Source organism: Arachnia propionica, from assembly GCF_003932785.1.
Classification (GTDB): Bacteria; Actinomycetota; Actinomycetes; order Propionibacteriales; family Propionibacteriaceae; genus Arachnia; species Arachnia propionica_B.
In genome coordinates, this window is record NZ_RQYT01000010.1 from 57,672 (window position 1) to 109,391 (window position 51,720).

Annotated in this window: 50 protein-coding genes (1 of these 50 cut by a window edge); 32 read left to right on the top strand and 18 right to left on the bottom strand. The window is 68.0% G+C overall.

The genetic code is table 11. From position 1 onward, the window contains the following. The 4 genes in view from EII35_RS06330 to EII35_RS06345 are tightly spaced (at most 31 nt apart) and all read right to left on the bottom strand, a layout consistent with a single transcriptional unit that may run on beyond the window. Positions 1-975, bottom strand: the 5' portion of a protein-coding gene (locus EII35_RS06330) for a galactokinase family protein (protein WP_125227615.1). The gene continues 225 nt to the left of window position 1, outside the view; only the first 975 of its 1,200 coding nucleotides appear in the window; the start codon lies at positions 973-975; the stop codon falls past the left edge of the window. Then, on the bottom strand, positions 972-1,796 hold the full coding sequence (locus tag EII35_RS06335; protein ID WP_125227616.1) for a nucleotidyltransferase family protein: 825 nt from the start codon (positions 1,794-1,796) through the stop codon (positions 972-974). The genes EII35_RS06330 and EII35_RS06335 overlap by 4 nt, the downstream gene beginning before the upstream one ends. A 31-nt stretch (positions 1,797-1,827) precedes the next feature. Continuing rightward, positions 1,828-2,463, bottom strand: coding sequence for a dihydroxyacetone kinase subunit DhaL (dhaL, locus tag EII35_RS06340; protein ID WP_125227617.1), 636 nt, complete (start codon positions 2,461-2,463; stop codon positions 1,828-1,830). Positions 2,464-2,486: 23 nt separating this feature from the next. Continuing rightward, complete coding sequence (locus tag EII35_RS06345) at positions 2,487-2,735, bottom strand: PLD nuclease N-terminal domain-containing protein (RefSeq protein ID WP_125227618.1); 249 nt, start codon at positions 2,733-2,735, stop codon at positions 2,487-2,489. A gap of 347 nt (positions 2,736-3,082) precedes the next feature. Here EII35_RS06345 and EII35_RS06350 point away from each other — a divergent pair, with 347 nt between their 5' ends. The 9 genes from EII35_RS06350 to EII35_RS06390 all read left to right on the top strand — a co-directional run bounded on the left by EII35_RS06350 (position 3,083) and on the right by EII35_RS06390 (position 13,074). Continuing rightward, positions 3,083-3,805, top strand: a complete 723-nt coding sequence (locus EII35_RS06350; RefSeq protein WP_125227619.1) for a hypothetical protein — start codon at positions 3,083-3,085, stop codon at positions 3,803-3,805. Next, positions 3,802-4,992: an MFS transporter gene (locus tag EII35_RS06355; RefSeq protein WP_125227620.1), complete on the top strand. Its 1,191-nt coding sequence runs from the start codon at positions 3,802-3,804 to the stop codon at positions 4,990-4,992. The genes EII35_RS06350 and EII35_RS06355 overlap by 4 nt, the downstream gene beginning before the upstream one ends. Next, entirely contained in the window at positions 4,989-5,996 is a 1,008-nt protein-coding gene (locus EII35_RS06360; protein ID WP_260465037.1) for an AMP-binding protein, read from the top strand. Before EII35_RS06355 ends, EII35_RS06360 begins: the two co-directional genes overlap by 4 nt. A gap of 72 nt (positions 5,997-6,068) precedes the next feature. Beyond that, entirely contained in the window at positions 6,069-7,001 is a 933-nt protein-coding gene (locus EII35_RS06365; protein WP_125227666.1) for a 1,4-dihydroxy-2-naphthoate polyprenyltransferase, read from the top strand. Then, a complete protein-coding gene (locus EII35_RS06370; protein WP_125227621.1) occupies positions 6,998-7,933 on the top strand; it encodes an o-succinylbenzoate synthase in 936 nt (311 codons plus the stop codon). The genes EII35_RS06365 and EII35_RS06370 overlap by 4 nt, the downstream gene beginning before the upstream one ends. After that, positions 7,930-9,471, top strand: coding sequence for a 2-succinyl-5-enolpyruvyl-6-hydroxy-3-cyclohexene-1-carboxylic-acid synthase (gene menD / locus EII35_RS06375; RefSeq protein ID WP_125227622.1), 1,542 nt, complete (start codon positions 7,930-7,932; stop codon positions 9,469-9,471). Before EII35_RS06370 ends, menD begins: the two co-directional genes overlap by 4 nt. Before the next feature lie 48 nt (positions 9,472-9,519). Beyond that, on the top strand, positions 9,520-9,972 hold the full coding sequence (locus tag EII35_RS06380) for a hypothetical protein (protein ID WP_125227623.1): 453 nt from the start codon (positions 9,520-9,522) through the stop codon (positions 9,970-9,972). Between the two features lie 177 nt (positions 9,973-10,149). Further along, positions 10,150-11,676: a Re/Si-specific NAD(P)(+) transhydrogenase subunit alpha gene (locus EII35_RS06385; RefSeq protein ID WP_125227624.1), complete on the top strand. Its 1,527-nt coding sequence runs from the start codon at positions 10,150-10,152 to the stop codon at positions 11,674-11,676. 48 nt (positions 11,677-11,724) lie between these two features. Continuing rightward, entirely contained in the window at positions 11,725-13,074 is a 1,350-nt protein-coding gene (locus EII35_RS06390; RefSeq protein WP_260465042.1) for an NAD(P)(+) transhydrogenase (Re/Si-specific) subunit beta, read from the top strand. On the opposite strand, the gene EII35_RS06395 is transcribed toward EII35_RS06390, so the two are convergent. From EII35_RS06395 to EII35_RS06425, 7 genes are all read right to left on the bottom strand, one after another. Then, positions 13,049-13,870 (bottom strand): siderophore-interacting protein, encoded by an 822-nt coding sequence (locus tag EII35_RS06395; protein WP_125227626.1) that lies wholly within the window; start codon positions 13,868-13,870, stop codon positions 13,049-13,051. The genes EII35_RS06390 and EII35_RS06395 overlap by 26 nt on opposite strands. 72 nt (positions 13,871-13,942) lie before the next feature. Continuing rightward, a complete protein-coding gene (locus EII35_RS06400) occupies positions 13,943-15,316 on the bottom strand; it encodes an ABC transporter permease (protein ID WP_125227627.1) in 1,374 nt (457 codons plus the stop codon). After that, a complete protein-coding gene (locus EII35_RS06405) occupies positions 15,313-16,428 on the bottom strand; it encodes a COG1361 family protein (RefSeq protein WP_125227628.1) in 1,116 nt (371 codons plus the stop codon). The genes EII35_RS06400 and EII35_RS06405 overlap by 4 nt, the downstream gene beginning before the upstream one ends. Further along, positions 16,425-17,156 carry an ABC transporter ATP-binding protein gene (locus tag EII35_RS06410; RefSeq protein ID WP_125227629.1) on the bottom strand — a complete coding sequence of 244 codons (732 nt, stop codon included), beginning with the start codon at positions 17,154-17,156 and terminating at the stop codon, positions 16,425-16,427. Before EII35_RS06410 ends, EII35_RS06405 begins: the two co-directional genes overlap by 4 nt. An 83-nt stretch (positions 17,157-17,239) precedes the next feature. After that, entirely contained in the window at positions 17,240-18,913 is a 1,674-nt protein-coding gene (locus EII35_RS06415; protein WP_125227630.1) for a TM0106 family RecB-like putative nuclease, read from the bottom strand. Beyond that, a complete protein-coding gene (locus tag EII35_RS06420) occupies positions 18,910-19,602 on the bottom strand; it encodes a demethylmenaquinone methyltransferase (protein ID WP_125227631.1) in 693 nt (230 codons plus the stop codon). Before EII35_RS06420 ends, EII35_RS06415 begins: the two co-directional genes overlap by 4 nt. Positions 19,603-19,632: 30 nt before the next feature. Then, on the bottom strand, positions 19,633-20,202 hold the full coding sequence (locus EII35_RS06425; protein WP_125227632.1) for a maltokinase N-terminal cap-like domain-containing protein: 570 nt from the start codon (positions 20,200-20,202) through the stop codon (positions 19,633-19,635). Between the two features lie 128 nt (positions 20,203-20,330). On the opposite strand from EII35_RS06425, the gene EII35_RS06430 reads away from it, so the two are divergent. From EII35_RS06430 to EII35_RS06460, 7 genes are all read left to right on the top strand, one after another. Continuing rightward, positions 20,331-20,978 carry an ABC transporter ATP-binding protein gene (locus EII35_RS06430; RefSeq protein ID WP_125227633.1) on the top strand — a complete coding sequence of 216 codons (648 nt, stop codon included), beginning with the start codon at positions 20,331-20,333 and terminating at the stop codon, positions 20,976-20,978. Then, positions 20,975-22,600 (top strand): DUF6297 family protein, encoded by a 1,626-nt coding sequence (locus EII35_RS06435; protein ID WP_125227634.1) that lies wholly within the window; start codon positions 20,975-20,977, stop codon positions 22,598-22,600. Before EII35_RS06430 ends, EII35_RS06435 begins: the two co-directional genes overlap by 4 nt. Positions 22,601-22,725: 125 nt before the next feature. Further along, positions 22,726-24,069, top strand: a complete 1,344-nt coding sequence (locus EII35_RS06440) for an ABC transporter substrate-binding protein (RefSeq protein WP_125227635.1) — start codon at positions 22,726-22,728, stop codon at positions 24,067-24,069. Beyond that, positions 24,069-25,241 carry a carbohydrate ABC transporter permease gene (locus tag EII35_RS06445; RefSeq protein WP_125227636.1) on the top strand — a complete coding sequence of 391 codons (1,173 nt, stop codon included), beginning with the start codon at positions 24,069-24,071 and terminating at the stop codon, positions 25,239-25,241. The genes EII35_RS06440 and EII35_RS06445 overlap by 1 nt, the downstream gene beginning before the upstream one ends. Beyond that, positions 25,238-26,083, top strand: coding sequence for a carbohydrate ABC transporter permease (locus EII35_RS06450; protein ID WP_125227637.1), 846 nt, complete (start codon positions 25,238-25,240; stop codon positions 26,081-26,083). The genes EII35_RS06445 and EII35_RS06450 overlap by 4 nt, the downstream gene beginning before the upstream one ends. A gap of 358 nt (positions 26,084-26,441) precedes the next feature. After that, positions 26,442-27,245, top strand: a complete 804-nt coding sequence (locus EII35_RS06455) for an immunoglobulin domain-containing family protein (protein WP_125227638.1) — start codon at positions 26,442-26,444, stop codon at positions 27,243-27,245. Between the two features lie 70 nt (positions 27,246-27,315). Continuing rightward, complete coding sequence (locus EII35_RS06460; protein ID WP_125227639.1) at positions 27,316-28,041, top strand: class I SAM-dependent methyltransferase; 726 nt, start codon at positions 27,316-27,318, stop codon at positions 28,039-28,041. 105 nt (positions 28,042-28,146) lie between these two features. Here EII35_RS06460 and EII35_RS06465 read toward each other — a convergent pair whose 3' ends face one another. Continuing rightward, positions 28,147-28,413, bottom strand: coding sequence for a DUF1540 domain-containing protein (locus EII35_RS06465; RefSeq protein WP_125227640.1), 267 nt, complete (start codon positions 28,411-28,413; stop codon positions 28,147-28,149). A gap of 192 nt (positions 28,414-28,605) precedes the next feature. Then, complete coding sequence (locus EII35_RS06470) at positions 28,606-29,853, bottom strand: isochorismate synthase (RefSeq protein WP_125227641.1); 1,248 nt, start codon at positions 29,851-29,853, stop codon at positions 28,606-28,608. Positions 29,854-30,099: 246 nt separating this feature from the next. Between EII35_RS06470 and EII35_RS06475 the strand changes: the two genes are divergently transcribed. From EII35_RS06475 to EII35_RS06550, 16 genes are read left to right on the top strand one after another with little or no spacing between them, the layout of a single operon-like run. Further along, a complete protein-coding gene (locus EII35_RS06475; RefSeq protein WP_125227642.1) occupies positions 30,100-31,365 on the top strand; it encodes a geranylgeranyl reductase family protein in 1,266 nt (421 codons plus the stop codon). Positions 31,366-31,396: 31 nt separating this feature from the next. Continuing rightward, a complete protein-coding gene (locus EII35_RS06480) occupies positions 31,397-31,756 on the top strand; it encodes an NADH-quinone oxidoreductase subunit A (protein ID WP_125227643.1) in 360 nt (119 codons plus the stop codon). A 13-nt stretch (positions 31,757-31,769) separates the two neighbouring features. Then, a complete protein-coding gene (locus tag EII35_RS06485) occupies positions 31,770-32,324 on the top strand; it encodes a NuoB/complex I 20 kDa subunit family protein (protein ID WP_125227644.1) in 555 nt (184 codons plus the stop codon). After that, complete coding sequence (locus tag EII35_RS06490; RefSeq protein ID WP_125227645.1) at positions 32,321-33,007, top strand: NADH-quinone oxidoreductase subunit C; 687 nt, start codon at positions 32,321-32,323, stop codon at positions 33,005-33,007. Before EII35_RS06485 ends, EII35_RS06490 begins: the two co-directional genes overlap by 4 nt. Beyond that, positions 33,007-34,335 carry an NADH-quinone oxidoreductase subunit D gene (locus EII35_RS06495; RefSeq protein WP_125227646.1) on the top strand — a complete coding sequence of 443 codons (1,329 nt, stop codon included), beginning with the start codon at positions 33,007-33,009 and terminating at the stop codon, positions 34,333-34,335. The genes EII35_RS06490 and EII35_RS06495 overlap by 1 nt, the downstream gene beginning before the upstream one ends. Then, on the top strand, positions 34,332-35,075 hold the full coding sequence (gene nuoE / locus EII35_RS06500) for an NADH-quinone oxidoreductase subunit NuoE (RefSeq protein ID WP_125227647.1): 744 nt from the start codon (positions 34,332-34,334) through the stop codon (positions 35,073-35,075). The genes EII35_RS06495 and nuoE overlap by 4 nt, the downstream gene beginning before the upstream one ends. Next, complete coding sequence (gene nuoF / locus EII35_RS06505) at positions 35,072-36,385, top strand: NADH-quinone oxidoreductase subunit NuoF (protein WP_125227648.1); 1,314 nt, start codon at positions 35,072-35,074, stop codon at positions 36,383-36,385. The genes nuoE and nuoF overlap by 4 nt, the downstream gene beginning before the upstream one ends. After that, positions 36,382-38,766, top strand: a complete 2,385-nt coding sequence (locus EII35_RS06510) for an NADH-quinone oxidoreductase subunit G (RefSeq protein WP_125227649.1) — start codon at positions 36,382-36,384, stop codon at positions 38,764-38,766. The genes nuoF and EII35_RS06510 overlap by 4 nt, the downstream gene beginning before the upstream one ends. After that, the gene (gene nuoH, locus EII35_RS06515; protein WP_125227650.1) at positions 38,763-40,058 is read left to right on the top strand and encodes an NADH-quinone oxidoreductase subunit NuoH; all 1,296 of its coding nucleotides are present in this window, start codon (positions 38,763-38,765) and stop codon (positions 40,056-40,058) included. Before EII35_RS06510 ends, nuoH begins: the two co-directional genes overlap by 4 nt. Further along, the gene (nuoI, locus tag EII35_RS06520) at positions 40,058-40,612 is read left to right on the top strand and encodes an NADH-quinone oxidoreductase subunit NuoI (protein WP_125227651.1); all 555 of its coding nucleotides are present in this window, start codon (positions 40,058-40,060) and stop codon (positions 40,610-40,612) included. The genes nuoH and nuoI overlap by 1 nt, the downstream gene beginning before the upstream one ends. Then, complete coding sequence (locus EII35_RS06525) at positions 40,609-41,427, top strand: NADH-quinone oxidoreductase subunit J (RefSeq protein WP_125227652.1); 819 nt, start codon at positions 40,609-40,611, stop codon at positions 41,425-41,427. The genes nuoI and EII35_RS06525 overlap by 4 nt, the downstream gene beginning before the upstream one ends. After that, positions 41,424-41,723, top strand: coding sequence for an NADH-quinone oxidoreductase subunit NuoK (nuoK, locus tag EII35_RS06530; RefSeq protein ID WP_125227653.1), 300 nt, complete (start codon positions 41,424-41,426; stop codon positions 41,721-41,723). Before EII35_RS06525 ends, nuoK begins: the two co-directional genes overlap by 4 nt. Positions 41,724-41,732: 9 nt before the next feature. After that, complete coding sequence (nuoL, locus tag EII35_RS06535; RefSeq protein WP_125227654.1) at positions 41,733-43,640, top strand: NADH-quinone oxidoreductase subunit L; 1,908 nt, start codon at positions 41,733-41,735, stop codon at positions 43,638-43,640. A 13-nt stretch (positions 43,641-43,653) separates the two neighbouring features. Beyond that, positions 43,654-45,165, top strand: a complete 1,512-nt coding sequence (locus EII35_RS06540) for an NADH-quinone oxidoreductase subunit M (RefSeq protein WP_260465038.1) — start codon at positions 43,654-43,656, stop codon at positions 45,163-45,165. After that, positions 45,165-46,736 carry an NADH-quinone oxidoreductase subunit NuoN gene (gene nuoN / locus EII35_RS06545; protein WP_125227655.1) on the top strand — a complete coding sequence of 524 codons (1,572 nt, stop codon included), beginning with the start codon at positions 45,165-45,167 and terminating at the stop codon, positions 46,734-46,736. Before EII35_RS06540 ends, nuoN begins: the two co-directional genes overlap by 1 nt. Positions 46,737-46,747: 11 nt before the next feature. After that, positions 46,748-47,695, top strand: coding sequence for a polyprenyl synthetase family protein (locus tag EII35_RS06550; protein WP_260465039.1), 948 nt, complete (start codon positions 46,748-46,750; stop codon positions 47,693-47,695). Between the two features lie 12 nt (positions 47,696-47,707). Here EII35_RS06550 and EII35_RS06555 read toward each other — a convergent pair whose 3' ends face one another. The 5 genes from EII35_RS06555 to EII35_RS06575 all read right to left on the bottom strand — a co-directional run bounded on the left by EII35_RS06555 (position 47,708) and on the right by EII35_RS06575 (position 51,344). Beyond that, positions 47,708-48,355: a hypothetical protein gene (locus EII35_RS06555; protein WP_125227657.1), complete on the bottom strand. Its 648-nt coding sequence runs from the start codon at positions 48,353-48,355 to the stop codon at positions 47,708-47,710. 234 nt (positions 48,356-48,589) lie between these two features. Beyond that, positions 48,590-49,069, bottom strand: a complete 480-nt coding sequence (locus EII35_RS06560; protein WP_185744209.1) for a hypothetical protein — start codon at positions 49,067-49,069, stop codon at positions 48,590-48,592. A gap of 85 nt (positions 49,070-49,154) precedes the next feature. Then, positions 49,155-49,931 carry a hypothetical protein gene (locus tag EII35_RS06565; RefSeq protein ID WP_125227659.1) on the bottom strand — a complete coding sequence of 259 codons (777 nt, stop codon included), beginning with the start codon at positions 49,929-49,931 and terminating at the stop codon, positions 49,155-49,157. A gap of 220 nt (positions 49,932-50,151) precedes the next feature. Next, on the bottom strand, positions 50,152-50,631 hold the full coding sequence (locus EII35_RS06570) for a hypothetical protein (RefSeq protein WP_125227660.1): 480 nt from the start codon (positions 50,629-50,631) through the stop codon (positions 50,152-50,154). Between the two features lie 266 nt (positions 50,632-50,897). Beyond that, a complete protein-coding gene (locus EII35_RS06575) occupies positions 50,898-51,344 on the bottom strand; it encodes a hypothetical protein (RefSeq protein WP_125227661.1) in 447 nt (148 codons plus the stop codon). Positions 51,345-51,720 lie beyond the last annotated feature (376 nt).

Sequence of the window (51,720 nt, forward strand, 5' to 3'; positions counted from 1 at the left end):
CTCCGGGACCTGGTTGCCGAGGTTCGTCTCGGCGTTGCGCTGGGAGCGTTCCGCGAGTTCGCCGAACCGGTCGAGGTCGCCGTCGCGGAGTGCTGCCGTGGCGGCCGGGATCAGTTCCTCCGACTCGGTGATGAACGCCTTCAGCCGGGCGCTGAGCTCGTCGTCGTGGGCGACGACCGCGGTGAGCCCCTCCCAGGCGTCCTCGTCGCTGGCGAGGATGTCACCGATGGTGCCGTCCTCCGAGCCCGTCGCGTCGCTCCAGGCCGCCACGATCTCCCGGGTGAGCAGGGAGGCGCGGTTGTACGACTCCAACGCTGCCCCCGTCTTCTCCGCCAGCACGCCGCTCACCCCGACCACGAAGGTCCAATCGGCGGGGAAGGGTACGGACTCGCCCTCGCGGATCGGGCAGAACCGGAACTGGGTGAGCGCGTCGGCGCGGCAGCACAGCATCGCCGTGTGGTCCTCGGAGCCGCCGAACGTACCGACGCCCCGCTCACCAACGAGGGTGCCGAAGCTCATCCCGTTCTCGAAGCAGGCCATGTAGCCGGCCAGGTCCACCTGGTCGTGGATGTTGGCCCGCCACTCGTCGCGGTCACGGAATCCGTTGTGGTCGATGAGGGCCAGCGCCGTCGCGACGACCAGCGCCGAACTTGACGACATGCCCGACGCGAGTGGCAGCGTCGAGTCGAAGACCAGCCGTGCCGGTTTCAGCTCGCCGAAGTTGAGCAGCAACCGGTCGAGGACGGCCTGAAGGTAGCCTCCCCAGTGCCCGGCGGGCAGGTCGTTGGGCTGGCCGGGGGTCAGGGTCAACTCCTCGTCGGGGGAGGCCGACGTCGTCGCGGTGATGCCGGATGTGGCGTCGGACAGCTCGACGGTGATGCCGCGGTCGACGGCGGCCAGCAAGGAGTTCCCGCCTGCGTAGTCGGTGTGCTTGCCGAACACCTCGAGCCGCCCCGGGACGAACCACCGGATCACAGCCGCACCTCGCGATCACCCAGCGCCGCCACCACGGAGGCGATGTCGCCGCGGTTCGACATGTCCAGCACGCCCTGGTCGGCCCTGACGACGGTGTACGGGTCGCCGTGGTCGATGGCCCAGCGGACCGCGTCGGTGATCTCGTACTCGCCCCGGGCGGACTTCGGGATGGAGCGCGCCGCGTCGAAGATGGCGGGGGAGCACAACCAGCAGTTCATGGAGATGACGACGTCGTCGCCGAGCCGGGCGATGGTGGCGGCGTCGGGCTTCTCGACGAGTTCGGCGAGGTGGCCCTGCTCGTCGGCGGTGGCCAGCGCGAAGGCGGCGATCCGGTCGGCGGGGATGTTGGAGCGGGTCAGCATGCCCTCGCGGGTGAAGCCGACGAGCGCGGAGCCGGGCACGTCGGCCAGCAGGGCCAGCGCCTCGGTGGGGTAGTGGTTGTCCGAGTTGATGACCAGCACCCGGTCGCTGCCCGCGAACTCCTCCGCCGCGAGCACGGCGTTCGCGGTGCCGAGTGGTTCCTCCTGGACCGCGTAGGAGATGGTGACGCGTTCCTTCGGCACGGAGTCGTAGTAGTCCCGGATGATGTCGTGTTCCGGCCCGATGACGAGACAGACCTCGGTGAACCCGGCGTCGGCGAGGGCGGAGATGACGTGGTCGAGGAAGGGACGACCGTCGAGCGAGATCATGGCCTTCACGCCGGCGTCAGCGGCCTGCTGCTGCTCGGCGGAGAGCTCCACCCCCTCGGCTGCCTTGCGCATGCGGGACCCGAGGCCGCGGGCGAGAATGACTGCTTTGTGCGGTGCGATGGTGGAAGCCATGCGCGCATCTTATTTTCGATTGCGCGAATGGTCATTTCTCGCCGCGAAGTGCACACAACACCTGGCGGGCAGCGCTTTCCAGCAGCAGCGCCATGGAGCGTGCCCCGGGGTCGACGTGCCCGAGGCTTGCCTCGCCGAAGGTCGCGGCGCGGCCCCGGCGGGACAGCATCCCCGCGGTGGCGTCGGCCCCGGCCCGGGCTGCGGTGACGGCGGCGTCGAGGGCCCCCGCGACATCGTCGGGACGTGCGGCCTCCAGCGCCTCGACGGCGGGGACCAGCGCGTCGACCATGGTGGCGTCGCCGACGACGGCGCGGCCCCTGGCCTGGATGGAGGCGAGTCCGGAGCGCAGCGCCGTCGCGATGCTCGGGATGGTGGGCGGGGAGACCCACAGCTGGCCCACCTTGAGGAAGAAGGTGCCGTAGAGCGGGCCCGAGGCGCCCCCGACGCTGCTCACCAGCGCGATGCCGACCTTGCCGAGGTAGTCGGCGGCGCTCTGGTTGGCCTCCGGGGGGATCGTCGCGGCGGTGGCGAGACCCCGGGCCATGTTCGTGCCGTGGTCGGCGTCGCCGATCGGCGCATCCAGCGCGTCGAGTTCCTCCACGTGGGCCTCGAACTCGGCACTGGCGGTTTTCAGCCAGTGCGCCACAGCCGGGGGTCCGGTCAGCATGTGTGTCCTTCCAGGGTTGTCGTTCAGGGGCGCAGGCCGCGCAGGAAGTCGTCGTCATCGTCAGGCCCCTTGGGTCGGGGTGCCCTCGGCTCCCTGACGGGACGTCCGGCCACGAGCCAGGCGATCGGGCCGATGACGGGGGCGAAGATGAAGGCGAGCGCCCAGGCGGCGCGCGGGAGCAGGCGTACCCGGTCCTCGCGGGCCTGTGAGAGGTCGACGAGGCAGTAGATGCTGAACGCGATCACCGCGACGTACAAGAGGATCCGGAGCACCCCAGCAGTCTACTTGCTCCCAGCCGGTCGTGACCCGTGAGTCTTGCCGGGGGCGGTCACGAATCGCCGCTCTGCTTGGTCTGGAACGTTTCAAACGGGGGTCTCGTCGAAGCAAAGCGGCGGATCGTGACGATCCTCGTCACGATCCCCCGTCTAAGAGGGTGCGCGGATAGGCGCATCCACTGCGGTCGCCCCGGTGACCCCCTGGCAGCGTTGTCCTCCTCGAACGCACCATCCAGTGCGCTCTTCGTCGTCCGCCTTGCTAGGCAGCCACCGTGCCGATCCTCGTCACGATCCCCCTAACCGCGCACCCTCTAAGCTTCTGTGGTCCGGACAGGAGGTGGGCGATGACGCGGCGACGGGTTCCCAGCAGCCAGCCTCAACTCGACCTGCCCGGAGTCGAGCCCGAGCCGTCACGACGGCGATCCCGACGGCCCCGCCGCATCGAGGCGGAGCTCCCCCAGCACCCGGAGACGTGGGCCGAGCAGCCCGGCTTCGACTTCGATGCCGCCCCCGCCGACCCGCCTCTCGACCGGTACGGGCTGCGCGCCCTCGAGCACTGGCGTCACCACGCCCCGCCCGGGCAGCGCGACGTCGCCGACCCCCGACGCTTCTTCGCCGAGCTGGGGGAACGCCTCGCCAACCGGATCGAGGAGCTGGCGACCCCCGAGGAGGCCGCCCTCCCGGCAACGCTCCCGCCGCTCGAGCGGATCGGCCAGATCAGCCGCATCCGGCGCCGGGCCGAGGAACTCGCCCTCACCGAGCAACTCCAGCTCATCGACGAGATCGGGCAGGCCGAGGAGCGTCGCCTCGAGGACCTCCTCAGCTCGCTGCCCTCCTCGGAACTCGTCGACGACGAACTGGTTCGCCTCGAGGACGAAGTGGCCCGGAGTCACGAACTGGATGCTGACCCCACCCCCACCACGACGCAGGAGCAGGCCCGGGAGGAACTCATGCGGATGCGGGACCTGCTGGCCACCGCGCACGACCCCGCCAAGGCCGTCGCCGAGCGCATCAAGGCAGCCGAGGAGGCCCGGAACCTGACCGGACGCTGGTCCCGGCGGACATGAAGCGCCTCCCGTCGCGCTGGCCCAGGTTCCTCAGCGCCTACGCCCTGTCCATCGCTTCGGACCGCTGGTTCGACGCCGCCATCCCGGCACTGTCACTGCTGCTCCTCGGCGACCTCCACGGGGTCGCCCTTCACCTGATGAGCTTCGGCTGTGCCCGTCTGCTGGTCAGCCTCGGCGCGCCCGGCCTCATCGCTCGACGACCCTCCCGACCCTGGCTGGCCATCGTGAACCTCGCCACCGCTGCCGCGATGATCGGGCTCGGGACGGTCCTGATGACCCAGGCCCCACAGTCGATGCTGCGTCTCGGGATCGTCCTGGCGGGGACGGTCCTGGGGGCGGCAGCGGGCGTCGAGGCCGTGGTGTTCGGCGCCACCGTCAAGGCGACGGTGCCGCCGGAGCGGATGGGGTCGGCCCAGGCGCACCTCGAGGTCGCCGACTCGGTCATCAGCCTCGTTGCCCCACTGCTGGCCACCTGGCTGTTCCTGGCCTGGCAGCCGGGGCCGGTCCTTGTCGCGGCGGGTCTCGTGTACGTGGTGGTGTCCGCCCTGCGATGGCCCTGTGTCATCCCCGCCCCGGGTGTCCGGGACCATCGCCTCGGGATCCTCGCGCGGCTCACGATCCCGTTTCAGGAGGGGGAACGGCGTCACATCTCCATCGGCGTGCTCACCGCATCCCTCCTCGTGGCGCTCAGCGTGCCGGTGGCCGCGGAGCGGCTCGGTGCGCTCGGGCTGTCTCCCGCCCTGTCCGGGGTGGTCATCGCCGCGACCTCCCTCGGCAGCATCCCCGCCGCACTCCTGGCGGGGCGGGTGGCCCACCGGTTGGACGGGGCGAGGCTGGTGCTGGTGTGGGCCCTTGCCGGTGCGTCCCTGTTCCTGCTGGGCCTTCAGTTCAGCGTCAACCTTCCGCTGACCCTGGCACTCGCCGCGGGATTCGACGCCTGCGTCTGCTGGGTCTTCGTGGTGGCAGGGACCGCCCGCACCAAGGGGGAGGAGACCGTCGACCTGCTCGGCATCGCGTCGACCATGTCCGTCCTCGGCGCAACGGTGCCCGTTGTCGCCGGTGGGATCCTCCTCGGCTTCCCCTTCGGCAGGGCGACGGTTGGGGTGAGTGCCCTGGCGTGCGTTGTCGCCTGCGCGCTCTCGGCCCGTCCGCTCACCTCCCTGGGCGGCGGTAGGGTCGCGACGTGAGCCTCAGTGACGTGCAGCGGATGCTGGAGGGGGGACCCGCCCTCTGGTTCGACGACTCGCCCCGGCCCGATCTCCCGCCACGGATCGGGGCCGTCGTCGCGACCTCCGGGACCACCGGTAGCCGCCGCCTCGTCGCGCTCGGCAGGGACGCCCTCGTCGCCGCCGCCGACGCCGCCCACCGTGTGGCCGGGGACCTCACCTGGCACCTCGCACTGCCCTCCCACTACGTCGCCGGCCTCATGGTGCAGGTGCGGTCCCTGCGGGCGGGGCGACCCGTCCCCGACGCCGGGAGCGACCTCGCCGCACTCACCCCCACCGGCGACGGCGACGCCATCAGCCTCGTCCCCACCCAACTCCACCGCGCCCTGGGCGATCCCGACCTCGTCCGCCGTCTCGCCTCCCTCGACCTCGTCCTCATCGGCGGCGCCCCGCTCGGCCCCGACCTGCGATCCCGCGCCGAGACGGCGGGAATCCGGGTCGTCGAGAGCTACGGCATGAGCGAGACCTGCGGCGGCGTCGTCTGGGACGGCGCCCCGCTGCCCGGCGTCGCCGTCGACCTCGACGACGGCCGGATCCTCCTCGGCGGCCCCACCCTGTTCGACGGCTACCTCGACGATCACGAGGCCACCGCCGTCACCCTCGTCGACGGCTGGCTGCGCACCCGGGACCGCGGCCGCTGGGAGCAGGGACGGCTCCACGTCGAGGGTCGCATCGACGACGTCGTCATCAGCGGTGGCGTCAACATCGACCTCGCGGAGGTGCGACGCGCGGTCGAGGCCATCGACCCGCAGGCCGCCGTCGTCGCCGTCGCCGACCCGGAGTGGGGGCAGCGTGTCGTCGTCGCGGGCGCGACGGGCGACCTCGCCTGGTGGCGGGAGCGGCTCGCCGAGCGACTGCCCCGCCCCTGGCTGCCCCGCCAGCACCTCGCCCTGCCGGTGCCGCGCACTGACGGCGGCAAGCCGGATCGTGCCGCCCTCGAACACCTCGCCGCCTCGCCGCAGTGACGCCGTCGGTGAGGCCCCGCAGGCGTTGAGCCTCTACCATGACCCATCATGAGCTTGAGAGGTGGCGCCGAGATGGGGGATCGCCGGGACGAGCGCCGAGCCGCTCCCGTGGGGCAACGTATCGGTGTGTGGCTGGCGGGGGCGCGTCCCCGCACCCTGCCGGCCGCCGCCGCCCCAGTGCTCGCCGGGGTCGCCGCCGGGATCGGCGCGGGACTTCAGGTGCCCACGTGGCGGCTGCTCGTCCTGCCGCTGCTGTGCGTCGTCGTCGCCCTCGCCCTGCAGGTCGGGGTCAACTACGCCAACGACTACTCCGACGGTATCCGAGGGACCGACGACGTGAGGGTCGGGCCGACGAGGCTCACCGCCTCCGGCCTTGCCAGCCCCGGGGCCGTGCGCGCGGCCGCCTTCGCAAGCTTCGCAGTGGCGGCGGTCGCGGGACTCGCAGTCGTCGCCCTCTCCGGGTTCTGGTGGCTGCTGGCCGTCGGCGCCGCCGCCATCCTCGCCGCCTGGTTCTACACCGGTGGATCGCACCCGTACGGCTACCTCGGGCTGGGTGAACTCATGGTGTTCGTCTTCTTCGGGCTCGTCGCCACCGTCGGCACCACCCTCGTCACCTTCGCGACGGTGCCGCCCGCCGCCTGGCCCGCCGCCGTCGGCGTCGGGGCCCTCGCCAGCGCCCTCCTCGTCGTCAACAACCTCCGCGACCTCACCCGCGACGCGGAGGTCGGCAAACACACCCTCGCGACCCGGCTCGGGGACCGGGCCACGCGGCTGCTCTTCGTCGGGCTGATCGTGGCCGGGTTCCTCAGTACCTTCGCCTTCGCAGCCCTCACCACCTGGTGGGCGCTGCTCGGCCTCGCCGGTTTCGTGCTCGTGCTGGCCCCGGTCGCCCGGCTCCTGGCCGGTGCCGTCGGCCGTGACCTCATCGCGATGCTGCAGGCCACCAGCCTCACCGAACTCGCCCTCGCGGCCGGGCTGCTCCTCGGCGTGGCGGTCGGGTCGTGATCGTCTTCGACCTCCCCCTCGACGTCCCGTTCCGGGGCGTGACCCGCCGCCAGGGGATCCTCATCGAGGGCCCGGCGGGATGGGCCGAGTGGAGCCCCTTCCCGGAGTACGACGACGCCGAGGCCGGGCGCTGGCTGCACGCCACCCTCGAGGCCGCCACCTCCGGCCATCCCCGCGCCGTGCGGGATCGGGTGCCGGTCAACGGGATCGTCCCGGCGCTGCCCCCCGACGAGGCGGCCGGGCGTGCCGTCGCCTCCGGATGCGCCACCATCAAGATCAAGGTGGCGGCCCCCGGGGGAGGGCTCGCCGACGACGTCGCCCGGGTCGCGGCCGTCCGCGCCGCCCTGCCCGGGGCGGCGATCCGGGTCGACGCCAACGGCGCCTGGACCCTGCCAGAGGCGATCGCAGCGGCTGCCGCCCTCGCCCCGTTCGGGCTCGAGTACATCGAGCAGCCCTGCCGCGACGTCGCGGACCTCGCCGAGCTCAGACGCCGCCTCGCCGGGGAGGTGGCGATCGCCGCCGACGAGTCCATCCGACGCGCCGAGGACCCGCTGCTGGTGCGGGACCGCGGCGCGGCCGACGTCGTGGTGCTGAAGGTGCAGCCGCTCGGCGGCGCCCGGAACTGCCTCCGGCTCGCCGCGGAGCTGGGGCTGCCCGTGGTGGTGTCGTCGGCGATGGACTCCGCGGTCGGGCTGTACGCGGGACTCCGGCTGGCCGCCGCCCTGCCGGAGCTTCCCTTCGCCTGCGGCCTGGAGACCGCGCGGCTGCTCGCCACCGACGTCGCGTCCCCGCCGCTGATCGAGGCCGGGACGATGACGGTGGGCGAGGCCCCCCGCGTCGAGGACCCGCCGACCGCGGCCCCCGAGGTGAGGCGGTGGTGGCTGGAGCGGCTGCGTCGCGTGACGGAGCTCACGGGACGGGAGCTGCCATGAACTCGCCGCTGCTCGGCGTCGTTGCGGTGGAGGCGCTGCTCGCCTCCGGGGTCCGGCACGTCCTGCTGAGCCCCGGATCCCGCAACGCGCCGCTGTCCCTCGCCCTCCACGCCGCCGACGAGGCGGGCCTGCTCACCCTTCACGTCCGCATCGACGAGCGGGTCGCCGGGTTCATCGCGTTGGGGATCGCGAAGGCCAGCCGGTCGCCGGTCGCGGTCGTGACGACCTCCGGCACCGCCGTCGGGAACCTGCTGCCCGCCGTCATGGAGGCCAGGGCCAGCGGGATCCCCCTGGTCCTGCTCACGGCCGACCGGCCCGCCCATGCGGTGGGGACCGGCGCGAACCAGACCACCGACCAGGTGGGGCTGTTCGGTGCCCAGGTCCTGGGCACCGTGCGGATGAGCTCCAGCAGCGGCGACGAGCGCTCCTGGTGGGGGCAACTGACCCGGGCCGTCGCCCTCGCCACCGGGATCAGGACCCGCCTACCGGGTCCTGTCCACGTCAACGTGGAGTTCGACCTGCCGCTGGTCGACGCGACGGTGCGGCCCCCGGCGGCCCAGCCCCCTCGACCTGTCCTCGCCTCGAGCAGCGGGGTGAGCGTCCACGAGGTGACGACGCCGGCCCGGACGGTCATCCTCGCCGGCGACGCGCCCCCCGCGGTCGGGGCGGAGGCGCGGGCGCTGGCTCGGATCGCGCGGGTGCCGCTGCTGGCCGAGCCCTCCAGCAATGCGCGGTCGGGGGATGCGGTGCCGCGCTACCGTGAGCAGCTGGCCCGCCTCGGCCCCGAGATCGAGCGGGTCGTCGTGTTCGGGCATCCCACGCTGTCCCGCCCCGTGACCGCCCTGCTGTCCCGGGACGACGTCGAGGTGATCGTCGTCGCCGACCGGGCCGACTGGGTCGATCCCGGGCACGTCGCCGCGCGCGTCGTCGACCGGGTCCTGCTCCCCGAGGGGGATCCCGACTGGTACCACCGGTGGGACCGTGGCGTGCCGGAGCCGACGGGGCTCACCTTCGAGGCGGTCGCCGCGGCCGTCGTGCGCGCCGTCGGTCCGGGGGAGCACCTGGTGTTCGGGGCCAGCTCCAGCATCCGGCACGCCGACGTCGCCCCCGTCCCGGAACACCCTGGCACCTGTCATGCCAACCGCGGCCTCGCCGGGATCGACGGGACGCTGGCCACCGCGACGGGGATCGCGCTCGCCACTGGCGCCCCGACGACGGTCCTGCTCGGGGACCTCACCCTCCAGCACGACCTCGGGGCCCTCGTGCTCCCGCCGAGCGAGCCAACAATTGATCTACGCGTCATCCTTGTGGATGACGATGGGGGGTCGATCTTCGGCCAGCTGGAGCAGGGGGCTCCAGAGTTCCGCCGTGCCTTCGACCGCGTGTTTCGTGCACCCCAGGGGGTTGACTGTTCCGAAGCGGCACTCACGTTCGGCTGGAAGGTCGACAATGTGAGAAGCTTGGCCGCGCTTGAGTCGCGACTACGCTGCGGATTCTCTGGCCGAGAGTTACTGCGTGTGGTCCCGGCAGCGGGATAGCCTCGGAGACACACTTAACCCCGATCAATCGACGCGAGAGGAGTATGCATGCGACGGTTCCACCGGCCCGTGCGACGGGCCAGTGACATCCTCGAGGAGTTCTCCGGCTCGGGAGATCCTGCGGAGTTGAGCCGTGCCGCACACGACACCGCGGCGATCCTCGTACTGCTGGCCAAGGAGAGGTCTCCTGAGGTCCGTGCCCGCATGGCGGAGCACCTCAATCACGAAGGGGTCGAGGAGCTGGTTCAGCTGTGGCAGCAGGCCGCCCCGATCTCCCTCCCCGGAGCGCTGTGGAAGCTCTACCAGATCGAGCGGCAACTGCCCGAGGGGCCCGTGGCCTCCGACATCCGGCTGCTGCTCGGCGGACACTTCGACGGCGAGTTCGGCGAACTGTGTGAACGGGCCGCCATCATCGGGCGTCGACTCGGGCCCCGCTGGGACAACTGGGCCGCCGAGCTCGAGGCGTGCGCCAACCAGTGGCACTCCGGTGTCCTCTGGTGACGATGTCAATCCACCAAGGACGGCGGAAACCGGCTAGCATGGCAGTGCCGGGCCGCGGTAACCCCGGGCTCCACCTCTAGCCGCTGCGAGCGGCCTCACGCCGAGAGGCGTTCCCGGTCCGGCCCCATTGCCCACCCCGCCCCCACCCACGAGGTGGGGGAGCGGTAGCTTGTGGCCATGCGCATTGGGGTCATCAGGGAGCGGGACGACGCCCGGGTCGCCGCCACTCCGACAACCGTGGAACGACTCATCCGGCTCGGCTACGAGGTCGACGTCGAGTCCGGCGCCGGGGCCATGGCCTCCCTCCCCGACGATGCCTACGTGGCGGCCGGGGCACGGATCGTCGAATCGGCCTGGGGGGCCGACGTCGTCGTGGCGGTCAACCCACCCGAGGAGGAGCAGATCGCTGCCATGCGGCCGGGGGCCACCCTCATCGGGTTCCTCGCCCCGAGACAGCGGCCGGAGCTCACCGACCGGCTCGCCGCCCAGGGGATCACCGCCCTCAGCATGGACATGGTGCCCCGCACGTCCCGGGCCCAGGCCCTCGACGCCCTCAGCTCGCTCGCCAACATCTCCGGCTACCGGGCCGTCGTCGAGGCCGCCCACGCCTTCGGCCGGTTCTTCACCGGCCAGGTGACCGCGGCGGGCAAGGTGCCGCCCGCGACCGTCTTCGTCATCGGCGCCGGCGTGGCGGGACTCGCCGCCATCGGGGCGGCGAACTCGCTCGGGGCCGTCGTCCGCGCCACCGATGTCCGGCCCGAGACGGCCGAGCAGGTCGAGTCGATGGGGGCCACCTTCGTGCACGTCGACTCCGCCGACCAGGGGATCTCCTCCGACGGCTACGCCAAGGAGGTCGGGGAGGACTACGCCCGACGCGCGGCGGAACTGTACGCCGCCCAGGCCCGCGAGGTGGACATCATCATCACCACCGCGGCCATCCCCGGAAAGCCCTCGCCGAAACTGATCACCGCCGACATGGTGGCCAGCATGAAACCCGGTTCGGTCATCGTCGACCTCGGCGCCGTGGGCGGCGGCAACTGCGAACTCACCCGACCGGGGGAGAGCCACGTCACCGACAACGGGGTGACCATCATCGGCTGGACCGACCTCGCCGCGAGACTGCCCGGGCAGAGCTCCCAGCTCTACGGCACCAACATCGTCAACGCGCTCGCGCTCATGACCCCCGGCAAGGACGGCGAACTCGTCATCGATGTCGACGACGAGGTGGTGCGCACCATGACCGTCGTGCTGCGCGGCGAGATCACCTTCCCACCACCCCCGATCCAGGTGTCGGCGGCGCCGAGCCCCAGCCCCGCCGCCGCGACGGAGGTGGTCGCCCCACCGCCGCGACCACCACGCCCCTGGTGGCACGAGGTTGCCCTCGTCGGGCTCGGTGCGGCTGTCTTCATCGCCGCCCTCACCGTTGCCCCGGCGAGCTTCGTGGGCCTCATGGCGGTCTTCGTCGTCGCCGTGGTCGTCGGGTACTACGTCGTGTGGAACGTCACCCACGCCCTCCACACCCCGCTCATGAGCGTCACCAACGCGGTCTCGGGCATCATCGTCGTCGGGGCCATGACCCAACTCGCCCACCCCGAGTGGGCGGTCAAGATCCTTGCCTTCGTGGCGGTCCTCATCGCCTCCATCAACGTCTTCGGCGGGTTCACCGTGACCCACCGGATGCTGGGCATGTTCAGGAAGGGCTGAGTCGTGCTGCAGAACTTCATCGGTGCCACCTACATCGCGGCCGGGCTGATGTTCATCCTCGCCCTGGCAGGGCTCAGCAAGCACGAGACCGCGAAGAAGGGCAATGCCTACGGCATCCTCGGCATGGTCTTCGCCCTCGTCGCCACGAACTTCTCCATCGCCTGGCAGGATCTCGCCGCGGGCCGACCCCAGTGGAGTTCCGCCGTCCTGCTCTACGCGGCCGTCCTGGTCGGCGGTGCCATCGGCGTGTGGCGGGCGCGACGCGTCGAGATGACGGCCATGCCGGAACTCATCGCCCTGCTGCACAGCTTCGTCGGGGCCGCCGCGGTGCTCGTCGGCATCAACGTCCATCTGGCCGCCACCCACTCCGACGTGGTGCACGCCGTCGAGGTGGTCCTCGGCGTGTTCATCGGTGCCGTCACCTTCACCGGCTCCCTCGTGGCCTGGGGCAAGCTCAACGGGCGGATGGCCTCGAAACCCCTGGTCCTGCCGGGGCGGCACTGGTTGAATCTCGGGCTCGTCCTGGCCTCCGTCGGCCTCGGCTGGTGGTACGTGGCCTCCGGCTCGCTCATCCCACTCCTGTTGGTCACGGTGCTGGCCCTCGTGCTTGGTTTCCACCTCGTGGCGGCCATCGGTGGCGCCGACATGCCGGTGGTGGTGTCCATGCTCAACTCCTACTCGGGCTGGGCCGCCGCGTTCTCCGGGTTCATGCTCGACATGAGCGTCCTCATCATCACCGGCGCCCTCGTCGGCGCCTCCGGCGCGATCCTGTCCTACATCATGTGCCGGGCCATGAACCGGTCCTTCGTCTCCGTCATTCTCGGTGGCTTCGGCGACGCCCCCGTGACGGAGTCCGCCGAGATGGGGGAGTACCGGGAGGCCAGCACCGCGGAGGTCGCCCAGCTGCTCGACGGCGCCCGTTCCGTCGTCATCGCGCCCGGCTACGGGATGGCCGTCGCGCAGGCCCAGTACCCCGTCGCCGAGTTGACCTCACAGTTGCGGCAACGGGGAGTCGAGGTGCGGTTCGCCATCCATCCCGTCGCCGGCCGCCTGCCCGGGCACATGAACGTGCTCCTGGCGGAGGCCAAGGTGCCCTACGACATCGTGCTGGAGATGGATGAGATCAACGATGACTTCGCCGACACCGACGTCGTCCTCGTCATCGGTGCCAACGACACCGTCAACCCGGCGGCCAACGAGCCCGGCTCCCCGATCTCCGGGATGCCCGTGCTCCGGGTGTGGGAGGCCGACCGGGTGGTGGTGTTCAAACGCTCCATGAGTGCCGGCTATGCGGGAGTACAAAACCCGTTGTTCTTCAACGACAACTCGGTGATGTGCTTCGGAGATGCCAAGGCGACGGTGCAGCAGATCCTCACGGATCTTGCCGCTGGGTCGTGAGATCGGCCTCTAGCTGTGCCGTGAACTCCTTCTTGCTGGCCCGCCACTGCTCGTCGGTCATGCCGCGACGCCAGTAGCCGGAGATCGAGACGTCCTCGCGGGGAACCCCCAGCCCGAGGAGGAGATGCCGCCGGAGGGAGCGCACCATCTCCGCCACGCCGTGCACGAACCATCCGATCCGCCCCTCGGGCAGCTGGAGGGAGCGCACCGCCTCGATGAGTGGTTCCCCGTGGAGGGCGTCCCCACGCATCAGCCATGTCGTCTCCACGCCTGGCCGGGAGGGGAAGTCGAAGCGATGATCCACCTCGAGCAGCACCGTCGCCGTGACTCCGTCGGGGAGGGCCTCGACGCCGGCGGCGATGGCGGGGGCCGCGGACTCATCACCGGCGAGGACGACGTGATCGAGGTCGGCGCTGGGGGACCAGGCTCCACCCGGGCCGAGGAAGCCGACCGGGGTGCCGGGCGAGACCGTCGACGCCCACGGGCCCGCGACGCCGGAGTCTCCGTGGGTGACGACATCGACGGTCATGGTGTCGTCGTCGAAGGCCCGGATGGTGTAGGCCCGCAGCACCGGCTGCTGGTCGGCCGGGAGCTCGGCCTGCGCCTCCGCGAGGTCGAACGGCCAGGTCAGCCCCGACCCGGGGCGGGGTAGCACGAACTTGATGTAGCAGTCGGAGAACGCGACCTCCGCGGCGGTCAGATCCTCCGTCCTCAGGCGCAGCCGCACCATGGTGGGGGCCAGCAGCTGCCGGTCGATCACGGTGGCGGTGCGGGCACGTCGAGCGGGTCGGGTCATGGGCCCTCCTGAGGTCTCGGGGACACCCAGCCTAACGGGAGGGCCATGGCGAGGACGGTCTTCTCACCGCTGTCACTGGTTGCGGATGGCCTCGAGGGCGCTGAGTCTCGTCGCCCGGTGGGCCGGGATGAGTCCCGCGACCGTCCCGATGAGGGTGGCGAAAACCAGCGTGGCCCCCGCCAGCCAGAGCGGGATGACTGACAGCGGGGCCCCGCCGCCCCCGAGCCCGAGGGCCCCGAGGGCACCCCCGTCGCCCTGGTCGCCCTGACCCATCGTGTTGTTCAGCACCGCCGAGGTGGCGTAGCTGCCGAGGATGCCGATGACCCCGCCGATGAGGCCGATACCTGCCGCCTCGAACAGGAACAGGGCGCGGATGTCCCGCAGGGCGGCACCCAGCACCTTCATCACGCCGATCTCCTTGGTGCGCTCGTAGACGCTCATCATCATCGTGTTGGCGATGCCGATCGCCGCCACGAGGAGGGAGACGGCCCCGATGCCGCCGAAGACCGCCTGGATCATCTGGGTCTGCTCCTGAGCGGCCTTGATCCACTCGATGGCTGCGTACGCCTGGTAGCCGTCGTCGCGAACCGCCTTGAGCACCTGCTCCGAGGCCTTGAGGTCCTCCGTGACGAGGAGGAAGGCGTTGTAGGTGAACGACCCCTTGGGCTTGCCGTTGCTGTGGGTCTCCTGGCCCGGCAGGGCCTTGCCGCGGTTCGCCTTGTCCCATGCCTTCTTCAGGACATCCAGGTCCATGTAGATGGTGTTGGAGGTCTCGGAGTACTCGCCGAACACCCCGGCCAGTACCCCGGTGACCTTGGTCTCCACTGGCTTCAGTTTCGGACCCTCCTGCCCCTGGTCCCCTTGGCTGGGCTCGGGGCCGGGCGGGGCGAAACCCTCCGTCTCGAAGTTGACCGTGATCTTCTCGCCCAGCAGCGACTCGCCCGAGTCGTGGAAGGTCTCACCGGTGCGGGGCTTGTACAGGTCGCCGGAGACCATGTGCCCCACGGTGAGTCCGGAGACGCCGGCGTCGGGAGCGTTGCCCTCGCCGATCTCCAGTTTCAGGTGGGCCAGCGACTCCCGCGGCACCGCGATGAGCTGGGCCCCTCCCTCGTACTTGCCGACCTTCAGGCTCACGAATTGCTCGTAGACCGGGATGACGTGCTGGACCCCCTCGTAGCCCGCCAGCGTCGCCGCCATCTTGTCATCCATGCGGGGCGGCTTCCCTCGCCCGGTCTTCTCCTGAGGGGGGCCGCTCACCGAGACCCGGGTGAGGGTCACCTCGGACTCGATGCTCTTGACCACGGACTCGGTCAGCCCGATGCCGAGCGAGACCATGACGACGACAGCGATGGTGCCGATGGTCACTCCCGCCACGGTCAGGACCGTGCGGAACTTCCGCTGCCACAGTGAGGCGAGGCTCGTGGTCAGCAGATCGGTGAATCTCATGGCTGGTCGGGGGCGACCAGCGGGTCGCCGTCCAGGAGGGTCAGGTCGGAGGTCTGTTGCTGTTGCCGCTTTGCGCGCCGTGCCACCGCGATGCTCGCGAACAACAGGGCCACGGCCAGCACACCGCCGCCGATCAGCCACCACAGCCAGGCGTCGCCGGACTCCTGGGGCTTTGCGGGCTCGGGCTCCTCAGGCTCCATCGGGTTGAGCGGTGGCTCCATCGGCTCCTTCTGCATCCCAGCCAACACCGTGAGGGCGAGCTGCTTCTCCAGGGTGGTGGCCTTGCCGTCGCCGTCCTCGAAGGACAGCACCACCGTGATCGGTTCGGTGCGTTCCTCCGCGGCCATGAGGGTCATCTCGACGTTGCTGGAGGCTCCCGGCTCCACGGCGCCGATGAAGTGCTCCTTCGCCGCCACGCCCTGTCCCTCCGCCACGGTGGCCTTGGCGTTGAAGATCTTGGACTTGCCGAGGTTGTTGAAACTGAATGTGACGGTGGTCTCCTCGCCGACGGGAACCTCGGTCGGGTTGACCGTGATCGTGGAGGTCTCCGCCCTGGTGGGCTGGGCCACGGGCACGGAGATCGTTTCCGTCGTGGTGTAGGAGTTGGCGGAGGCGTCCTCGTACTCGATGGTCATGGTGATGGCGTAGGGGCGGTTCTCCAGCGTCGGCAAGGTGGTGAAGTTGACGTCCCTGCTCACCGAGCCCTTCGGCTTGATCGCCGAGATCCAAGTCGACGAGGATCCGTTGACGGGCAGGAAGGCACCGTCGGCCTGGGTCAGGGTCACCTTGAGGTTGCTCACCCGGGTCTGTTTCGACTGGTTGACGAGGGTGTAGGTGAGGGCGAAGCTGCTGCCCGCCGTCACGGTCTGGGGATTCGCGATGACCGATTCCAGCATCACCCGCGGCACGGAGACCCCGGTGGGGCCGCTGCCACCCCCCTGGTCGGAACCGGAGCCCGGGCCCTGCGGCGGGGCGGTGTCCTTCGGGGCCTGGGGTGAGGAACTCTCCTTGGTCCCCTTGTCCTTGCCCTCGTCGGCATGGACCAGCACCGACGGGATCAGGAGGGCCAGACAGGTGGCCAGTGCGACGATGAGCAGACGGAAGGGTCTCATGAGGGCTCCTCGGAGTCGTCGTGGTGCTGATGGGTGATGTCGGTGATGCGTCCGTCCGTGATGGAGACGATGGTGTCGGCGAAGCTCGCGAGATGGGCGTCGTGGGTGACCATGATCCAGGTCTGGTGGAACCGTTGGATGACGCGTCGGAACAGTTTCAGGGTGGATTCCGCGGTGCGGGAGTCGAGGTTCCCGGTCGGTTCGTCGGCGAACACGAGCTTCGGGCCCGAGGCCATGGCCCTGGCGATGCCGACGCGCTGCTGCTGGCCGCCGGAGAGTTGGGTGGGGCGGTGGTGGAGGTGGTCCCCCAGGCCGAGGGTGACGAGAACCTTCCGGGCGATCTCCTCCCGTCGCTCCTTCTGCATGCCTCGGAACGTCAGCGGCAACGCGACGTTCTGGATGGCGGTGAGCTGGGGCAGCAGGTTGAACGACTGGAAGATGAACCCGACCTGCTCGCGACGGTAGGTCACCAGCCTGCTCTCGCTGAAGGAGTGGAGGGGCTGGCCGTCCACCCAGATCTCGCCCGCCGTCGGTTTCTCCAACCCGCCGAGCATGTTGAGCAGTGTCGACTTGCCGGAACCCGACGTGCCCACCACCGCGGTGAACGTGCCGCGGGGGATCTCCAGATGCACCCGGTTGAGGGCGACGACAGGGGAGTCGCCCACCCGATACACCTTGCTCAGGTCACGGACGACGACGAGCGGGTCGGCTGCGACCTGCGTCACCATGATTCCTCCTCGAACGATGCGAGAGAAGCTACTGCCCCGGAAATCCCATGGCAAGGGATTTCACCCCAAGGAAGACTGTGGTCTTATCGGTTGGGGACCGGGGTCCCGTCGTCGATGCCCTGCATCCACTCCCGCACGTGCCAGGTGGCCCGCACATCGTCCTCGTTGTACTCCAGCACCCGGATACGGGCGGCGTCACGTTCCCTCGGATCCGGGGCCTCCGCAGCCGTGGCGAACCAGGTCTGCGAGTTCAGCCCGCCCGGCTCCTCGTCCCGCCACGAGAAGCCCGCCCCCTTCGAGGCGACGATCTTCAACCCGAGTCCCTCCACGCCGACGAAGTTGTCGCGTACCAGCTCGAACAGGTCGACGAAGTGTTCCTTGACGAGGCCACACAGCCGCTCCAGCTCCGGGTTCGAGCTGCGTCGTGCCAGACGGCGCAGATGGACCACCTCGTAGTCGGAGTAGTGGAACACCCGAAGCCCCGGATGCTCCGCGATGAGACCGAGCAGCCAGCGGGCGAAGGCGACGGCCACCGCGATCTCCTCGTCGTCGCCGAGGCGGGTGAACGAGTCGAAGTGGTGGTACGCCTGCTCCCCGGTCCTGCGGTCGGTGAGGAGCGCCCCCCACAGGTAGGTGCGGTCGTGGTCATCGGTCTCGATGTCGAGATCCACCTCCACGTCGGCGCGCGGCGTGCCGATCGGGTCGGTGGAGATCTTCTCCAGGGCGACGCCCCGGGCCAGCATCCGGGCCCGACGCGCCGCCTGCCTCAGCCGCGCCTCGGAGCGGTCCCGGTGCGCCGTCAGCGGCAGGTAGGCGGGGAGCAGCGCGTCGACGTCGGCCTCGGCCAGCTGGCTCACCGTCGTGATCCCCAGTCCCATGAGGGTCTGCAACTCGCGCACGTCGAGGGGGGTCTTCGAGATCCGCAGCGACAGGTCGTCGTCGTCCATGCGGGGACGACACGTCTCCCACCAGGCACACCACTCGCACTCCGCCACCCGGATGGGGCGCACCACGGGGGGACGGTCGTCGTCGGGGACCCGTTTCATCGCCTCCTCGGCGACGTGGATGCGGAACCCGTGCTCGTGGTCGTAGCGTTCCAGCGGGGAACGCAGCCTGTGCCCCGACGGGGAGGTACGGGAGAAGGTCCTCAGGAACCGCCAGTCCAACGGCACCCACGTGATCTGTGCGTTGTGACCGTCGTCGCTGCCGACGATGCCGCCGAGTGGGGTGTCGGCGGCGAAACCGCAGGCCTGGAGCAGACGCCACAGCTGAGCCAACTCGATGAGGGCCCCCTCCCGGTAGGCGCGGTACCGCAGGTTCGGCAGCGGCCGCAGCGTCGTCGGGTCGCCCAGGCTGGAACGCCTCAGTTCGGTGGCCCTGACCTGCTTCTCCAGCACCCGATAGGGCTTGATACGGACCGGCCAGTAGCCCGAGTCGCCGCGCACCAGCAGATCGGCCTGGCCGCGACGGTGCCCGGCCGGGTCCGGGGGCAGCCGACCCCCGATGATCGCCGGCACCTGGTCCGTCATCGCCGCGAGGGTGGCCTCCTCCGCGTGGACGGCCAGGCCCAGGTCGACGACGTCGCGCCCGGCCGCGACCTTCGCGAGGATCGATTCCCGGAACTCGGTGCCCCCGCCGAAGGCCTCCCGCAGCGACTCGTCGAGGGGGACGGCAGGCTGAGGCGTCCCCGGGTCGAACGCGTTGAACGTCTTGACGGGGCAGCTCCGGGCAGCGTACGGGTCGAGGAGGAAGGTCATTTCCTGGCCCGGTGGAGGGCGACGATGCCGCCGGTGAGGTTCCTGTGTTCGACATCCCGCCACCCGGCCTCCGCGATGAGTGTCGCGAGACCCTCCTGATCCGGCCAGGCGAGGATCGACTCCGCCAGGTAGCCGTAGGCGGCGGGATTGCTGGAGATGCGGGCCGCGAGCGGCACCAGCCGCAGTGCACCCCGGGTGTAGATGAAACGGAACCAGGGGTGGGTCGGGGTGGAGAACTCCGCCACGACGAGGCGGCCACCGGGCCTGGTGACACGTAGCATCTCGCGCAGCGCACCCGAGGTGTCCTCGACGTTGCGCAGCCCGTAGCTGATCGTCACCGCGTCGAAGGAGTCGTCGGCGTAGGGGAGGGCCAGCGCGTCGCCACGGACGAAGGTCAGCTGCGGCTGGCGGCGCTTGCCGACCTGGAGCATGCCCATCGAGTAGTCGGTGGGGAAGACGGTCGCCCCCGCCTGCTCGTAGGGCACCGACGAGGTGCCGGTCCCCGCCGCGAGGTCCAGGACCCGCTCGCCGGGACGCAGGTCCAGGGCGGCGAGGGTGTGCTGCCGCCAGCGTCGCTCCTGGCCGAGGGAGAGGACCGCGTTGAGAAGGTCGTACCGTGGCGCGACCCCGTCGAACATGGCCGAGACCTCGGCACGCTTCTTGTCGAGGTCGGCTCGGGTCTGCTCCATGGGCAGCAGGATATCGTCGTCCGTGTCGGCTCAGTGCATCACGGCCAGCAGGTCGGAGTGGGAGACCCCGCCCTGGGTCCACTGCCCCATGAGCTGACCGACGACGTCGTTGATGGGCTCCCGTACCAACTTGTGGATGACGTGCGGGTAGCCGCTGGTCTCGCCCTCGACGAGGCCGCTGCCGAAGACCTGGATGGTGCCGGGGATCGCCTCGTCGGACCCCTCCGCCCGGATCTCCGCCTGCGTGTCCTTCTCCGTGATGACGCGGGTCAGCTCCGCCAGGTAGACGGGATCCGTCTGCGCGTCGTAGCAGTACCGGGTGCCGAGCTCCGAGTGCTCGAGGGTGCCGATGAGGGCACCGCCGTCGAGCGGCCGCGGCCGCCACGTGACCGGCACGTGGTAGACGGCGTCCGTGGATCGGATGAGCATGCAGTCCAGCCCCACCTCGCCATCCGGGTCGACGAAGCGGAACTTCGCGACGATCTCCAGGTCGGTGGCGTCCCCGTCGAACCACCATTGATCCGGCAACCACGCCGCCAGGAGCTCGAGTTTGCTGGGGCGCAGGGTGGCCCCGGGATGGACTCGCGCAATTCCGCTCATGACAAAACCTCCGTCGGTGGCCCGAGGGGTGCCCAGCACATCCTCGTGACCGGCAGCACTTTCTGGTTCCACCCTAGCCGGTGGCCCGGGATGGGAACAGCTGGGGGTCCTCCGCCGAATGGTCCACAATGGACGCCGTGGCGAAGAAGGACATCGTTCTCAAGGTGGCGAAACTCAAGAAGGCCTACGGGCCCGTGACGATCGTGGAGGGCTTCGACCTCCAGGTCGCGGCGGGTGAGGCCGTGGCCCTGACAGGGCGCAACGGCGCGGGCAAGTCGACGGTGCTCCGGTGCCTCGTCGGTGCCGATCGACCCGACGACGGCACCATCGAGGTCCTCGGCGTCAAGATGAGTGAGGCCAACCCGGAGATCCGACGCAACGTCGCCACCGTCATCGACGACCTCGACTTCTTCCCCGACCTCAGCGTCGTCGAGCACCTCGACCTGCTCGCCCGGGCCCACGGCCTCGTCGACCCCGACGACCTCGTCGACGAGATCCTCGAGGAGGTGCAACTGGTGCCGCAGGCGGGGCAGCTGCCCTCCACCCTGTCGTCCGGTCAACGGCGGCGCCTCGCCCTGGCGACGGCCTTCGTGCGTCCCCGGCGACTCCTGGTCCTCGACGAGCCGGAGCAGCGCCTCGACGTCGAGGGCGTGGCGTGGCTGGGGCAGCGCCTCAAAGAGGAACTGAGCGACGGCCTCGCGATCGTCCTCGCCTCCCATGAACCCTCGCTCCTGGCCGCCATCGGCGCCCGCGAGGTCAGGCTGGGTGAGCGATGAGCGACCGCTTCGGGGAGATCGGGCGGGTCGACGAGAGGCAGCTGCGGCTGCTGGTGCGGGACTGGCGCCACGGTCGCGCGGACCGCAACATCCTGCAGGCCCTCAGCGACGCCTACGTCATGGTCTTCGCCCTCGTGCTCATCGGCGCGATGCTGGTGAGCTCCATCCTCCAGGCACAACGCACCGTCGCGGTCTGTGACACCGACGCCTGTCTGGCCTCCCGCGGTCTGCTGCCGTGGGCCGCGACCGCGGCCTTCCTCACCCTCGCCCTCGTCGCGGCCCGGATGTTCGGTCCTGTGATCGCCTCCGCCGCCGAGGGATTCTGGATCCTCGACGGCGACGTCGACCGGCGGCGCTTCCTCAAGGGCCGCCTCGTCGCGGCGGTGGTGCTCGCCCTGCTCGTGGGTGGGGGGCTCGGGGCGCTGGTCGCAGCTCTGGTCGGGGCCGACGCGGAGAGCATCCTCATCTGGGCGGCGGCCGCCGGGCTCGGCTGCTTCGGACTCGTGGCCTTTGCCGCGGCGGAGCAGGCGTTGGAGCGTCGCTGGATCATGAGGGGCGTCATCTGGCTCACCGGTGTCGTCGCCTTCGTCGCCCTGGCGATGCTGGTGCTCATCGCGACGGGGACCCTGCCCGCCCGAACCGTGGCTGCCCTGGGCGTGGACTTCGCCTGGATCGTCGTCGCGGTCGGCGCGGTGCTCGGTGTCGGGTCGCTGCTGCTGGCCTGGGCCAGGCTGTCCCGGCTGCGGCGGCAGCGACTCGTGGCGGGGTCGTCGCTGGCTGCGGGGCTCCAGGGCGCCGCCTTCGCCCTCGACCTGGCGCTGGTCCGCGACATCCTCGTCGACTTCCGGTTCCGTGAGCAGGGACATGTCCGTCCGACGCGGGGCTCGGGGTCCGGCCTGGCTGCCCTCGTCATGCGCGACGTGCAGCGCCTGTGGCGCAACCCCCGTCCGCTGGTGTTCTGGATCGTCTCGATGCTCATCCCCTACGCCGTTCAGGCGCTGGGGCTCGGGGTCATCGCCTCCTCGCTGTCCGCGCTGGTGCTCATGGCCGCGCTCATCGGCTTCTGCAACTCGATGCGGGTGCTGACCCGGACCAAGGGGCTGCAGCGGTGCTTCCCCTTCGCGCCCGGCGCGGTCCGGCAGGCGACGATGGTGGTTCCGGCCGTGCTGGCACTGCTGTGGGCTGTCGCGACGACCCCGGCCTTCCTCGGGGTCGTCGGCGGGACGCCGGTCGACGTGGCGACCGGGGTCGGGCAGGCGCTGCTGACGGCGGCAGCCGGGTTGCTGGCCGCGGTGCGGTGGGTGACGGCGAAGCCAGCGAACTATGGCGGCCCGCTCGTCGCGACGACGGGTTTCGGGGCCCTCCCGCCGGGCCTGATGTTCTCCCTCATCAAGGGCGTCGACATCGTCGCCGTGGTGACGCTGCCGATCGTCCTCGGCTGGCCCGCCTGGCTGTCGGTGTCGATCGCGCTCATCGTCTTCTTCGTGCTGCGTTCCGGATTTGACCAGCAGACCCTGATGGAGCAGCACGAGGAGCAGCAGCGGCTGCTCGCGGAGGAGAAGGCGCGGCGGGCCGGGACCGTCGCGGCCCGGAACAAGGTGAAGGTGCAGCGCCGCCGCTGAGAATCAATCTCTGGCGCTTTCGGGGCGGTAGGGGAGGGAGAATCCGTGTATCCCTGCCACCACCCCCCATCCCACTGTAGATTCACCTCCAAGGTCCCGGTAGGGGGCCATCCGAGAGGAGAATCATGAGCCGGTTGCGATGGAGCGCTGTCCTGGCTGCAGCAATGGCGCTGACCTTGACCATGAGTGGATGCCTGCAAGATCCCAGGCGCCAGACGACAGGGGGTGGCGACGGCGAAGGCTGGGTGGCCGACGGGGGAACCGCGGACGGTGACAACAAGGTCACCATCTTCGGGGCCTTCGGTGGTCAGGAGAAGGCGGCCTTCGAGGCGTCGCTTGCGAAGTTCGAGGCCGAGTCCGGCATCGACGTGGAGTACGCCAACAGCGATGACTTCACCACTCTCATCAAGACCAAGATACGGTCGGGGGACACCCCGGACATTGCGTTGTACCCTCAGCCGGGTGGCCTGTTGGAGGCGGCGGCCGAGAAGGCGATCCAGCCGATTGACACCTACCTGGACTACGACGCCCTGGACTCCACGCTGGTGCCCGGTTTCCTGGAGGCGGCCAGGTACAAGGGGCGCGTCTACGGGGCCCCGATGCGCATGGCGGTGAAGTCCATCGTCTGGTACCCGGCCTCCTACAAGGCGCTCGGCCTCAGCACCGAGCCTGAGACCATGCAGGAGCTGGCCGAGATCTCGGACCAGATCAAGGCTCAGGGCACGGCCCCATGGTGTCTGGGGGTGGAGTCCGATGCCGCCACCGGTTGGCCTGGCACGGACTGGATCGAGGAGATCGTGCTCCGGATGTACGGTCCCGACGTCTACGACCAGTGGACCAGCCATCAGATCCCCTTCAATGACGAGCGCATCGTGAAGGCCTTCGAGGAGTTCGGGAGGATCGCGCTCAGCGAGGGCAACGTCTACGGCGGCAGCCAGGGCATCCTGGCCACGAACTTCGGCACCACGATGAACCCGGCGTTCAACGACCCCGCGCAGTGCTACTTCATGAGGCAGGGCAACTTTGTGGCCTCGATGCTGCCGAAGGAGGTGCAAGGTGACCTGGACAACGCCGTCGGCACCTTCGCCTACCCGCCCTACGAGGGTGGCTATGACGGTAAGCCGATGCTGGGTGGGGGCGACATCGCGGGGCTGTTCAACGGCAATGACCCCGATGCCATCGAGGTGATGAAGTTCCTCACGAGCGACAGGTTCGGGGCCGAATGGGCGAAGGAGGGCGGTTGGCTGTCCCCACACAAGACCTTTGACGTGGCGAACTATCCGAATGAGACCACCCGCAGAATCGCCGAGATGGCCACCAGTGCGACGGTGTTCCGCTACGACGGCTCGGACCTGATGCCGAACGCCGTCGGTGGTGGCTCGTTCTGGACCGGCATGGTGGACTTCCTGAGCGGGGCCAAGACGGCCCAGCAGGTGACCACCGACATCGAGAACTCCTGGCCGAAGTGATGAGTACCTCGACGTCGAACGTGACCCAGGTCACGGTGTCCCCCGGGCCGAAGCGGGCGTCAACTCCCGCGAACTGGCCTCGGGCGCTCATGGGACTGGCGGGCATGGTCCTGATCGGGTGGTTCGTCGGCAACGCCTTCCTGGCGTTGGCCTACTACCCGGAGTGGTTCAGCGTCGGTGTCCCCGTGCTCAACAAGATCATCCAGGCGCTGCTGGCCATGGTCTTCGGCATCGGCGGTTCGCTGCTGTTCTTCGGCAGCATGAACCTGTTCATCGGCGGTCTGCCGGGCAGGCTGTCCCAGTTCCTGATGCCTTACGCGTACGTGTTGCCCGGCTATTTCACCATCGGGCTGGTGCTGCTCTACCCGACCATCCAGACAGTGAACTACTCCTTCGCCAACGAGAACTCCACGGCCTACATGAACCCCGTGTTCGGCAACTTCCAAGCGGTGCTCAGCTCGGATGAATTCCTGCGCACCATCTGGAACAACGTGCTGTGGCTGCTGCTGGTGCCCGCTTCGACCGTGGTCATCGGGTTGATCGTCGCGGTGCTGGCGGATCGGCTGTCGCCTGGCGGGGAGAAGCTCTCGAAGGCATTGATCTTCCTGCCGATGGCGATCTCCTTCGTCGGCGCAGCCACCATCTGGCAGTTCATCTACGACTATCAGTCAGGGGACAAGCAGATTGGCCTGCTCAACGCGCTCGTCGCTGCCCTGGGCGGTCAGCCGGAACCGTGGATGCAGCACGAGGCCGGGGCACTGAACAGCCTGTTGCTCATGGTGATCGTGGTCTGGCTGCAGGTCGGCTATGCCATGGTGCTGCTGTCCACCGCCATCAAGAACGTCCCCGAGGACACCTTGGAGGCGGCCCGGATCGACGGGGCGTCGGAGTTGAAGATCTTCTTCCAGATCATCATCCCGCAGATGAAGGGCACCATGATCACGGTGTTCGTCACTGTGTTCATCATGGTGATGAAGATCTTCGACATCGTCTACGTCATGACCAACGGCAACTACAAGACCAACGTGATCGCCAACATGTTCTTCCAGGAACTGTTCGTCAACCAGAACGCCGGGAAGGCATCAGCCATCGTGGTGCTCCTGCTGCTGGCCGTGATCCCCGTGCTCATCTATCAGGTGCGTCACTTCAAGCGTGAGGAGCAGGAGCGATGAAGGCTGTCGAGACCCACAAGCGCAGCTGGGTGAGCATCATCGTGGTGGCCCTGTTGTGTCTGCTGTGGTTGCTGCCCACCATCGGTCTGTTGGTGACCAGCTTCCGGCCCATCGACGACATCAACTCCTCGGGGTGGTGGGAGGCGATCTTCCGACCGGCCTTCACGTTGCAGAACTACGTCGGGGTCTTCGAGAACAGCAACATGGCGATGGCCTTCGTCAATGCCTTGGCGGTCGCGATTCCGGCCACCATCATCCCGATCATGTTCGCGGCCTTCGCGGCGTACGCCTTCACGTTCCTGGACTTCCGGGGGAAGGACTTCCTGTTCGTCACGATCGTCGCGGTGATGGTCGTGCCGTTGCAGGTGGCGCTGCAGCCGATGCTGGACCTGCTCGGCCCCCGGGGGCTGAACATCGCGGGCCAGTACGTCGCGGTGTGGTTGCTGCACACCGGGTTCGGCATGCCGCTGGCGATCTACACCCTTCGCAACTACATGACCACGCTACCGCGTTCCATCATCGAGTCCGCGAAGATGGACGGGGCCACCCACTACCAGACCTTCTGGAAGCTGGTGTTCCCCATGTCGATGCCGGCGATCGCCGGGTTCGCCATCCTGCAGTTCCTCTGGGTGTGGAACGACCTGCTGATCGCGCTGCTGTTCCTCAAGCCGGAGAACGAGACGGTCATCGTCTCGCTCAAGGGGATGCTGGGCACGCAGGGCCAGGGTTGGGAGCTGCTGACCGCGGGCGCGTTCATCTCGATGGCGCTGCCGCTGCTGGTCTTCATCCTGCTGCAGCGGTTCTTCGTCCGGGGCATGACCGCAGGGGCGGTCAAGGGCTGACGCGCGGGACCACCGGTTCTCGGGACGGGGTGGGCAGACGTTGCCGACGGCGGCTGCTCGTCGCGGGGACCGGTTCGCCTGCCTCAACGCGGGTTCGCCTGTTTTGAGGCAGGCGAAACCGCCACGGTCACGAACCGCCGCCCTTCCTTCGGTTGAAACGGGCGAAGCAGGGCGGCGATTCGTGCTCGCTCGGGTGCGCGGGTTGGGGGCAGGTGGGGCTGTCCGTCGGGTGAACCCGGTTGTGCGGGCGATCTCCCACTGCGACGGGAGCTGCTGGGGCCTGGCCGGGGGTAGGTTAGGCACACCTGTTTTCAATGGCGTATTCTGGCGGCATCTTAATCGAGCGAGAAGGCGTGCCATGAGTGTCACCCCGAATGTTCGCCGCGACGCGGTGCCCGACCTGTCAGCGATCTCCCTTGCCGAGCGCATGGTGACCGGGAGCGCCAGTTGCTCGCTGACGGCGTGGCGCCTCGACACGCAGTATGACCTCGTCGCCCACGGACTCGCTGTCGGTGGGGAACTCGTCGTCGCCGTGCGGCCGCCGTTGGAGTGCCCGCTCGCGACGTTGCCGCCCGGGACCGGCGTCGAGGTGCGCCTCGACCTCGTGCGCGACTGCTCCGATCCGATGCTCCGCGTGGTCGCGGCTTCCTGCCACCTGCTGGGTGAGCTGACCTTCCTCGACCGCAGTGAATGTGCCCGGCTGCTCCAGGAGGCTGAACTCCCGGAGCGCGTGGCCGAGCTGGCGGGGTTCCCGGGAACCCGGATCGGGGTCGTGACCACCGACCGGGTCCTCGTCCATGATCGACGTGGTGTCACCCCGGTGCCATGGGAGGCCCTCGGAACCCCGCTGGCCGACTTCCCCCGCGACGACTTCGGTCTGCACGACGCCGTCGTCTCCCAGGGGCAGGGACGGCTCGGGATGCTGTGTGACGCCGTGCGGCTCGGCATCGTCCCCGGAACGGCGACGGTGCGTCCGACCGGCAGCCAGGTCTGCGGTCACGTCCTCGACCGAGTGTTCTGCATCGACGTGGACCGTGCCGGGGCCACGCTCATGCGCATCGGAGCGGAGGAGACGGTGACGGCCTTCATCGAGTTCCCGACCTGTCCGACGTGCCCCGAGGCCGTGGGGGAGACCCTCTCGGCGATCGCCTCCGCCATGTGAGGTCTGCGCCCGGGCGGGGTGGTCGTGAGATGCTGACTCCATTGTCAACCGATCACCCGCCGGAGGAACCATGAGTTTCGACGATCCCCGCCTCGCCGTCGTCTACGACATCGACAACCCCGACGGGCCGGATCACGACTTCTACCGGCGCCTGGCCGATGAGACCGGGGCCCGGAGCATCACGGACCTGGGGTGCGGCACCGGCATCCTCACCGTGACCCTGGCCCGGTCGGGACGCGAGGTCACGGGCATCGACCCAGCGCCTGCGATGCTGGAGCAAGCGGGGAACCGGCCCGGTGGGGATCGGGTGACGTGGCTCCTCGGCACCGCAGAGATGATCGCCCCGGAGAGCACGGAGCTCATCCTCATGACCGGCAACGTGGCCATGCACATCATCGGGGATGCGTGGCATGAGACCCTGGGACACATCGCACAGGGACTGCGGCCCGGCGGGGTGCTGGCCTTCGAGAACCGCAATCCCGAGGCCGAGGCGTGGAAACGGTGGAACCACGACCTCGCCGAACGTGACACCCCCGTCGGTCGCCTGCGGGAATCCCTCGTCACCGAGCCGCCCGATCACCGAGGCGTCGTCGTCATGCACTGCCACAACGAGTTCGTCGACGATGGCGCGGTGGTGGACGTCGACATGCCGCTCCAATTCCGCAGCCACGACCAGGTGGTCCGCGACCTGGCCGCGGTCGGACTTCGGGTGGAGGCGACCCACAGCAACTGGGAGCAGCGTCCGTTCACGGGAGGTCCCGACGAACTCCTCATGGTGATCGTCGCTCGCAAGTAGGAGGATTCACCTTTCCTCGCATCCTCGTGGACGCAGCACGGCCGCAGCCCCGGATGGGGACTGCGGCCGGTCGTTGCGTTCAGACGGTTGCCCGTGGGCCTGGGGTCAGCGGGCCTCGAAGGAAGTGCACTTGGCGTCGGCGACCTCGACACCGGCGGCGGTGCACATGAGGTCGGAGTTGTGGACGCACTCGAGACGCTGGCAGGCACCCACGCGGCCGTCAGCGGTGGGAAGGCCGCCGCGGGCGTCCAGCGTGATGAAGGTGGTGCAGGCGGACTTGCCGTCGATGGTCACGGCGAAGGCGGTGCAGCCGCCGTTGTTGAAGGCGCAGTTGGTGGTGGTGCAGGACTTGAGGGCGGTGATGGTTGACATTGTCGGACCTTTCGTCTGGGAGGCATCTGACACCATTGACACTAACCCCGGAACAAGGGGTCCGCAAGCAAGAGAAACCTGACCTGACTAGGGATATCGATGCTCATTGATTGTGTAATCCCGATTGTTTCCGCAGTGTTTTCATCACCTAATTGATGAATCAGCAGGCCAGGTTTCCGAGGTCAGGTCACCCTACAATCCGAGGGCGTCGAGCATGGGCCTGAACTTCGCCAAGGTCTCGGCCAGCTCCGAGGCGGGATCCGAGTCGGCGACGATCCCCGCGCCGGCGTACAGCCGGATCTCGTCGGGCTGGGCCGGGTTGATGTATCCGCCCCTGAGTGCGATGGCCCACTCGCCGTCGCCGGCCGCGTCGACCCAGCCGACGGGACCGGCGTAGCGGCCACGATCCAGGGACTCGCGTTGCGCGATGATGCTCCCCGCCAGGTGGGTGGGAGTGCCGCACACCGCTGCTGACGGGTGGAGGGCCGCGGCGAGGGCGAGGGAGCTCACCTCCGGGTCCGAGACCCCCGTGATGTCCGTCGCGAGATGCATCACGTTCGGCAGGGTGAGCACCGAGGGGGCCTCGGGGACGTTCATGGCCGCGCAGTAGGGTTCCAGGGCCTCGGCGACGGAGGCCACGGCGAACTCGTGCTCCGAGATGTCCTTGCCGCTCGAGGTGAGCTGCCCGATCCGGGAGACCGGGTCGGTGTGGTCGGGGTCGATGGACACCGTACCCGCGAGTACCCGGGAGGTGACGAGCTGGTGCTGTCGACGCACGAGCAGTTCGGGTGTGGCCCCGACGAGCCCGTCGACGAGATAGCTCCACACCATCGGGTATCGCTCGACGAGGCGCCCGAGGATGTGACGCGGGTCGAGGGGGCTGCTGGCGCGCGCCTTCAGGGACCGGGCCAGCACGACCTTCGACACTGAGTCGCTGTGGATGAGCGCCACGACGTCACGGACCAGGTCCTCCCACTCCGCCTCGGGGAGCCCGTCGGGCATGAGTTCCAGCCCGGTGGGCGCCGCCGGGGGTTCCGCGGCCTCGGGGAGATCGAGGCTGGAGCGCCCCTCACTGATGCGGGTCATCCAGGCATGTCCTGCGCGACGACCGATGATGGTCTCCGGCACGACCAGGATGGAGCGGGAGCGGGTGTTCTCCGGGTCGAAGGCGAAGGAACCGATGGCCAGGGGGCCCGTCCCGAAGGCGCCGGGGAGCTCTGAGTCGTGGTCGATGTGGGAGGCGGTCTCCGTCCACCACACGTCAGCGGCGTCGGCGTAGTCCGTCTCGAAGCGCGCGACCTCGCCGAGCGTGACGATCCCCTCCCCCTGGCGGACGAAGGCGGTGGAGTGCTCCGCGTCGAGGAAGCGCAGCAGATCTCCCGGGTCGTCGATGGCGACGGTGGTGGCTCGCAGCCGTTTCGTCGCGAAGTCTGGGGTCACCCGGGGAACGATAGCCGAGGCTGAGCCCGTGCCCGAAGACGGGGTCGTGACCGGGTGTCGCCACGTCTGGGTCCCACGTCGATTAACGACCCATTTCTGTTGCCTAAATCCTTGGTGAAAGGCCTTGTCAGGGGAGATTTCGCGCGTGCTTGGCTTCGGGTCGCGAGAACCAATCCGAGCCCCTAGACTGGCCCTGAAATGCGGGGTTCCCTGTCCCGACCGGACTCAACAGTCAAGGAGTGATGAATGCCGAAGGCGCAAGCCGACGTGGTCGTCGTCGGTGCAGGCCCCGGCGGCTCAGCCGCAGCCGCCAACCTGGCGAGACAGGGACTCGATGTGATCCTGCTCGAGAAGTCGAGGTTCCCCCGGGAGAAGGTGTGTGGCGACGGCTTCACGCCGCGCACCACGCGCGCCCTCGTGAGACTGGGCATCGACACCTCCGAGGAGGCGGGCTGGGTTCACAACCGCGGCCTGCGGATCTACGGCGGACGTGTCGAGCCCTTCCAGCTCGACTGGCCGACCCTCACCGATTTCCCGCCCTACGGTCTCGTGCGCACCCGTGCCGACTTCGACGACATGCTGGCCCGCCACGCCGTGGGCTTCGGTGCCGAGCTCATCGAGGAGGCCAACGTCACCGAGGGCATCGTCGACGACCGGACGGGGCGCATCGTCGGCGTGCGTACCAAGGACGGCGCGGAGTACCGCGCCCCCGTCGTCATCGCCGCCGACGGCAACTCCTCCCGGCTGTCGGTCTCCATGGGGCTCAACAAGCGCGACGACCGCCCCATGGGGGTCGCCTACCGCGCCTACTACCGCTCGGAGACCCGAAGCCATGACGACTACCTCGAGTCCTGGCTGGAACTGTGGGACGGCAAGCCCCGCGAGTCCACCCTCATGCCCGGCTACGGCTGGATCTTCGGGATGGGCGACGGCACCTGCAACGTCGGCCTGGGTGTGCTCAACACCTCGAAGTCGTTCCAGCGCACGGACTACCGCGAACTCATGAAGCGGTGGCTCGACAACACCCCCGAGGAGTGGGGCTTCCGTGAGGAGAACCGCATCGGCCGGATCCAAGGAGCTGCCCTGCCGATGGCGTTCAACCGGCAGCCGGTCTACGGCCGCGGACTGCTGCTCGTCGGCGACGCCGGGGGCATGGTCAACCCCTTCAACGGGGAGGGGATCGCCTACGCCATGGAGTCCGCGGAACTCGCCGCCGACGCGATCGCCGAGGCCAAGGCGCGAGGATTCGGCACCGAGTCCGCCGAGCGGGTGCTCCACGCCTACCGCACGCGGCTCAAGGCCAGCCTCGGCGGCTACTACCGGCTGGGCACCATCTTCGTGAAACTCATCGGCGACCCGCGGATCATGCACCTGTGCACGACCTACGGGCTGCCCCGCAAGACCCTCATGCGATTCGTCATGAAACTGCTCGCGAACCTGACCGACAGTCGCGACGGGGACGCGATGGACCGCATCATCAACGCACTGTGCAAGGTCGCCCCGTCCGCATGACCGGACACGACAGGAGAGGAAGGGACAAGGCATGAACCCCTACATCCCCATCATCGGGATGGTGGTGCTCGCCACCGGATTCGTGGTGGTATCCATGATCCTGAGCGTGCTCGTCGGCCCGGGCAGGTACAACCGCGCCAAGTACGACCAGTACGAGTGCGGCATCCAGCCCACCCCGCAGCCCGTGGGCGGTGGTCGCTTCCCGGTGAAGTACTACGTCATCGCGATGCTCTTCATCATCTTCGACATCGAGATCGTGTTCCTCTACCCGTGGGCCATCACCTACAACCAGCTGGGGATCTTCGGCATCGTGTCGATCCTGCTGTTCATCGTGACCGTGCTGGTCGCCTACTACTACGTCAAGCGCCGCGGCGGCCTCGACTGGGACTGAGAAGGAGTCTGCAATGGGTATCGAGGAGAAACTGCCGAGCGGCATCCTGCTCACCAGCGTCGAGGCCATCTTCGGCTGGGTGCGTCAGGCGTCGTTCTGGCCCGTCACGATGGGTCTGGCCTGCTGCGCCATCGAGATGATGGCCTACGGCACCCCGCGGTACGACGCGGGTCGCTGGGGGCAGGAGGTCTTCCGCGCCTCGCCGCGTCAGGCCGACCTCATGATCGTCTCCGGGCGACTGTCGAACAAGATGGCCCCCATCGTGCGCCAGGTCTACGACCAGATGCCGAACCCGAAGTGGGTCATCTCGATGGGCGCCTGCGCCTCGTCGGGCGGCATGTTCAACAACTACGCCATCGTCCAGGGCGTCGACCACGTCGTGCCCGTGGACATGTACGTCCCCGGCTGCCCGCCCCGCCCCGACATGCTCATCGACGCCATGTTCAAGCTGCGCAAGCAGGTGTTCAAGCACCCGATCGGCCCCAACGAGGCCGCGGCCATCGCCGCCCGCGAGGCCGCAGCCCTCGAGGCCCCCGCCACCCACGAGTTGAAGGGACTCATGCGATGAGCGAGACCCCCGGCGAGCTGACCCCGCAGGCCGACGTCCCCACCGCCCCCGTGTTCCAGACGAAGTCCGGCATGTGGAGCCGCGGCTCCGGCGACACCTCCGGCTACGGCCGCATCCAGCGTCAGGTCTCGATGCCCGGGCTGACCGAGGGGCCGTTCGGCGAGCCCTTCGACGCCGTCCACGCCAGGGCCAAGGAGCTGCTGCCGTTCCTCGACGGCGGGCTCGTGCTGTTCGACCGCGGCGAGTTCACCATCTTCGTGCCCCGGGAACACCTGCTGGAGACCGTCAGGGCCTTCCGAGACGACGCCCACCTGCGCTTCGAGATCTGCGTCTCCGTCAGCGGGGTCCACTACCCGGAGCAGACCGGTGCCGAACTGCACGTCGTCTACCACCTGCTGTCGATCACCCACAACCGGCGGCTGCGCCTCGAGGTCACGTGCCCCGACGGCGACGCCCGCATCCCCTCCATCGTCGCCACCTACCCGATGGCCGACTGGCACGAGCGTGAGACCTGGGACATGTTCGGTGTGATCTTCGACGGTCATCCGGGTCTGACCCGCATCCTCATGCCCGACGACTGGGTGGGCCACCCCCAGCGCAAGGACTACCCGCTGGGCGGCATCGACATCCAGTACAAGGGCGCCACCGTGCCCGCCCCCGATCAGCGGAGGACGTACAACTGATGAGCAACGACATCTTCGGCACCGACGTCGAGGCCGACCGCGTCTACCTGGCGCAGGGCGGCGACTGGGGTCAGATCGCGGCCGAGCAGGCCGAGCGCGGCGACGAGGTCATCGTCGTCAACATGGGTCCGCAGCACCCGTCGACGCACGGTGTGCTCCGTCTCATCCTCGAGATGGACGGGGAGACGGTCACCCACATCCGCCCCGGCATCGGCTTCCTCCACACCGGCATCGAGAAGAACATGGAGTTCAAGACGTGGACCCAGGGCGTGGCCTTCTGCACCCGCATGGACTACGTCGCCCCGCTTTTCAACGAGGCCGTGTACTGCCTTGCCGTCGAGAAACTCCTCGGCATCACCGACGACATCCCGGAGCGGGCCAGCGTCATCCGGGTGCTCATGATGGAGCTGAACCGGATCGCGTCCCACCTGGTGGCCATGGGCACCGGCGGCATGGAGATCGGCGCGCTGACGGTGATGACCATCGCGTTCCGTGAGCGCGAGATGATCCTCGACTTCTTCGAGGCCATCTCCGGCACCCGCATGAACCACGCCTTCATCCGCCCCGGTGGCGTCGCCTGCGATCTCCCCGAGGGCGGCATCGACCAGCTGCGTGACATCGTGAAGTGGCTGCGCAAGCACCTGCCCGAGTACGAGATCTTCTGCAACGAGAACCCCATCTTCAAGCTCCGCATGGAGAACGTCGCGAAGATGGACCTCACCGCCTGCATGATGATGGGCGTCACCGGCCCCATCCTCCGCTCCACCGGCTTCGACTGGGACCTGCGCAAGACGCAGCCCTACTGCGGCTACGAGACCTACGACTTCAAGTCGATCACCTGGGACACCCAGGACGCCTACGGCCGGTTCCGCATCCGCATCGCGGAGTGCTGGGAGTCGCTGAAGATCGTCGAGCAGTGCATCGAGCGGCTCGAGAGGACGCAGGGTCAGCCCGTCATGGTGGGCGACAAGAAGATCGCCTGGCCGGCGTCGCTGTCACTCGGCCCCGACGGTCAGGGCAACAGCTTCGAGCACGTCAAGCACATCATGGGTGAGTCCATGGAGGCCCTCATCCACCACTTCAAGATCGTCACGGAGGGCTTCAAGGTCCCCGTCGGTCAGGTGTACCAGGCCATCGAGTCCCCCAAGGGTGAGCTCGGTTGCCATCTCGTCTCCGACGGCGGCACCCGCCCCTACCGCGCGCACTTCCGCGATCCCGGCTTCAACCATCTGCAGTCCGTGCCCATGATGTGCGAGGGATCCATGATCTCCGACGTCGTCGTGGCCGTGGCCAGCATCGACCCAGTGCTTGGAGGTGTCGACCGATGAGCGGTCACTTCACCCACGACTTCCCCGAGTCCGGCTCCGTCGACTACTCGGACCAGTCGACGAACCTCGACGCCACCGCCGAGGCGGAGCTCCGCGAACTCGCCTCGCGCTACCCGCAGCCCCGTTCCGCGCTGCTGCCGATGCTGCACCTCGTGCAGTCCTACGACGGTCGCATCAGCCCGCGCGGCATCGAGCTGTGCGCCGAGATCCTGGACATCACCACCGCCCAGGTCTCCGGTGTGGCCACCTTCTACACCATGTACAAGCGCAAGCCCGCCGGGCACAACCACCTCGGGGTGTGCACGACGGCGCTGTGTGCCGTCATGGGTGGCGACATCCTCCTGGAGCGTGCCAAGCAGCGACTCGGGATCGACGAGGGTCAGACGACCCCCTGCGGGAAGGTCTCCCTGGAGCGCCTCGAGTGCAACGCGGCGTGCGACTACGCCCCCGTCGCCATGGTCAACTGGGAGTTCTTCGACGACATGACGCCGGAGAAGATGGACGAGCTCATCGAGAAGCTCATGAACGGCGAGCCGGTCGTCTCCCCGCGTGGCGCCACCATCACGTCGTGGCGTGAGGCCGAGCGCGTCCTCGCCGGGTTCCCCGACGGTCGCGCCGACGAGGGCCCCTCGGCGGGTCACGCCTCCCGGCTCGGCCGTGAGATCGCCGAGGAGCGCGGCTGGACCGCGCCGGACCCGGCCAACCTCCCCACCCCGGAGCCCAAGGAGGAGACGAAGTGACCGATCTGCTCACCCCCGTGCTGAGCGAGCACTGGGGTCACGAACGCTCCTGGAAGCTGGGGCGCTACGAGGCGGCCGGAGGCTACCGGGCGCTGCGCAAGGCCCTCCAGATGTCCCAGACGGACCTCATCGAGCTGGTCAAGGAGGCAGGGCTGAGGGGCCGTGGCGGCGCAGGCTTCCCGACGGGCATGAAGTGGAGCTTCGTCCCGCAGGACAACCCGAACCCGAAGTACCTCGTGGTCAACGCCGACGAGTCGGAGCCGGGCACCTGCAAGGACATGCCGCTCATGATGGCCTCGCCACACACCCTCGTGGAGGGCGTGCTCATCTCGGCCTACGCCATCGGCTCCCACCAGGCCTTCATCTACTGCCGCGGCGAGGTGCTCCACGTCATCCGCAGGCTCCAGCAGGCCGTCAAGGAGGCCTACGAGGCCGGGTACGCGGGCAGGAACGTGCTGGGCTCCGGCTACGACATCGACGTGATCGTCCACGCCGGTGCCGGCGCCTACATCTGCGGTGAGGAGACCGCACTGCTCGACTCCCTGGAGGGTCGACGCGGCCAGCCCAGGCTCCGCCCGCCGTTCCCCGCCGTCGCCGGTCTCTACGCCTCGCCGACCGTCATCAACAACGTCGAGTCGATCGCGTCGGTGCCGTGCATCGTCGCGAACGGGGCCGCGTGGTTCCAGGCGATGGGCACGGAGAAGTCGAAGGGGATGACCATCTACTCCCTCTCCGGCCACGTCGCGAGGCCCGGCCAGTTCGAGGCCCCCATGGGCATCACCCTGCGGCAGCTGCTCGAGCTGAGCGGCGGCATGCGCGCGGGCCACGAACTGAAGTTCTTCACCCCCGGCGGGTCCTCCACCCCGATCCTCACCGCCGAGCACCTCGACGTGCCCCTCGACTACGAGGGCATGGCCTCGGTCGGCACGATGCTCGGCACGAAGGCCCTCCAGGTCTTCGACGAGACGACCTCGGTGGTGCGCACGACGCTGCGCTGGGTCGAGTTCTACAAGCACGAGTCCTGCGGCAAGTGCACCCCCTGCCGTGAGGGCTCCTGGTGGCTGGTCCAGCTGCTCATGAAGTTCGAGAAGGGCGAGGCCGCCGAGGGCGACGTCGACAAGCTCCTCGACATCTGCGACAACATCGGCGGGCGTTCCTTCTGCGCGCTGGCCGACGGTGCCGTCGCGTGCGTGACCAGCGCGGTCAAGCACTTCCGCGAGGAGTTCGAGCAGGGATACCACACCCCCGCCTGGGAACTGTTCCCCTACGAGAAGAGCGCGCTGTTCGCGACTGAAGGAGGTGTCCGGTGAGCCAGACCCCCGGCGCACAGGCCGTGCCCAACCCTGAGCTCGTCACGCTGACGATCGACGACGTGGCGGTGAGCGTTCCGAAGGGGACCCTCATCATCCGGGCCGCGGAGATGATCGGCACCGCGATCCCGCGGTTCTGCGACCACCCGCTGCTCGATCCCGTCGGCGCCTGCCGTCAGTGCCTCGTCGACATCCCCGACGCGGGCAACGGTCGCGGGTTCCCCAAGCCCCAGGCCTCCTGCACCATGCCGGTGGCCGAGGGCATGGTGGTGCGGACCCAGAAGACCTCCCCGGTGGCGGAGAAGGCGCAGCGCGGCATGCTCGAGCTGCTGCTCATCAACCACCCGCTGGACTGCCCCATCTGTGACAAGGGCGGCGAGTGCCCGCTGCAGAACCAGGCCCTCAGCAACGGGCCCGGCGAGTCCCGTTACGGCGGGGTGAAGCGGACCTTCCCGAAGCCGGTCCACGTGTCCGCCCAGATCCTGCTCGACCGGGAACGCTGCGTGCTGTGCGCCCGCTGCACCCGGTTCTCCGAGCAGATCTCCGGCGACCCCTTCATCGCCCTCGTCGAGCGAGGGGCGCTGCAGCAGATCGGCACCTACGAGCAGGACCCGTACGACTCGTACTTCTCCGGAAACGTCGTGCAGATCTGCCCCGTCGGCGCCCTCACCTCGGCCGCCTACCGCTTCCAGGCGCGCCCCTTCGACCTCAAGTCCACCCCCAGCTCGTGCAGCCACTGCGCGGGTGGCTGCGACATCCGCGTCGACCACCGGCACCACCAGGTCAAGCGCATCCAGGCAGGTGACAACCCGGAGGTCAACGAGGAGTGGCTGTGTGACAAGGGCCGCTTCGCCTTCGTCTCCGGACGCGGCGACGACCGCATCACCCGGCCGCTGGTCCGCCGCGACGGCAGGCTCGAGGTGGCGTCCTGGCCTGAGGCCATCGACGCCGCCGTCGCCGGGCTCAAGGCCGCGGGCACCGCGGTCGGGGTCCAGACCGGCGGCCGCCTGACGGTGGAGAACGCCTACGGCTACTCGCGGTTCGCGCGTATGGTCCTCGGCACGAACAACATCGACTTCCGTGCCCGGGCCGCCAGCGACGAGGAGTCCCAGTTCATCGCCTCCCGCGTCGCGGGCAAGGGCATGGACGTCACCTACACGGATCTGGAGCGGGCCGGGCACGTCGTGCTCGTCAGCTTCGAACCCGAGGACGAGACCTCCGTGATGTTCCTGCGGCTGCGCAAGGGCGTCAGGAAGCACGGCCTCAAGGTCACCACCCTCGCCCCGTTCGCGTCGCGTGGCTCCGAGAAGCTGGGTGCCACCCTCGTCCCCGTCGCCCCCGGCGGCGAGGCCGCGGCGCTGGCCGGGCTGGAGCTGGGGGAGGGCGCCATCATCCTCGTCGGTGAACGCGCCGCCGCGCAGCCGGGCCTCCTCAGCGCCGTGGCCGCCAAGGCCGACCGGACGGGAGCCCGACTGGCCTGGATACCGCGTCGCGCGGGCGACATGGGTGCCATCGCCGTCGGCTGCCTGCCGCACCTGCTGCCCGGTGGCCGCCCCGTCGCGGACGCCGCGGCCCGGGTGGACATCGCCGCCGCGTGGGGGGTCGATTCGCTGCCGACGGAGCCCGGCCTCAGCGCCGCCCGCCAGTTCGAGGCGGCGATCCGAGGGGACCTGAAGGCCTTCGTCCTCGCCGGCGTCGACCCGATCGACATCCCCGGCTCCGCCACCGTGCTGGAGGCCCTGGAGCGGACCTTCGTCGTGCAGGTCACCACCCGCAGCAACGCTGCGACCGAGCACGCGGACGTCGTCTTCCCGACCTGCCTGATCGAGGAACAGGCCGGGCACTTCCTCAACTGGGAGCAGCGGATCCGCCCGGTCCGGCTCGTCAACGAGGGCACCCGCAACGCCATGACCGACCTCAGGATCATCGCCGCACTGTCCGACGCGATGGGCCGCGACCTCGGGGTGCGCACCACCGCCGAGGCCTGGGCCGACTACTCCGAGCTCGGGGTCTGGGACGGGGCCAGGGGTCTTGACCCGATCGTGTCCGCCCCCGGCGTCACCGACGGCCTCGTCGTCGCCTCCTGGCGTGAGGCCCTGGACGCGGCCATGGGCAACGACTTCGAGGTCGCGCTGCGCCGAACCGCCCGTCCGGCCGTCGCCCGGCTGTCCCGGGCCACGGCCACCCGTCACGGCGTCGGCGAGGTGTGCCGTGTCATCTCCGCGACGGGGGAGCAGCTGCTGCCCGTCGAGATCACCGACATGGTCGACGATGTGGTGTGGGTCCCCATGAACCCGGGTGAGCCCGGCCACCTCGACGTGACCCCCGGATCCCTGGTGACGGTCGCCGCCGTCGCCACCGACGAAGGAGATCAGGCATGAACGTGTTCTTCCAGGATCCCTGGTGGCTCATCCTCATCAAGGTGCTCGCCCTCTTCGTGATCCTGCTGCTCTGGACGATCTTCAACGTCTGGTACGAGCGGCGGCTCGTGGCGAAGATGCAGCACCGGCTGGGCCCCATCATGAACGGCCCCTTCGGTCTCGGGCAGGCACTGGCCGACGGCGCGAAGCTGATCGCCAAAGAGGACTTCCGGCCCACCCACACCGACAAGTGGGTGTTCAACCTGGCCCCGATCCTCACGGGCATGGCCGCCTTCACCACCTGGACGGTGCTCCCGTTCGGCGGTGAGGTGACGATCTTCGGGCACGTCACCCGCCTTCAGGTCACCGACCTGCCCGTCGCGGTGCTGTTCGTCATCGCCATCGCCTCCATCGGCATCTACGGCATCGTGCTGGCCGGATGGGCGTCGAACTCGACGTACTCCTTCCTCGGCGCCATGCGGTCGTCGGCGCAGATGATCTCCTACGAGATCGCGATGGGTCTGTCCATCGTCGCGGTGTTCCTCATGACCGGCACGATGTCGACCCACGGGATCGTCGAGGCCCAGCGCGCGCCGATCATCTTCCAGAACCCGTTCAACAACGCCCAGCAGTTCGACATCGGCCTCATGGGTTGGTACGCCCTGCTGCTGTTCCCGTCCTTCATCATCTACGGCATCGCGATGGTGGGCGAGACCAACCGCGCCCCCTTCGACCTGCCCGAGTGCGAGTCCGAGCTGGTCTCCGGCTACCTCACCGAGTACTCCGGCTTCCGCTACGCCATGTTCTTCCTCGCGGAGTACATCAACATGGCCACCGTCTCGGCGGTGTGTGCGACGCTGTTCCTCGGCGGGTACCTGCCGTTCTGGCCGCTCAACCTCATCCCCGGCATGGACAACCCGTGGCTCGGCCCGATCTGGTTCATCCTCAAGGTCCAGCTGCTGTTCTCGGTGTTCGTGTGGCTGCGCGGTACGCTGCCGCGGTTCCGCTACGACCAGTTCATGGACCTCGGCTGGAAGCGCCTCATCCCCATCTCGATCCTGTGGATCATGATGGTGGCGGTGGCGCCCAGGTACTCGCTCGGGCTGTCGGTCGCGCTCATCGCGATCCTCATCGCCTTCGCGCCGCGGAAGCGTGAGCCGGAACGGGTGGCCCCCGTCGACCCGGCCGTGCCCTTCGATCCCTTCGCCGGCGGTTATCCCGTGCCGCCGCGTCCCGGGCAGGTGTTGCCCGAGTTCGCCGGGGTGGTGAAGGTCGAGGCCCAGCCGTCCACCGTCAACACAGAGGAGAAGTGATGGGAATCCTTGACCCGTGGGCCGGATTCGGCATCACCTTCAAGACGATCTTCCGCAAGACCTTCACGCAGGGCTACCCGCGCAAGGGCAAGGAGAAGGTCACGCTGCCGCGCTTCCACGGCCGGCACCAGCTCAACCGCTGGCCGGACGGGCTGGAGAAGTGCGTCGGCTGTGAGCTGTGCGCCTGGGCCTGCCCCGCCGACGCGATCTACGTGGAGGGGGCCGACAACACCGAGGAGGCGCGTTACTCCCCCGGTGAGCGGTTCGGTCACGTCTACCAGATCAACTACCTGCGCTGCATCTTCTGCGGCATGTGCATCGAGGCGTGCCCGACACGGGCCCTCACCATGACCAACGAGTTCAAGATCGCGGACACCGGACGCGACAAGCTCATCTACGAGAAGCAGGATCTCCTCGCCCCGCTGGTCGCCGGGATGGAGCAGCCGCCCCATCCGCGTCGACTCGGCGACGACGAGAAGGCCTACTTCCTGGGGCTGCCTCCCACCGGCCAGCCCGACACCCGCACGGCACCGGCCAAAGGAGCGGCGAAATGATTGAACTGCCCGCACTGACGGGCGACCTGCTCGCCTTCGTGGTGTGCGCGCCCATCATGGTGCTGCTCGCCATCGGCATCGTCGTGGCCCGCAAGCCCGTCCACTCGGCCCTGTGCATGGCCGGGGTCATGGTCGGGCTGGCGATCATGTACGCCGCCCAGGACGCCCCGTTCCTGTTCGTTGTGCAGATCATCGTCTACACGGGCGCGATCCTCATGCTGTTCCTGTTCGTCGTCATGCTCATCGGCGTCGACACCCGCGACTCGGTGCGGGAGACCCTCAAGGGACAGCGGGTTCTCGGCATCCTGGGGGCGGTCGGATTGGCGGCCCTCATCTTCCTTGCGGTCGGGCAGGCTGTCTTCCCGGCCGATCCTGCCGGGGTCGCGCTGGCCAACGCCGAGCACGGCGGCAACACCCAGGGCGTGGCGGCGCTGCTGTTCACCCGCTACGTCGTGCTGCTGGAGGCCACGTCCGCGCTGCTCATCACCGCGGCGGTCGGGGCCATGGTGCTGGCCCACGGTGAGAAGCTGCGCGAGGTCAAGCGCCAGCCGCAGCTGATGAGCGAGCGCATCCAGCGCTACGCCGCCGACGGGGTCCACCCCGGACCCGACCCGAACTCCGGCGTCTACGCGCGCACCAACGCCATCTCGGCCCCCGCGCTGCTGCCGGACGGCACCGTGGCGGAGAACTCCGTCAGCCAGACCCTCACCTCGCGTGGGGCCGTCGTGGCCGTCGCCGACCTGCGCACCCCGACCGTCGGCGCCTTCGCCGACATCGAGCGGGTCAACCGGGAACTGGAAGGAGAGGTCAAGTGAGCACCCAGGCCTACCTGATGCTGGCCGTCGCGCTGTTCGTCGTCGGCGCCCTCGGTTTCCTGCTGCGACGCAACGCCCTCATCGCGTTCATGAGCGTCGAGCTCATGCTCAATGCCGCGAACCTCGCGTTCGTGACCTTCGCCCGCCAGCACGGCGGCCTCGACGGTCAGGTCGCGACCTTCTTCGTCATGGTGGTGGCAGCCGCTGAGGTCGTCGTCGGTCTCGCCATCATCGTCGCCATCTATCGGGCGCGCCGTTCGGCCTCGGTCGACGACGCCAGCCTGCTGAAGTTCTAAGGGGTCAGCGTGACTTTCCTGGAAACTGTCTCTGCGGTTCCCGCCACCGGCCTGTTCAGCGTGGCCTGGCTCCTCATCGCGATCCCGTTGGCGGGTGCGGCCATCCTGCTGCTGCTCGGCAGGGTCTCCGACGCGTGGGGCCACTGGCTGGGCACTGCGGCCTCGGTGGCCTCCTTCGTCGTCGGCCTGATGCTCTTCCTGGCGATGCTCTCGGCGGATGAGGGCCAGCGTGCCGTCAACGTCCCGGTCTACGAATGGATCGCGACGGGGGCGTGGAGCGTCAAGTTCGGTTTGCTGGTGGATCAGCTGTCGATCCTCTTCGTGCTGCTCATCACGGGTGTCGGGTCGCTGATCCACATCTACTCGATCGGCTACATGGCCCATGACGAGCGTCGCCGCCGGTTCTTCGCCTACCTGAACCTGTTCGTCGCCGCCATGCTCACCCTGGTGCTCGCCGACAACTACCTCGTGCTCTTCCTCGGCTGGGAGGGCGTGGGTCTGGCCTCGTACCTGCTCATCTCCTTCTGGCAGCACAAGCCCTCGGCGGCTGCCGCGGGACGCAAGGCCTTCGTGGTCAACCGGGTTGGTGATCTCGGGATGGCGATGGCCATTTTCACCATGCTGTCGCTCTTCGGGTCGGTGGCCTTCGCTGACGTCAACGCCGGTGCCGCGTCGCTGACCCCCTTCTGGGCCACCCTGCTGGGCTGCCTGCTGCTGCTCGGCGCGTGCGGCAAGTCCGCCCAGGTGCCGCTGCACACGTGGCTCCTCGACGCCATGGAGGGCCCGACCCCGGTGTCGGCACTCATCCACGCGGCGACGATGGTCACGGCGGGCGTCTACCTCATCGTGCGCAGCCACGCCATCTTCGCGGTGAGCGAGGTCGCGACCCTGGCCGTCGCGATCGTCGGTGTGGTCACCCTGCTCGCCGGTGCCTGGGTCGGTTCCGCCAAGGACGACATCAAGAAGGTGCTGGCCGGCTCGACCATGTCCCAGATCGGCTACATGATGCTCGCCGCGGGTCTTGGCCCGGCGGGGGCGGCCTTCGCGATCTTCCACCTCATCACCCACGGCTTCTTCAAGGCCAACATGTTCCTCGGTGCCGGTTCGGTCATGCACGGCATGAACGACGACGTCGACATGCGCCACTACGGGGCGCTGGCCAAGGCGATGCGGGTGACGTTCCTGACGTTCGCGATGGGCTACCTCGCCATCATCGGTTTCCCGTTCACCGCGGGCTTCTACTCCAAGGACCACATCATCGAGACCGCCTTCCACCAGAACGTGGTGCTCGGGGTGCTGGCCCTCATCGGCGCGGGCGTCACCGCGTACTACATGACGCGCCTGATGATGATGACGTTCTTCGGGCGGGCCCGCTGGGACGACGACGTGCACCCGCACGAGTCGCCGGCGGTGATGACGATCCCGCTCGTGGTGCTGGCGGTCCTGTCGCTCGGGGCCGGTCTGGTCATGAACAACTGGATTCAGGGCTGGCTGGCCCCCGCCACCGGTTCGCACCCGCATGAGACGAGCCTGCTGGCCTTCACGCCTGTCGGGATCGCGGCCCTCGGGGTCGTCGCGGTCGGCGTCGCCATCGGATGGTTCCTCCACAAGGACGGCATCCCCCGCGAGGCGCCGCAGACCCGCAACCCGCTGGTCCTGGCCTCCCGCAACGACCTGTACGGCGACCAGATGAACCAGTGGCTCGTCGTCGGACCCGTCTCCGGCGCCGCCCAGGTACTGGCCGTGGCCGATCACGGGGTGGTCGACGGTGCCGTCCGCGGTTCCGGAGCGCTCTCGCTCGGCCTCGCCGGGTGGCTCCGCAGGACGCAGAACGGCTACTCCCGCTCCTACGGCGTGATCCTCACGATCGGCGTCGTGGTGATCGGCCTCATCGCTCTCGTCGGGCAGCTGGTCTGAGGAAGGAACTGGCGTGATCTATTCAATTCCGCTCCTGAGCATCCTCGTGGTGCTCCCGCTCGTCGGGGCCGCCGTCGTGGCCTTCCTCAAGGGCACGACCGCCAAGTTCGTCGGTCTCGGCGTGGCCCTGGGAACGACCGTGCTGGGCGTGCTGGCGTTCATCGTCTCCCGCGGCACCCCGCTCGTCGAGAAGGTGACGTGGATCCGGGCGATCGGTGCGCACTGGGCCCTCGACCTCGACCCGATGGCCGCGATCATGGTGCTGCTCACCGTGATCCTCACCCCCGTCGTGCTGCTGGCCGAGTGGCAGGTCGGCGAGAAGGAGGGGGCCCGGTGGAGCACCGGCACCTTCTTCGCGCTCGCCTTGACTCTCGAGGCCTTCGCCCTGGCGGTGTTCATGGCCAGCGACCTGCTGGTCTTCTACATCATGTTCGAGGCGACGCTCATCCCGATGTACTTCATGATCTCCGGCTGGGGCGGCGAGAACCGCACCCGGGCGGCCGTGAAGTTCCTGCTGTTCTCGCTCGCCGGTGGTCTGGTCATGCTGTTCGGCGTGGCCGGGGTGTGGGCGGCCTCCGCCGGTGCCGGGACGCCGAGCTTCCTGCTCTCGGACCTGGCCGCGTTGAACCTCGACTCCGGGGTGGGGCGGTGGCTGTTCGTCGCCTTCTTCTTCGCCTTCGCGGTGAAGGCGCCGATGGTCGGTCTCCACACCTGGTTACCCGACACGGCCGAGCAGGCGGCTCCGGGCGCGTCGACGATGCTCGTCGGCATCCTCGACAAGATCGGCACCTTCGGCATGATCAAGGTCTGCCTCATGGTCTTCCCGGAGGCCTCCGCCTGGGCCACCCCCGTGATCCTCGTGTGGGCGATCGTGTCCATGATCTACGGGGCGCTCATGGCGCTGAGCAGCCCGGACCTGCTGCGTTTCGTGTCCTACACCTCCGTCAGCCACTTCGGTTTCATGGTCTTCGGCGTCTTCGCCCTGACCACGCAGTCGCTCACCGGTTCGGTGTTCTACATGCTCAACCACGGCTTCTCCACGGCTGCGCTGTTCCTGGTCGTCGGCTTCCTCATCTCCCGCCGCGGCTCGGCGAACGTCGATGCCTTCGGCGGGGTGCAGCGGACCGCGCCGGTGCTCGCGGGTGTGTTCCTCGCCTCCGGGTTGTCGGCCCTGGCCCTGCCCGGTATGTCCAGCTTCATCTCGGAGTTCCTGGTCATGGCCGGTTCGTGGCAGCGGTACCCGGTCCACACAGCGGTCATCACCGTCGGCATGGTGCTGGCTGCCGCCTACGTGCTGACCGTCTACAAGAAGACGATGACCGGCCCGGTCACCGATGAGGTCGCCGAGAAGGTGAGCCGGGACCTCGACCTCAGGGAGCGATTCGTCATCGTGCCCCTGCTGGCCCTCTTGATCGTCCTCGGTTTCTTCCCGAAGCCGGTGCTCGACGTCGCCGACGCTGCCGCTGAGCACGTCATGACGACGCTCGGAGTCTCCGATCCCGCCCCCGCCATCCAGGAGAACTGATGAGCCTGCTTGAGATCACCTTCCCTGCGCTGGAGTGGTTGCTCGAAGCGCCCCTGATCGCGTTGATCGTCGGCGCGACCCTCGGTGTCGTCGCGGAGGCCTTCGTGCCCCGGCGGGCGCGGTTCGTCACCCAGGTGGGGCTGGCCGTCGTGACGGTCCTCACCGCCCTCGGGCTGACGATCCACAACTGGAGTCAGAAGTCGATCGAGCTGGTGGCGGAGGGAACCTTCGCCATGGACGGTCCGGCCTACTTCTTCTGGACGCTGCTGCTCGTGGTGGGGCTCGGCGGTGTGGCCCTGTTCGCTGAACGGGCCGTCGCCGGCGGGGTGTCGGCCTTCGCCGCCTCCGCCGCCACGGTGCCCGGTTCGCCGCTGGAACGTGAGGCGGAGGCCCAGAAGCGTGAGCACACCGAGGTCTTCCCGCTGCTGCTGTTCTCGCTGTTCGGCATGCTCATGTTCGCCGCCGCGAACGACCTCCTCACGCTGTTCGTCGCGCTCGAGGTGTTCTCGCTGCCGCTGTACCTGCTGTCCGGCATGGCTCGTCGTCGTCGCTGGATCAGCCAGGAGGCCGCGCTGAAGTACTTCCTGCTCGGCGCCTTCAGCTCCGCCTTCTTCCTCTTCGGCGTGGCGCTGCTGTACGGCTACGCGGGGTCCTTCACCTACGGCAGGATCGCCGAGGCGATCGCGTTGGGTCAGGCGCCGTGGCCGCTGCTGCTGGCGGGGCTGGTCATGCTCGCCACCGGTCTGCTGTTCAAGGTGGGTGCGGTGCCGTTCCACTCGTGGACGCCCGACGTCTACACCGGCGCCCCGACGCCCGTGACCGGTTTCATGGCCATCGCCACGAAGACGACCGCGGTGGCGGCGCTGCTGCGTGTCTTCTACGTCGCCCTCGGTGCCGCCCGCTGGGACTGGCAGCCCATCTTCGCGACCATCGCGGTGGCGACGATGGCGGTCGGTGCCTTCATCGGTCTGGTCCAGAACGACATCAAGCGCCTGCTGGCCTACTCGTCGATCGCCCACGCGGGCTTCATCCTCGCGGGCGTGGTGGGGGTGCAGACCCCCGGTGACGGGGTGGCGGTGGCCTCGGTGCCCGCCATCGGCTTCTACCTGCTGGCCTACGGTCTCGCCACGCTCGGCGCGTTCGCCATCATCACGATGGTGAGGCGTTCCGGCGGTGAGGCGAACTCCTTGGCGGCTTGGCAGGGGATCGGGCGCACCAACCCGTTGGTGGCCGCAGCCATGACCCTGTTCATGCTGAGCTTCGCCGGCATCCCGCTGACCGCGGGCTTCGTCGGCAAGCTCCTGGTGTTCTCAGCGGCGTGGACCGGCGGCTACGGCTGGCTCGTCTTCATCGCCATCCTCGCCAGCCTGGTCACGGCCTTCTTCTACCTGAAGGTTGTCGTGGCGATGTGGTTCCAGGAGCCGGAGACCGGTGAGCAGGGCCAGGTGGCGGCCCCGTCCGCGTGGACGTGGACGCTGCTGGGGGTCACCGCGGTGGGCACGGTTTTCCTCGGTCTGGTCCCGGGTGGCATTCTTGATCTCGCGGCCTCTGCCGCGCAGTTCATTCGCTGACGGGAGTCACCTTGGTTGAGTTCGAAGCCCTGGCCGGCCGCTTCGAGGAGGAACTGAGACGTGTCGCCGTCGCGGACTCCCCGTTCGTGACGGAGGCCGCGACGCACCTCATCTCCGCGGGCGGGAAGCGGTTTCGACCGATGCTCGTGTTCCTGGCCTCGCGGTTCGGACCGGAGACGGACGAGGAGCGGCTGCTGAAGGCCGCCCTCGTGATGGAGCTCACCCATGTGGCGAGCCTGTACCACGACGACGTCATGGACGAGGCCGATGTGCGGCGCGCCGCACCGTCGGCGAACTCTCGCTGGGGCAACTCGGTGGCGATCCTCGCCGGGGACTACCTGTTCGCGAAGGCGTCGATCCTGGTGGCCGACCTCGGCACCGACTACGTGCGGTTGCAGGCCGAGACCTTCACCCGGCTGGTGCAGGGGCAGATCAACGAGACCCGCGGCCCGCAGGTGGGGGAGGGGCGCCTGGAGCACTACCTCCAGGTGCTGGCCGACAAGACCGGCTCCCTCATCGCGGCCTCCGCACTGTTCGGGGCGATGGTCGCGGGTGCCCCCGTCGAGGTGCAGCAGGCGCTGGCCGCCTACGGGGAGGAGGTCGGGCTGGTGTTCCAGCTGAGCGACGATCTCATCGACATCACCTCCGATGTCACCGGCAAGACGCCGGGGACTGATCTGCGGGAGGGGGTGCCGACGTTGCCGACCCTGCTGCTGGAGGCTTCGGACGATCCCGCCGACGACCAGCTGAAGGGTCTCCTCGCCGGTGACCTGTCCAGCGACGAGGCCCTCGCGCGGGCCCTGGCGGCCCTGCGGGCCCACCGGGTGATCGATGAGGCGAGGGCGGAGGTCCGTCGCCGGGCGGGGATCGCCAAGGCGCACCTCACCCCACTGCCGGAGGGGGACGCCAAGGATCTTCTGGTCAAGATCTGCGACGATCTCGTGGACCGTTCCTCCTGATCCGCCGGGGCATCAGATCAACAGTTCGACGGCCTCACCGTTCCAGCGGAGTCGGGCACGGTCGTCGACCTTGAAGACCCCGGTCCGGACGCTGCCCGACGGCAGCACGTTGACGAACTGGTAGCGGATCCGCACGGCGCCGTGTCGGAGCGCCTGCAGGAATCCGGGGCACTGGTGGGATGCCATGAGCTCTGCGAAGGCGGAGGCGAGCCGGGGGTCACGACCGCTGAGGATGATGTCCTGGAGGTAGGCGAAGCTGCCCTGCTCGAACTGCCCGTAGGCCTCGAGGCGGTAGTCCTCACCGGCCTTGGTCTCCTGGAAGACGACCTCGTTGTCGAGGTGCGGCGGTACCCGGTGGGAGACCGGTTCGACGTCGGGGCCGCCGATGGCCACCTGGTTGAACCGTCCCGGTGGGGAGGGGTGGTGGTCGTCGGCCGAGGCGCCGGCATGCCCCAGGATCACGCGGTATCCCTGGTCCTGGAGCACGAGCTGCCCTCCGCGGTCGGCGGCCCACCGTTCCATGCGCTCCAGGGCGAGCTCGGCCTCCTGGGCCTCGACGAGTCGCTCCAGATGCTGCTGCACCTCGGCCCGTTCGGCCGGGCTGAGTTCGGCATGGGTGAGCGCGTGGTGCAACGCGGCGATGTGCTGGCTGTAATCCATGGCCATCTCCTCATGACTCAGGCGGCGGTGGTGACCAGTGTGTCTCCCACCCTACGCCAGCGGCCCCACCGCGCGCGCCCCGTCCACCAAACCCAGCATTATGTCATTTTAGTGGATTTCTGGGGTTGGAGCCCCAATAATCCATAACTTTGGGTGCAGATCCCGGGGATCAGGGGGGTCACTTTGATACTGCGAATGCCGGTAATCAGCCCGGGGGGTGACTGTCGACGGGAATCATTTTCTGAGGATCCACATCGCTTTCGCACATTTGGCAAGATAGATGATGAAGATGATCAGGCAGAAGACTCCATTTACCCTCGCAATGCTATTGTTTGTTACCGATGCAACCCAGAAGAGGCTGAGTGAGAGGGCCAGGAGGGCGATAGCAATGCCGGTGCTGGCTAGCCAGACAGCCGTTCGGCCATGTCTGACTCGGAATCCTGCCAATCGATCCAGCTTGGCGATGGATATGTCACCCGGAATCCCCTCCGAGAGCACTTGGGTCAGCCACTCGATTGATTCATCGAGTGTTGGGGTTCTCCAATTGTGGAGGCGTCCTTCTCGACAAGCCTTCCAGTCGGAGGCGTTTGCAAAATACTTCGCCCCCGGGGCGGCTAGTCGCAGTGTCCAGGTATTCTTCAGGGCAATGATCCAGATGCGTCCTATTGGTGTGTCGGCGATGAAATCCTTTCCCTGGTCGAGGCTGTCAGGCATGTTCGCCTCTACTAGTTCGATCCCTCGTGATTCGAGCCTTTCGGTGAACCTGATCAATGTCTCTGGTGGCTTCGTAGCCGCTTGGTCATGCCATGCCATACAAGGTGTTCCTATCTGGAGGATCGAGCCGGTTCTTCTTTGCTCCCATCCCGGTGGAATAGGCCCATTGGGTACCGGTGCGTATCTTGGGGCTCCGGGGGGTGGTACAGCCAATCCAGATTCGCGTAACCCCCAGCCGGATGGAAGGGGATACTTCGGGAAGCGGCGTGAATATCGCCTCGGGAGTCACTTTCTGAGGCTCCTCATGAATCGCGCCGATTTGAAGAGGTAGATGACGAAGATGATCGCGCAGGCGACGGCGTTCATTCCTGCGATGGTGTTTTTGGTCACTGAGGCGACCCAGAAGAGTCCAAGAGAGAGTGCAAGCAAGGCGACGGCAATTCCCCCCCGTGAACATCCAAACTATTTTATTCCCGTGGCGGATTCGAAATTCTGTAATTTGGTCCAAGGAAGTGGGGGTGATTTCCTGCGGGATGCCTGCGGAGAGGGTTTCAGTGATCCATTGGATGGACTCTTCGAGGTCGGGTGAGTGCCAGCTGCGTTTTTGTCCTTTAAGGCATGCTTTCCATTCCGCTGCATCTGCGAAATACTTGGCGGCGGGGATCTTCAAGCGCAGCGTCCAAAGTCCGTTGAGGTCGATGATCCACACCTGGCCAATTGGCGTATTGACTACGAAGTCGCGGCCGTGGTCGTTGTTGTCGGTGACGGTTGGGTGTACAGTGAGTCCCTTGGCTTGAAGTTGTTTCGTAAATTCGAGCAATGTCTCTGGCGGTTGTGATCCTGCTGCGTCATGCCAAGCCATGCGGACTTCATCCTATCCTGCGGGGACGATGAGGCCGGCGTCGCTATGCGTCCAGCCCGAAAGGATGGGAACGTATGCTGTGGGGCGTGAAGGCTTGCCATGTGCCCGCATGTTCGGAATGTTGGTGACTTTCTCTGCCTCAGGCATTTTGGATGGGTTTGTGGTCAGGGCGATACTGGGCTTCTGCCTCCTTTTCTTAGGTGAATCTTCTTGCGCCATCTTACCGCTTTCGCTTGCCGTATCCGAGTTGTTTGCTCTTTCGATGGTTTCGCCAAGCTCTAGCCAGCTGGGCAATAATTATGGCGCATGCATAGCCGAAGACTCCGAAGGCAATGCCTGTTTTCTGGGTCGTGACTGCGACCCAGAGGATTAGGAAGAAGCCCAATATTGAAGCCGCGAAGATGAATTTTTCCCACGCTTTGGGGTGCCTTTTCTTGTAGTACCTCTCTTCGACGATTTTATTCAAGGCTTCAATGTCTATGCTCAGGGCTTGTTCTTTGAGCAGGCCCCTCATCCATGTGATGGATGCTGGTCCAGCAAACAGGTGTCCATTGGGTGAATATCCTCGAGTGCACTTGATCCAATCTTCCCGCCTTGCAAAGTATTTTGCGCCGGGTGGGGCGATTGAAAATACCCATTCGCGACCGTAAACTCCAAGAGGATCTGCCCGACGCTCGTATGTGCCGAGTAGGATTTCCATAGGTCTATTCCCTCGCGCCACTCGCGCTCAGTGAAATGGATTCTCTGCTGTTCGAGCTCCTTCAAGAATTTCCGCAAGGCTCGAGTTGATTTTTCGAATTCGGGTGCCACGAGTGACTGCCTCTCTCGGTTTTTTTCAATTTCACGGTTTGATGAGCAGCCCAGATTCTGATGTGATCCAGCCATTGCAAAAGTTGCCGGTGAAGGTTCTGCTGATGATGAGGTCGAGGGGGCCAGGGAGAGGATGGTCCGCGCGCCTTCCGCATGTTAGCTCTCTTTCTGCCTGCTTGTGTAGCCAAGTTTCTTTCGTCGCCGATGCACTCTCCATGAGGAGCTGAGTATGGACAAGATTCCCGCCGCCACGACACCCACGGCACCGGGGGCAATGGGTGAATCAACCGCGAAGGCGCTCCACGCAAACAAGGGGAAACCGATGATCACCGCCCCCCAAAACAGAGCGACCTTCGCCTTGGAGTACCTTGGGCTGGCATATCGCTTTTCAACTATCCGGTCCAAGGCATCGACATCCACCTCGGGAACCTTCTCATGTTCGAGCAACTTCTTGACCCAGAAGACCGAAGCGGTCTCTGATGATCTATATCCTCCTCGTGCTGGGCCTTGCAGGCACTCGGTCCAATCAACATGAGCCGCGAAGTAGCGAGCGCCGGGAACTGCAAGGGAAAGCAGCCACTCTGTGCCATCATACTCCGCCAAGATGCACCCAATGTGGGTCCATGCCGCATAGCGTGGCCACAGGTCAACCCCTTCGCGCCACGGCAGCTGCTGGAAGGGTGTCCCTTGCCGCGCCAGTTCGTCTTGGAACCCGCGCAGCTTCCGGGAGGCCCATCTCAGGTGTGGCGTTGTGGAGTTCATTGCTCCTTCTGGATGACGTTGTGGCACTCTTGTCTCAAGGCATCTTGCCCGCTTCTTGGCGCGAGTCTCGTTATGTCATTGTAGTGGGTTTTTGGGGTTGGGGTCCCAATAATCCATAACTTTGGGGGCTCTTCACAGAAGTGAGTGGATCAGGGGTCTGAACCCGCCCGCGTCGAGTAGGCATCTGGCGACGTAGTTGACGATGCTGCGGAAGCCT

What these genes read in the sequence shown, in the direction of transcription:
- EII35_RS06415 (WP_125227630.1), bottom strand. Translation starts at nt 18,913, where the DNA reads ATGACCTTCCTCCTCGACCCGTACGCTGCCCGGAGCTGCCCCGTCAAG.
- EII35_RS06420 (WP_125227631.1), bottom strand. Translation starts at nt 19,602, where the DNA reads ATGGAGCAGACCCGAGCCGACCTCGACAAGAAGCGTGCCGAGGTCTCG.
- EII35_RS06560 (WP_185744209.1), bottom strand. Translation starts at nt 49,069, where the DNA reads ATGCCTGACAGCCTCGACCAGGGAAAGGATTTCATCGCCGACACACCA.
- EII35_RS06405 (WP_125227628.1), bottom strand. Translation starts at nt 16,428, where the DNA reads ATGAGACCCTTCCGTCTGCTCATCGTCGCACTGGCCACCTGTCTGGCC.
- EII35_RS06445 (WP_125227636.1), top strand. Translation starts at nt 24,069, where the DNA reads ATGAGTACCTCGACGTCGAACGTGACCCAGGTCACGGTGTCCCCCGGG.
- EII35_RS06570 (WP_125227660.1), bottom strand. Translation starts at nt 50,631, where the DNA reads ATGGAAATCCTACTCGGCACATACGAGCGTCGGGCAGATCCTCTTGGA.
- nuoN (WP_125227655.1), top strand. Translation starts at nt 45,165, where the DNA reads ATGAGCCTGCTTGAGATCACCTTCCCTGCGCTGGAGTGGTTGCTCGAA.
- EII35_RS06430 (WP_125227633.1), top strand. Translation starts at nt 20,331, where the DNA reads ATGGACGCCGTGGCGAAGAAGGACATCGTTCTCAAGGTGGCGAAACTC.
- EII35_RS06565 (WP_125227659.1), bottom strand. Translation starts at nt 49,931, where the DNA reads ATGGCTTGGCATGACGCAGCAGGATCACAACCGCCAGAGACATTGCTC.
- EII35_RS06435 (WP_125227634.1), top strand. Translation starts at nt 20,975, where the DNA reads ATGAGCGACCGCTTCGGGGAGATCGGGCGGGTCGACGAGAGGCAGCTG.
- EII35_RS06455 (WP_125227638.1), top strand. Translation starts at nt 26,442, where the DNA reads ATGAGTGTCACCCCGAATGTTCGCCGCGACGCGGTGCCCGACCTGTCA.
- EII35_RS06490 (WP_125227645.1), top strand. Translation starts at nt 32,321, where the DNA reads ATGAGCGAGACCCCCGGCGAGCTGACCCCGCAGGCCGACGTCCCCACC.
- EII35_RS06525 (WP_125227652.1), top strand. Translation starts at nt 40,609, where the DNA reads ATGATTGAACTGCCCGCACTGACGGGCGACCTGCTCGCCTTCGTGGTG.
- EII35_RS06400 (WP_125227627.1), bottom strand. Translation starts at nt 15,316, where the DNA reads ATGAGATTCACCGATCTGCTGACCACGAGCCTCGCCTCACTGTGGCAG.
- EII35_RS06395 (WP_125227626.1), bottom strand. Translation starts at nt 13,870, where the DNA reads ATGACCCGACCCGCTCGACGTGCCCGCACCGCCACCGTGATCGACCGG.
- nuoE (WP_125227647.1), top strand. Translation starts at nt 34,332, where the DNA reads ATGAGCGGTCACTTCACCCACGACTTCCCCGAGTCCGGCTCCGTCGAC.
- EII35_RS06390 (WP_260465042.1), top strand. Translation starts at nt 11,725, where the DNA reads ATGTTCATCCTCGCCCTGGCAGGGCTCAGCAAGCACGAGACCGCGAAG.
- EII35_RS06475 (WP_125227642.1), top strand. Translation starts at nt 30,100, where the DNA reads ATGCCGAAGGCGCAAGCCGACGTGGTCGTCGTCGGTGCAGGCCCCGGC.
- EII35_RS06440 (WP_125227635.1), top strand. Translation starts at nt 22,726, where the DNA reads ATGAGCCGGTTGCGATGGAGCGCTGTCCTGGCTGCAGCAATGGCGCTG.
- EII35_RS06365 (WP_125227666.1), top strand. Translation starts at nt 6,069, where the DNA reads ATGGGGGATCGCCGGGACGAGCGCCGAGCCGCTCCCGTGGGGCAACGT.
- nuoI (WP_125227651.1), top strand. Translation starts at nt 40,058, where the DNA reads ATGGGAATCCTTGACCCGTGGGCCGGATTCGGCATCACCTTCAAGACG.
- EII35_RS06355 (WP_125227620.1), top strand. Translation starts at nt 3,802, where the DNA reads ATGAAGCGCCTCCCGTCGCGCTGGCCCAGGTTCCTCAGCGCCTACGCC.
- EII35_RS06450 (WP_125227637.1), top strand. Translation starts at nt 25,238, where the DNA reads ATGAAGGCTGTCGAGACCCACAAGCGCAGCTGGGTGAGCATCATCGTG.
- EII35_RS06555 (WP_125227657.1), bottom strand. Translation starts at nt 48,355, where the DNA reads ATGGATTACAGCCAGCACATCGCCGCGTTGCACCACGCGCTCACCCAT.
- EII35_RS06460 (WP_125227639.1), top strand. Translation starts at nt 27,316, where the DNA reads ATGAGTTTCGACGATCCCCGCCTCGCCGTCGTCTACGACATCGACAAC.
- EII35_RS06485 (WP_125227644.1), top strand. Translation starts at nt 31,770, where the DNA reads ATGGGTATCGAGGAGAAACTGCCGAGCGGCATCCTGCTCACCAGCGTC.
- EII35_RS06350 (WP_125227619.1), top strand. Translation starts at nt 3,083, where the DNA reads ATGACGCGGCGACGGGTTCCCAGCAGCCAGCCTCAACTCGACCTGCCC.
- EII35_RS06480 (WP_125227643.1), top strand. Translation starts at nt 31,397, where the DNA reads ATGAACCCCTACATCCCCATCATCGGGATGGTGGTGCTCGCCACCGGA.
- EII35_RS06425 (WP_125227632.1), bottom strand. Translation starts at nt 20,202, where the DNA reads ATGAGCGGAATTGCGCGAGTCCATCCCGGGGCCACCCTGCGCCCCAGC.
- menD (WP_125227622.1), top strand. Translation starts at nt 7,930, where the DNA reads ATGAACTCGCCGCTGCTCGGCGTCGTTGCGGTGGAGGCGCTGCTCGCC.
- EII35_RS06385 (WP_125227624.1), top strand. Translation starts at nt 10,150, where the DNA reads ATGCGCATTGGGGTCATCAGGGAGCGGGACGACGCCCGGGTCGCCGCC.
- EII35_RS06410 (WP_125227629.1), bottom strand. Translation starts at nt 17,156, where the DNA reads ATGGTGACGCAGGTCGCAGCCGACCCGCTCGTCGTCGTCCGTGACCTG.
- dhaL (WP_125227617.1), bottom strand. Translation starts at nt 2,463, where the DNA reads ATGCTGACCGGACCCCCGGCTGTGGCGCACTGGCTGAAAACCGCCAGT.
- EII35_RS06335 (WP_125227616.1), bottom strand. Translation starts at nt 1,796, where the DNA reads ATGGCTTCCACCATCGCACCGCACAAAGCAGTCATTCTCGCCCGCGGC.
- EII35_RS06380 (WP_125227623.1), top strand. Translation starts at nt 9,520, where the DNA reads ATGCGACGGTTCCACCGGCCCGTGCGACGGGCCAGTGACATCCTCGAG.
- EII35_RS06495 (WP_125227646.1), top strand. Translation starts at nt 33,007, where the DNA reads ATGAGCAACGACATCTTCGGCACCGACGTCGAGGCCGACCGCGTCTAC.
- EII35_RS06465 (WP_125227640.1), bottom strand. Translation starts at nt 28,413, where the DNA reads ATGTCAACCATCACCGCCCTCAAGTCCTGCACCACCACCAACTGCGCC.
- nuoH (WP_125227650.1), top strand. Translation starts at nt 38,763, where the DNA reads ATGAACGTGTTCTTCCAGGATCCCTGGTGGCTCATCCTCATCAAGGTG.